The following is a 56,850-nucleotide window of genomic DNA, read 5'->3' on the forward strand; positions in this document are numbered from 1 at the left end:
TCCAGGAAAACATCAAATCCCCGCTCAATAAGCACGTTGTGCAAGTCCACGGCAGCGGCCTTCGCTTCCACGCGCCGGTAACTGATAAAGACCCGGCGCTGGGCCCGCAGCAAGCCGAGACACTCGAGCAAGGCTCCGGCCAAGGCGTCGTATTCGGCGTCGGCAGGCTTGTGGATGAAAGCGTTGATGTCAGCGATAATCGCGGGGATGTTCTGACCAGCGTCCCGCACGTCTCCGATGACGGGAATCACCGGTACACTCTGTCCCACAAGGACGCCAAGGACGTCGACGTCAGCCGGATCCGGGGAGCCGAAGTATGCGACGGCAAAGGCGGCGTGGAGGTCACGGCGGTCGACCGTCGACGCGTCGAGGATGCGAAAGTCCATTCCCGGGACGAGTTCGAATTCTGCAATCCGATCATTCAGGGTCTTTGCCAAGGCCGCGCGGTCATCATCGCGGACCGTGCCGAGAATTGCCAGCTCGTATGCGCTCACATCGATTCCTTTGGAAAGAGGGTCACTTGCCGGCAAGCCAGGCTGCTTTTTCAAACCAACCGCCCATATTTGCATAGCCGTTGTCCCGGTTCCAGCGAGGACATGGATAGCCAGCCGGAAGATCGCTGCCGCAGAAAGTGATGCGCCGGCCGAGTATGTCGATCTTTCTGGTGTCTATGCCAAGCAGGCCGTTGCCTTGCTTGATGCTCTTCGCGATCTCGTAGCGGACCCACCGGCTATGGTGCTCGGGCGCGCCGGCGGACAGTACAGTGAATGTCGTGTCAGTGAACTGGCGGTCAATCCAGTTGGCGATGGCGATGGCGGTGGCGCCCTGGCGTTCGACCTGCTCGAAATCGGCCTTGTCTACGAAGCCGGACTCGTCCGCCCTGCGGATGGTATCGCTGTTCCGGACGACCACCGCGCGTGCAACGTTGTCGTACTTGAAACTGAAAAAGACTTTCCTTGCCATGGTTTCCTCCTGCCGTGCGAACGATATCGCATCCTAGATTGAATTCAAGCGCACACGCTGTTGAAGGTTCCGCGGAGTCGATGGCGGGCCTCGCAACAGGCCAACTTTTCGACGGCAAGCAACAAAAATGGCACCTTTGGCCGTCTTCGCGTCTCTGTCCTGGACGACCATTGCACGTGTACCACCCGTGCAACACCGCCGGTGCGCCCTCGGTCGCGGTGCGGTGGCGTTGGTGCTTTTTTCTATGGGGTACCGTTTCGGGGCAAGAGGGACATTTCATTCAAGCCGGATCGGTCTCTCAGCTTTAGCATTGGTCTTGCTATCCGGATTGCGACAAACCAAGTCCGTCGCATCGACGACTGCGGGTAATTATCCCTGCCGGCGCAGGTCGTCGTGACGCGACCTGTACATGGCGCCAGGATGGCTGGACCGCCCAGCTTTATCTGAGCCACTCAGGAGCCGGTTTGCGCGTAACGCCGTTCGACCTCTACCGGCGACAGATCGGCGGTGAAACCGTGCCGGCGTACCGGGTTGTAAAACATTTCAATGTAGTCGAACACATCCGACGATGCGGCCGCGCGACTGGGGTAGATCTGACGCTTGATTCGCTCCTTCTTCAGCGGGCTGAAGAAACTTTCCGCGACAGAGTTGTCGTGGCAATTACTACGGCGGCTCATGCTCGCCACCATGCCATGGGCTTGCAGAAACGATCGCCAATCGTCACTGGTGTGTTGGCTGCCCTGGTCGGAGTGAATCAGAAGGCTTGGACCGGGCTTTCGTCGCCAAACCGCGGCCAGAAGCGCCTGAAGCGCCTGAAGCGCCTGAAGCGCCAGGTCGGTCGTCATCGTTCGATGCATGGCCCAACCCACGATCTGACGTGAGTACAGGTCCATGACCGCGGCCAGATACATCCAGCCTTCGTAGGTTCAGATGTAGGTGATATCTGTCGCCCATACCTTGTTCGGGCCGTCGGGCGAGAAGTCACGGAGCAGGACATTGTCGACCTGCCCAACGGGCCCATCTCGATGCCTTGGCTTCGATCCATAGCCGACCTGCGCGCGTAGGCCCTCCGACTGCATCAAACGAAGCACGCGAAGGCGACTGCACGCTTCGCCACCCTCGCGCGGGTCGGTGGTGAGTTTGCGATGGCCATAAACGCCACCGCTGGCGATTCAGTCATGCTTGATCAAACCGACCAACCGGCTGTCCTCGCGCGATCTTGGGCTATGCGGCGTCTGACACCAGGCGTAGTAACCGCTCCGATGTCTGCAAAACGTTTGGTCGCACAAACATCTTGCGGAAGTTACCGCTCCTTTTTTTATGCCTAGTCCCCGGACTTCCGCGAAGAACCTTTTTTTCTGCGACCCTCGCTGCGGCAGGTGTCGGGAGCTGCTCGCACGTATGCTGCAGCGGCGAGGTCTGCGCACTTGGTGGGCGGGTATGGCATTGGCGCAACCTTTGGCACAATGCGGCGCATGTGCAAGCCGAGGATTCAGGGATGAGCAGAAGAACACGAACGACATGGGTGGTCTCCATTGCGCTTGGCTGGGCTGCCGTGGCGCTCGTCGCTCACGTGTTGAACGATGTCTTCGGCGCGGTCGTGTTCTTGGGCGGTGTTGTTGCGTTGATCCTGTGGCGCGTGGTGCCGCGGTTGCGAGGCTTGCTGCAGACCTCTGCCGGTGGATTCGACCGTACTCGACGGCGCTGGCGATACGCGCGAGCCGACCTGGCCGAAGCGTTCGACTGGCCCGATTGGCTTCGGCTCCTGTGGTATCTCGCGGCCTTATTGTGTCTGGTGAGCGTGGTCCTGGGGATGGCTGCACCGGAGGGATTGCCGGGGCAGGTGCTCGTGCCCACGGCGTGGAGCTTTCTGATGACCGTTGCCGCGATGGACCTCCTCAGCCTGGTCAGGGTGGGCTTGCGGCGTTCGAACGGGAAGGCATTCGGCGTCGTGCTGGCTTCGGTTGGCACGGCCGTGGTGGCGGCTGTTGCCTTGTCGTTCGCCCGAAAGTCCTTGTTCGGCTGGATGGGGGAAGACCCAGGCGCTTTTCCGGCGTCGCTGACGCTGTTGACGGCAGCGTTGGTTCCTCTGGGCTGGTTGATGCTCATTGCGGTGGTCAGCGCCGTGCTCATGCTGCCCATGGTCGTTGCCAGTTTGTGGCAGCTGGGCAACACGCGCAGGATCGATCGCGAGGGGAGCTTCCACGCCTTTCTCGTTTCGCTGCGGCCTGTTTTCATCTGCGCCGTCCCTTTGTCGCTGTTCACTCATGTCTGGGGATGGCGAGCGGAGCGATGGCCTGCGCTGCAAGGCGCAGGCATGGCCTTAGTGGTCGCGCTGGATTATTGGGAACGTCCGGTATGCGGTGGACCGGTGGGCGTGGCCAATCGGTTGGACGATGGGCATTACTCCATCGTCACGGGTGGAAACAACTTGGGCTATCGTTTTAAGACCGTTACGTGCGCGACGCAGGGGGCAGTGACCATGCCTGCGCCCGGAAGCTCGACGGAAGCGCCACGAGTAGGGCAGCTCAGCCGCTGACACCGTGCCCGGCCTCGCGTGCGCTGCGGCTGGATCGCATGAGCATCGTCAAGCACGGCATCGTGGACCGGCAGCACGGATCGGTACGGGCAGCGATGTTAAGGTCATTCCTCATCGGCCAATGGGCACGTCTCACCGACAACGCCATGAGCGTAGGCGTTGCCACGCAGGACTCCATGTCCCATGCGGCAGCTACCTTGGCCGCCTACATGCGCGAACGGCGTACTCGTCCACCCAATCCGGTCGTGGGGCGGGGGCTTTGATCGGGCTTTGGTTTGAATCGAGCTTTGCGTTTGGCGCCGCGCCCGCGGCTCGGCGCACGTGTTGAGCAAAGGCGTCCGAGCCGCGACGCTCGGTCATTCACTCACGCCAAGGATCATGGTTTCAACGGTCAGCGGCGCGCGTGGGAGCGAATGGCGTGGACTGCGCAAGCCATCGGCGTCGTCGAATGCCATGCCGCACTGCTCATGCGGCCGTTGCGCGGTGCTTGGTGTTGCGCAGAACCGCCGCGTGCGGTCGCCGCGATGGACTGGATCCGCCCGTTCGTCCATTGCTTGGCTGAGTGCACGGTCTCGCTCATCGCGAAGTCACTTAGCGCACCTCATCGGCAGATATGAAGCGCTGTTGAAGGGTGTGGCACTGAGTATCAAGCCCGAACTGTTGCATGTGATTTTCGAAGGGCGATCCTAGAACTCATCCGCCAAGGGCGGCGTGAGGGCCAATTCGAACGAAAGATTCTGCCTCGACCATAACTTGCGTGGCCGAGCGGACTCATCGCGGCATGCGTCGTGCGAAAATTTGAGTATCTGTCTTCGGAGTCTTTACATGCATCGGTCCAATGTTTCCATGCCGCCCGACTCGGAGTCCGCTAAAGCGGCGTATGACCGCCCCTTGGACGCCGCAAACGCCAGCGCGCACGACCAGCTTGATCGGCTTCCTTTCGCCCAGGCCGTGGTCGAGGTTTTGGCGCTCGTCAACCGAGATCATGGGTTGACGGTATCGGTCGAGGGACCGTGGGGGAGTGGCAAGACCTCAGCGATGGCGATCATCGAAGAGCAGCTCCGAATTGAGGCCCGCCGTTCGCCAGTCTTCGTGCATTTCAATCCCTGGCTCGTGGGCGATCGCGATGCCCTTCTGCGGCAATTTCTGGGCCGGATTGCCGAGGCCGTGGAACTGACCGATTCGGCCGAGGCGGCGACCAAGGTAGCCAAGCAACTGACGTCGTACGCCAAGCTGTTCGATGTCGTCAAGTGGATTCCAGGCGCTGAACCCATGGCATCGATCGTCAAGGGCGTGTTGTCAGGCGCGGGGCACGCGACCGCTGCCATCGCCAAGGAGAAAAGCGCCAATCTTGAGAAGCGAAAGGAGAAGGTTGAAAAGGCGCTTCGAGCATTCCCGCGCCGGATCATCGTCTTTTTGGACGACATGGATCGGCTGATGCCGATCGAAGTGTATGAGATGGTGCGCATCTTGAAGGCGGTCGCCGATTTGCCCAACATCGGTCATGTCGTGGCTTGGGATCCGCGTTACGTCAACGATGCCTTGGCCAGTGTCCACATCCCCCACGCCGACGGGTTCTTGGACAAGATCGTCCAGTTTCGCATGCCCTTGCCCCGCCTGGCGGGCATCGACAAAGAGACGCTCGTCAACCAAGCGTTGGAAGCGATGCCGAGCGACGCCCTTCGAGAGTATTTCCCAGGCGCTCAAGGTCGCCTGAGCGTGCTTTACGCCAAGGCGCTTCGGGACCTGCTCGAGCATCCCCGCGATATCCACCGCGTCTTCAATACCGTGCGAACCATCGAGCCGTCGTTGCGGGGCGAGATCGTCCTGGCCGACATCATTGGGCTCGCGGCCTTGATGGTCCGGTGCAGCCCCGTCTTTCATATGCTCCAGAGGCATCCGCGGCGCTTCGTGGGAAGCCTTCCCGACGAGATCAGTTTGCTCGACGCAGGCAAAAATCTGATTCAAGCGCATGCGGCCTCGTTGGAGGACGCCATCGAGGCCTGCGTCATGCCGAACGAGGCACGCGCGTTGGTCCGCCATTTGTTCCCGCAGACCGAGCCGACCGATGGGAAAACGGGCACCGCGCGCGTCATGGATACGCAAGGCCAAATTGCTTCACCCATGCGGTTGGCGGCGGCACTGCGCATGAGCATCGGGTCCACGGGCGTGAGCCTGAAGCAGGTGCGGGATTACCTGTTTGAACCGGCGAGCCGATCGCGCATCGGCGAATCCATTTCCAGCCGAAGCGCTTTGGAATTCATGGAGCGCTTGGGCGAGATGGCAAGCACTACCCGGGGGGAAGGCATCTCGGACCCCATTGCGCTGGGGGTGGCCATGGCGACGCTCACAGAGGCGCCCGGATTTGTCGAGCGGGCGAACGCTCGGGGCATGCTTGCGCCATACATTGGAGCCATTGCCGAGATCGCGATTGATCGCGTCATCCAAGCCTGTTCTCCGGGGGCGGAGGCCGCGGCGGCCAAGGCCATTATCGAGGATCCGCAGGCCATCACGATGGGCATGCTGATGATGGAGGCCACGTTTTTCCCAGTGGATGGGAAGGTACGGACCGCACTTCGCCCCGATGCGGGCGAGCGAGCGCGGTTGACCAATGCCTTGGCCAAGCACATCTTAGCGGCGGCTCAGGCAGGAACATTATTGTCACGCTTTGATCCCGGCGTGCTGTTGCGCGGACTCGCCCGACTGTCGCCCCCGACGGCAGCGAAAGTCTACGCCGCGATGGCGGGGGACGAGGCCACGCTCGATGGATTGGCCACAGCATTGCTGCTGTCGCGCATCAGCTCTGACACCGGCGCTTCATATCGCTTGCCCGCCGACCTGGCGCTGGTGGAAGCGTACGGCCCACTGCCGCAATGGCGCACGAACGCGGAGCGACGTCTGCGCGATACCGCCATCAAAGACGACGCCGCGGCGGCGTGGTTGTCCGTCCTGCGCGGGGTGGCTGTGCACGCCCGCGGCTTCACTCAAGCGAGGGACTGATTCGGAGGGCGGCACGTGGATGCGACGCCGCGATACCGGTGGAGACTACCGCATCCGTCGATCGACCAGCCGCTTCATCGGGCGGCGTTCGGCGCGTCGGCGTCAACGGCCTCCTGATGGGCGCCCGCGCTGAACAAGTTGCCGGGTTGTTTCGGGAACAAGCCCATCGGATCCGCCGTGACCGTCACCACGCGGCCATCGCCTTGGGCCTTTAGCGTGAAGGCCGCATACTTAGTTTTGCCGCCATTGACATAGTCATAGAAAATGCCGCTTACGGTGTCGCCGACCTTCTGTCCATCGATCATGAGATGGGGTAGGGCTGCACGGGCGAAGAGGCATCAGCATGGGAATGCTCGAAGTCATGGGTGGAGAAGGAGTCCGGCGTGCACATGCGAAAGGAATAGCGCAAGCCGAGGCTCTGGCAAGGGGCTCCCGTTGACGGGGCAGGGACAGATGGCGTCCCAATTGCGCAGGTTTACGTCACTGGCCGAGAATGTGGGGCGATAGCAAGGAGAAGGGCGTGGCGCAAGCGAGCGATGAGCCAGTGATGCGATACCCGCTGTCCCCATTGGGGCGCCAAGCCCTTTGGGAGGCCTACAATCGCCTTTGCTATTACTGCCGCCGATCCATCGGGTTTAGGGAGCTGGAGGTGGATCACCTAGTACCCGAACGCCTTGGTGCCTCAGCGGAGGTGTGGGCAAGCACGCGCGCGGAACTGGGGCTGCCCGACACCTTCGACATTCAGGGGTTGATCAACCTGGTTCCCGCCTGCCGTCAGTGCAATGGCGACAAGTCTGGGAGACCATTCTTCCCAGGACGAGTGGCCATTGACCTTGGACGTATCTCGGGGCGTCGCGTGGAAGTCGAGGAACGCATCGCCCTCCTGCGTCGGTCAGACCAGCGCGAGAGGGCCCGAGCGGCGGTCTTGGTTGCCATCGCCGAAGGCGCGATGGACTGGCCGCACCTGCGCGAGTTGGAGCGAGCCCATGCCAACGACCAAGGCATTTTCGAGGCGTTGTTGGATGGGTTTCCTTTCACCGATCGGGCGGTGGCGGTGGCCAAAAGCGATCTCGACCAAAGGCTTGATCGGCCGGTCGAGGCTGAGCCGCTCGATGGGAAGGGACTCCCGCTCATGCGGATGTCGGGCGAGACGTGCGTGGTGCACACCCTGCGTGAGTATCGCCAGGCGAACGCGGACGAATATTTTGCCGGAACGACCTTCACGATGGCGATGGAGGCCTTGTACTTTCGCCGCCCGCTGACGTTGCTCGAGCTGGTGGCCGTGGCGCGGTATCCCGACGTTAGTCACATGGCGTCGCCACGCTTAGGACTGAGTGATCTGAATCGACTGCCGGCGATCCTCCTGTTCGTGACGGAGGAGATGACCAGTGACGACGTCTTCGCCGGTCAGCGTGCGGCGCTCGAAGGGTTGACCATTCAAGATCTGCTTGATCGGGGCGAGGCCCAAATCATGGCCGTGTCGTCGATGCATCTGCGGTTGAATTTTGCGGGTGGCATCACCTTCTTGATGGAGTTGATGCGCGCGGACACTAACGACGATGGGATCGAGGAGTTGGTAGTCTACCGGGTGGGAGGTCCTGAACAGGGAACTTACCGGAGCACCTCGATCATCGCGCTCGCCATTCGCGAGGCGGGCGATGACTTTGCGGAGGTGCCGCTCATGGTTAACTCTGCTGGCCAGCCGGTGGCGGATGCGACCTCCGAGCTGCTTTAAGGCATCGCGTGCGCCAATTCGTTCGGCATCGGTGAGGATGAGGGCCCTCGTACTCCGCTCCATCAGGCGCACGCCGACGCGACATCCGTATTCATTTCGAAGTGGGACCGCGCGTTCACGATGTTCGCCGAGACTTAGTGCGAAATCTCCCGGCGGCTTTCGCCAGTTTGATTACATGTAATGGATAGGCACGGCTGCTGTCCGGCGAAGGTTCGCTTGCATCGACCTGCAGAAAGTGCTCGGCCTGACAGCATCCATCTAGAGCCGGCCTTCGAGCACATCCATCATCAAGCAAATATGGTGGACCATCTGGAGCTGCTTGTTGATGCCCAGTCCACGGTACGCGGCCGCTTTCGCCATTTGGCCGTACTCTCGCAGGGCTCGGTTGTCGCCAAACTCAGTGGGTCGTGCGTGCACCGCTCGCGTTAGCTTTCGTGCGGCGTCGACAAACTTGCTCGCCACATCGCCTTCGTCCTTGGTGACATCGGTCGAGACGAAATGCTCGACCCACACATCGCGATTTTCCGGCTCAACGTACGTTGCGTGAATGGCGACAGCGTGCGGAGTGGAGCCGCCTTTTTTGAATTGGCTTCCAATGCACAGATGGTCACCGATGCCAGCCGCATCGTGCGGTACGCGATGATGCGCGTCGGTAAAAAATTCTTGCCCCAAGTAGTCCGCATTGCGTTCTTGCTTGACGAAGCAGTCTCGCAACAAGATGAGTTTGTCCACGGGAAACTGTTGCCAGCGTGCCTGTGGCACCTTATCGGTCATCACGATGTGCCAGCGGATGGTCGACGTGCGACCCAGCCACTGTACATCAGCTCCCGACAAGCGCTTGCCCGGATGGACCACCGCGACCTCTTGGTCGGGGTACGACGCCAAGAAATTGGTTACATCGGTCCGTACATCATCCGTTCGACAGATGAGCGTTGGAATCACTAAGGGAGAGCTGGAAATCGTCGACCCAAACTCCTGTAACCAAGCCTGTTGGGCTGCGGCGGTCTTGAGCTGGTGCTTTTCCGGATTGACGACCAGGGCCAATGATTGGTCCGCTTTCGCACAGAGTGCGATGCACCGTTTGAGGTCGTCGGGACGAGCCATGAGCGGCTCGATCAAGGGCAATAGCCCACCACGGTCTCGCTCGTCTTTCAGCATCATGCGAATCGCCAGCAGCTCGAACTGGCGGCCATACATATACGGCAAATACATCGTGTCGTCCTGACCGGCGCCCCCGCGCCGTGAAGCTGAAGCCTATCGGCTCACAACAGTGCGTTCAAGAGCCGTTGGCGGCGTACTTGCGATAAGGGCGTGGCGTACCCCAAGACCCGCCAACTTTGCGGCAGTTGCTGCACCCAGCTCACCGTGGCCGCGTCGGTCGTGCGTGCACGTAGGGATGCCTCGACGATGTCGTGGGCTTCGATCACCGACAGTGAGTTCCACAAACGAGAGAAGTGTTGAAACTGTCGTCCGTTAGCCATGTTCGGCTGTGGCCCGAAGCGGCGCTCCAAGGCGGAACGGTACTCTGCGCCGCGCAGTAGGCGAAACAGCGCAGACGGATCGAGGCGATCCGCATCCGCGACCGGCGGACGCACTTCTGTCAATGAACCGCCGGGCTGCAGGGCCAGAATCCCCACCCGCTCATCCAAGACGGTTCGGTAGCGATCAACCCAACGGGGGTGCGTCACCACGAAGACGCGCTCGAATGCGCGCAGGTAATCCGGGGTTTGACTGGCGAGCCGTCGGTGGGTGTCGAGTTCAGTTTTGATCTCGTAGGCCGTCGAGTGTCCGTTGTAAACGGCCAAATCCACAATGGACCGACCCACTGGCAATTCTACATGCAGGCTGGCGGTTCGAGGACTGTGCCGACCAAAGATGACCCGGTCGGTGATGCTCGCTTTATAGACATACTCGCATCGGTAATGGCGCTGCAGTCCGCGGAAAGCATCGCCCAGCAACTCCGGCAACGGCCGATGCTCCACCTCATCAAGGCCGGCGGCGGTGAGCCTGCGACGAAGAGCATCTGAGCAGCCGCTCTGCGCCAAGGCTGCCATAGCCGGACGTGTGAAGGCCTGCGCGACCTCGCGCCAGTCTGTCTCGCGTCGATTTAGATTCGTGAGCACCCCAGGCATTCCCCCATTTTGACGTACGTCGCTCGCAGGCGCCACTGTCGGTCGTGACAACGCTCACCGATGCATCGGAAGATGGCGCAGTGAAGCAACGGGACGGACCTCAGTCGAGTCGAGCTGCGCCGCTTGACACGCGGCCGTTCACCACTATTCCGTCGCCGCATCGTCAGAGCGCGTGGCGATTGGGGCCAGTTGCTGCCGGCGTTTCGTCAAACGCTGGCTCGTCCGGAGCATCCGCCCGTCGGGTACGGTGGAGCTGTCGACGAGTAAAAGAACCTCCTGACGCCGCCGCTCAATGGGCAAGTGCTCACTCGAGATAGGTTTCCCAAGCGACGCCACGCATCACCAACTGGCCTGTGATTTTGGTCAGGTAAGTCAGGAAGCGGGCGAAGGCCGGACCGGCGCCTTCAATTTCGACAAAATCGTTGCCGTCCCCATTCGGGATAAGCACGTCGAGATTCCGGACCAGCATGCCTGTCTGCAAGTCCAGATAGACATCTGGCCAGGTCTCGGCGGGCAGCTCCACAATTGCCTGACGCATGGTCTCGAGTGACGCACCGCCGTAGGTCACCACAGCGCTGAAAATCTTCGTTTCGTCCCATGCGTCCAAGTCGCCGAGCATCGCCGAGCCGAGACTGGACGGGGTCAGGGTCCTCACAGATTTTAGGTTCTCGGCAATCGAAGGCCAGACTGACCGGTTGATGACCGTCTTGATTTCGACCGTCGCCACCACGCCTTCGACGTAAATAAGGTCGACGCCGTTTGCAAAGGGCAGGCGCGGGAAGCTCTTCAGCACAAAGACAATGTCTTGCTGCTTGGAGTAGGTTCCCTTTGAGTCAAACACTACGCCGGAGACTGGAGAAGTCATCTCGGGTAGGTGCGCGGCGAGGAAATCTCGGATGATGGCCTCCCGCGCCGAACCTGCGGACGCGTTGTGGGCGATGACCTTGGTCATCTCGTATTGCGCACGCAGCGCATCGACTGCAGCGTCGCAGTATCGCCCATAGATTTTCTTCTCGTTGGCCATGCCGGTTCTCTCAAAGTGCTGTCTGGAAATGGTGCAGACCCGGAAGGGGTGTGTATGGCCAATCCGCAAACGCATCGGCCTTCGTCCATACGATGAACGCGCTCGCGTAGGCGGAACACACCGCCACCGGGAACGGCAGACCGACCATGGCGATGAAGACGACGCCCCTGGCCGATCGGATGTGGAAGGCCTCGCGTCCGATGAAGGGCACAACCAGCCATGACGGAGCTGCCGGTTCCATCCGATAAACGACCCTTTCTCCAAAGCTGCCCGGCCCCACCGAGCCTGAGGAGGGGGCGACCCCGGACTCGGAAGTGGGATCCGCTGGGCCGCCAGGACAAGAAGGGAATCCCGATGCTTGCTCTGCGGCGGGTCGGTCTCCAGCCAGCGAACGTAGGCGTCCAGGGCAGAAAGGGTCGGGGAGCCGGAATCGGTAGGTTTGTCCATGTTTGTCCGTCCATGGGGTGGGCAGTGTCGGTCTCCTTCATAGCGAGGGACAACGACAATGGCAACCAGTTTGAATCGCCTCAGGGCACACCGGCTTCGTATTCCCTTTGGCGAGCGTGACGGCCGGCTGTTCGGACCATCCGATGTTCCGCGGGGGCTAGCGAGCGGATGCCGGTGTCCCGGGTGCGGATCTCCGCTTGAGGCAAAACAGGGTAGTAAGCGCCGGCACCACTTTGCTCATGTGGGCGTGGTCGAGCAGGTCTGCCGCGAATCCGTACTGCACCGGTACGCGAAGCAGGTGCTGGCCGACGCGACAACCTTGGTGCTCCCCGCCTGGGTCGGCACCCCCACCATGCCAAATCCGCCTAGCGCGTCCGACTGGGAGGGGCGCCTCGTAATCGGGGAGGCGGTGCATCTGCCGGCGAAGACGGTTCCCGTCGCCTCTGGCAGGCAAGAAGTGTCATTCGGGACCGTCCGCGCCGATGTGGTGCTCGATGATGGGGAGGGGCAGTTGCTGGTCGAGGTCCGGGTCACCCACAAGGTCGCTAAGGTCAAGGAAGAGCGTGTACGGGAGCTGGGGCTCAGGATGGTCGAGGTTGATCTCTCCGGTGCCGCAGGCGTAGAGACTGCGGACCTGGCGGACTGGGTGTTGCACCAGGCGCCTCGGCACTGGGTGTGGCATCCGGCGGCGGTCACACGCTGGCAGGCGTCGCTCGATCGGGTGAACGCCATCATTGCGGGGCGTGTTCCGGTCTATGGTTCTGGTGGCGAGAACATGCTCGTGCGATTGCGAGGACGTAAGGCGGACAGGTTGCGACACGCGGCCTCGCTGTCGGGACGGAGCGGCGATCCCGGCCTTGACGTGTTGCTCGGGGCTTGGGTTTGGCTCGAAGGCGAGGGGGAGGCCGAGCTTTTCGAGCTGGTCGATAGGGAACTCTGTATCTTCCGTGCGCGGTTAGCTACCGGCGAAGAGCGCATCGTGCGCCTCGACGGCGGGCCGGGATCAACCTCCGGGGCGAAAGCTATCGCTGACGAATCAGCTAGGTCAGCCTAAGGCGAGATTTTGGCATTCCACTTCGCCTTTGCGATGCGCCTTTGTACGCGCACTCGGTATGCATGAGGCGCTAGTGGTCTCTTGGCCTTATGTCGATTCGAATTGCAGAACAGGCAGGCGGCGACGATGTTAGCCCTGACGTCCTTGCCGCCGTCTTGCCGTGCGACCAGATGCTCTGCTGTACACCGAAAACGCGCATTGAGGCGCCTTTTCGGTCGAGGGTCGTTTGGTGACGGAGTCCACATCTGACAGCCGCAGTAATAGCACTTGCCGTGTTGGGCCTGAAAGGCCTGAGACCGAAGGGTACGTAGCTTCGACATAGGGAGACTCCGTGAAATCTTAAGAGAAAGATTCCCGTGCCTCCTATGGAGTACCTCGGGCACTCGCAGTCGTACGACTATGCGAGCACAACACCGACGCGTTACGCGACCGGCGTAGCCGTTATATCGATAGTGGGACCAGTTCGCAATCCCCGACAGACACTATCGGGTTAGCGCTTAACGAGCTGCCCCTTGGCCGCATCCGCACACGCCGGTAGTTGAAGCAGATTCAGCGTTCACCGATAACGTGCGCAATACACCCGCCACGACTATGGAGCGGACCTCGCCGTACGCGCAAATCGGCGGGTTTTTTTGATTCGCTATCTCAAAAAGCCTGTAGCCGCGGACTCAAAATCCGCTTGTCCACGGCCGGCTGCACACGCCCGTTGAGTGTGTCACCCGTGGGTCGGTCTGCCGCACAGGTGACACCAATGATCGCCCGCGATCAGCGGCTCAAGATAGGTGCAGCATGAGCCTGCTGATGTAGCTCTTGTGCCGGGGCCGCAATTTGCTGTTGCTGCTGTTGATCCGCCTGACTCCAGTTATGGGAGCTCTGGGCGAGAGGCTGAGCAACTGCTTGGGCGATGTCGACCGACGCGAATTGCTTGAACGGCGAATTCAAATCGCCCTGGACGGCATAGGCCCGGCTTGCATCGTCGTTAAGCACCAGATGATCGATTCTGGTCATCCCTTCGCTGCGTGACTGGGCGCAAAGTGAGCCCGCCAAGTTGCAGCTCATATGGTCGGTATCCCTCCCTTGCCTCGCGTCCAGGTCCTGGACAAGCCTGAAGGCCTGCCTATACATCGCGTGACCTGCGTGTTCGTGGTGATCCAGCCTCAAGGCCGGAGCATCATGAGTTTGAGCCTGCGCTTCGTTGAGTGCGTTCAGCGTTCGCGGACCGGCTATCCCATCAGCCTGCAAGTGGTGGTCGCGCTGAAATGCCAGAAGCGCGGTTTGTGTGTTTGGACCGAAGTGATTGTCGGCGCGAAGCGGGGTGCCATTGGCGCCGACGTAGCCCAGCGATGAGAGTTGCGACTGCAACGCGCCAACAGCCTCCGAGTGGTCACTCAGGCGAAGGGTCCTGGAATGAGCTGCATGTGCTCCGTTCGGCGCATGGTGAACTGGCGTCACTCCAGGCGTGGGAGCCGCCGTGTGCTCCACGACGACGCCGTTGGCACGGAGCGTGGCGTCCGCCTCGGCCAAATGTTCGAGCGAGATCTTTTCGTTCGCAAATCGATTCTTTAGCGACTCGTGCAGTTCGGGAGATCGACTGAACAGTGTTTGGACATGCGCGATCTTGTAGTCCTGGACCGCATCCACAATCTGCTTGTCACTCAGCGCGGCAAGGTCGTAGTGCTCGCCAAATTTCTCCTTGAGACCCTTCGTGAAAATATTCGGCGTCAGATCGCGGCACTGAACTGCCGTGCTCCAAAGCGCGTCTTTCACCGCCATTCCTCGGTCAGATAGATCGAGCCCACGTTCCTGAAGGGCGGCGGCCTGGGAGGAGTAATGCGAACGACCGACAAAGTCGTGCTGGTCTCGCCCAAAACCCGGATCCGTACGTGCCAGTTCCTGCCACTTGGCGTTGAACGCTGGCGTTACCGGCGTTAGTCCGTGGAACTGCGTCCCGTAAGGCGATTGGTCGAGATACTCCTGCAGCGTTCCCATGGAGCTTGAGAGCTGGTACGACCCATAGGACACCCCGCCGTGATCGCCTCTGCCGGTCGACACGGCACCTGCACCCGCAGGGCCCGATTCATAGCCTGATGAGGTCTGCCCCAAATGCCACTGCTCCGCAGTGCTCCTGGCTCGTTCCAGTTCGTCCGTCATGCTGCCACTCCTGTTGGTTTCTTCACTTGCCCCGTCTCTGGGGCGAATTATTTCTGGCGTAGACGATTTTCAAGGACAACTGCGCGGGCAGCGGTCTGATTCAACTGGCACTGATTAGTGTCGAGTAAGTCGGCGGTGCCGCCCTCGTTCTCGCGACAGGCGCTATCGCGCTGCGCGATCCATGCTCGTTCTTCATCGCGTAGCGACGTGCGTTCAGTGACGTCGAGAGAGGCCCGTAGCCGCTGGTATGCGGTGTTCAGGCGTTTGTCCTGAAAGTCGTGTTCGGTGCCGATGCAGTTGTTCAGCGTGAGGGTCACGCCGCCCGACGATTTTACGCACGCGTAGTAGGAGGGACGGAGCGGGGAGCTAGCTCCCGAATTATCCTGAGCGAAAGTCACGCTCCCGAAAAGAAGCGCGGAACTCAGTCCAAAAACGATACGGAACATGTCTATCAGGATCCCTTGTTAGCAGTTCTTCGTTGCAATTATAGCTAGACAATACGGCTGGGATAAAATCTCGCTCTCGTTGAGTTGCTTCAACAGACCGACCCGTCCTCAACGCGCCCAGGGCGGCGTCCCTGCGAAGTGCGCAGCCAGACGGTCGACGAAATCCCGGACCATTCCGGGGATGTAGCGGGCGGTAGGAAACACGGCGTGAACGGGAAGGGCGGTTGTTCGGTAGTTGCCGAGGACCGCGACAAGGGTGCCTTCATTCAAAGCGTCGGCCAGGGCGAAGTCAGGACCATACACAATGCCGCCGTCGGCGATGGCCGTTGCCCGCAGCATGTCCATGTTGTCGGCCTGCATGCGGACATCGATGATCCCGGTGTGTCGCTCGCCGTCGGGTCCGATGAAAGTCCAGTCTCCGGAGGATACGGCGCCCTTGAAAGCCAGCGCGGGGTGTCGGCAAAGATCGGCGGGCGCTACGGGGGCGCCATGCGACTCAAGGTAACCGGGGGCGGCGCAGGCGACCATGTGGCACGAGGCAAGACGCCGCACCGTCAGGTTCTCATCGGACAACTGGCCGATGCGAATCGCAACATCGATCCCGGCTGCCAGCAAATCGATGTGACGGTCGGTGAGGCTCAGGTCGACCCGCATTCCGGGGTGCGCCTCGAGGTACCGTGCGACGGTCGGGCCGATGTGGCGCGCGCCGAACGTAACGGGCGCGGACACCCGCAGGGTGCCCTGAAGGGTCTGGTCGCGGTCGGCGACCTCGCGCCCGGCATCATCGAGTTCGGCAAGGATGGGTTTGCAGCGGTCGAAATACCGCTGGCCGGTCTCGGTCAATGCAAGCTGCCTGGTGCTGCGCTGAAGAAGTCGCGCGTTCAGCCGATCCTCCAGCGCCCGCAGGTGCCGCCCAGCCATGGACGCCGACAGCCCGAGCCGCCGCCCCGCCGCAGCAAGGCTGCCGGTTTCGACGGCGCTGACAAACACGCGGATGGCTAGCAGTTGGTCCATTCACCAATCATGTACTCGTGGTATCGATTGTCAATCCTTTGCGTCCATTCTGTACCTGTGCGATCGACGCCATCATTCGGGACGCGGCCAATCGGGCCGGAAGGAGATGACTATGAAGATCCAGGCCAACAGCGTGTCGCTGAATGTTCGGGTACAGGGCAAGGGGGAGTTGTCCCTCGTCTTCCTGCACTACTGGGGAGGTACGTCACGCACTTGGCACCGCGTAACGGGCGCCTTGGCGGACCGCTTCCAGACGGTCGCCATCGACCAGCGGGGTTGGGGTGAATCGGAAGCCGGAAGTGGCGATTACAGCGTTGCAACTCTCGCTGATGACGCCGAGGCCGTGGCTGCCGCCGTCGGACTGCAGCGCTATGTGCTTGTCGGCCACTCCATGGGCGGCAAGGTTGCCCAACTGCTCGCCTCGCGGCGCCCTGCGGGGCTCGCAGGGCTTGTGCTCGTCGCTCCAGCGTCGCCGGGCCCGTCGGTCTTCCCACTCGAGCAGCGCACGATGATGACCCGGGCCTACGACACGCGTGAATCTGTGATGGCCACGGTCCAGCAGGTCCTATCCGGCAAGGCACTGTCCGCCGAGGACTTCGATCAGGTCATTGAAGACAGCCTGCGCGGCGCAGTCGACGCCAAGAGGGCATGGCCCATGGAAACGATGATGGAAGACATCCGGATTGACACTGGTCGCATCAATGTGCCGGTGCTCGTTGTCGGTGGCGAGGCGGACCAAGTCGACCCGGTGTCGCTCCTGGCGTCGCACGTCCTTCCACATCTCCCGGGCGCGTCCATGGCGGTCCTCCCACACACCGGACACCTGTCGCCTCTCGAGTCGCCAGACGAGCTTGCCTCGCTCATCGCGGACTTCGCTTCGGCGCTGCACGCATGACATCGCGTGCTCTCAGAGGCCCCGCCCGTAGTCCCGAGGACGTGGCTGAACTGTTCGACGCCGCATTCAACGCTGTGCTCCTAGTGAAAGACAGTGCGGTGGGCGTGAAGCGCTTCACGAATAGCTTTGGGTGAAAACGCATCGATCGTCAGCCACGGTAGCGTGGCCGGGTAGTCCAGCACTGACTTCGACACAATGACGCCTGACTCTCCGTTCTCCACGGATGTTGCTTCGACCTGTTGCAGGTGCCAGACGCGTTTTTGTCCATCCCACCCAAATGCATAAGTGGTACCACCCCGTGGCAATTCGTTGAAGTAGGCCACTGACGTCGGGCTGACCGTTAGGTTGTGGTTAAGCGCCATGGGGAGGGCATTCTTGGCCGACTCGTTGTACCGGCAATCGATCGCCTCGCCGTTTTTGAGCGTCACGGCATAGGTGGCGCCTGTGGCACGCAGCAGCCACAGCTCGCAGGCATTGCCGGTTGAGGAAGTCGGCTGGGCGTGGCGCACGACAAGAGCGCCTCCCGCTCTCTCAGCACCGAATGGTTTAACCGGCTGGAAGGCTAGCACCGTGTCGCCGGGAACCATCAGCGCCTGAATATTGGCTGGGACCACAGCCGAGGTGGCCGCTTTTGCAGAAGGAGCAAAAATACTGGTCAGCGCCAGCCCAGCCGCAAAGGGCAAAGCCAGAACGCGGCCAGCCTGGCTGTTCGCGAAGACAGCATGCAGAAGAAGAAACCTGAGGCGGCGGATGGTCATCTGAACTCCTCCGTTCTGACCGGTTATTCCATGGTTCAAATCCATGGCTCTCGCCAAGGTTAGCGAGATGTACGCTTCGGCACGAGGTCGGACTAGAGCGGGTCGATGGGCGGCGCTTACGCATGCGCCCCGGGCGCAGTTGGCTTGGTCCGAATAACGACGCTAAAGAATTTCCGGGAGCGTGCCGATAGGCATCAAAATCTATTTTCGTCGGAGGGAGCGTGCACATGGAAAGGATGGATATTGAGGGCGACAGCGCTTTGCTGAACCTGCTTGCCGAATCCAGGGCCAGTGACCTTGACGTTCTGGTGATGCACCTGACCGACGACGGAAAAGGGCGGCTCGCGTTGCCAGCCGCAGTTAAAGAGCTGCTCCTCGAAGCGTCCCAGCGCGGCATTTATTCGCGGGAAACGCTCCGTATTTTGATTGGCGAACTGCAGCAGTTTGGCGGCCACTCAATCGCCAACCTGGCCCGACGAGGCGGCGTCGCCTATCGTGAGATAGTCGCGGATGCATTGTCATACGTTGGCGGCCAGCCCGAGGGGGCCATGCCGGTTGAGCGTATGGAGCTCGAATTTCTCGCTGCCCGTCTCGAAAAGGTGTGGCCCGTCATCGACGACGAACAGCGGCGTTCATTGAATGCTGCTGGTACATCGGTCGGCGACAGCGCAGGCCTTCCCGCGTGGCGAGCCGCCATACTGAACGGTGGAGCTCCCGCAGCGGCCGTTGCACAGTGGTTGTCGCGCACCAAATTGCCGGATCTCAACTCACCGGTAGTTGTGGCGAAGGCAGTGGGCAAGTTCGCTCTGGGCCGATTGCTGAGCGGGCCCGCCGCGTTGGCCGCTGCCGCAAACGACCTTGCCAGCGCAGCCTTTCGGGTGACTGTCCCCTGTGTGACCCAGATAGCTTACCTGCGTCAAATGCAGCCGCAGGCTGCGGCAGTCCAATGCGATGGTTGCGGCGCGACGGCCATGGGTCAGGAAAAGTTTTGCGGGCAGTGTGGAGAGCCCCTGGCCCGGATACAGAGGGTAGCAAGCCAGGACGACCATTCCCTGTTTCACGTCGGCGTGTCGCCCGATGCACCGCTGGTGTCGTTCTCCGGGTTCGACCGCGCGTTGCTGCCTGCACGGGTCCAGCAAGTCGACCTCGGATCCGGCCTCGACCGGCTCAGCCCGCTGCTGCAGGCGCTTCCGAGCCAGCTGGTGGCCGGTGAGGTCGGTGCACACCACTACCTCAAGTGCGTCGTCAATGGTTCCCTGGCGCAGGCCGCCGACGGTAACGGCTTGCGTGGTTTCGTACGTGGTCCCGATGGAAGATTCGTGGAGCATGCACGGTTTTTCGAAGACGATCGCCTGGCCAATCTCGCCAACGGCGCGGCACTGTTCCAGATAGTTTCGGTCCTTGTTGCACAGAAGCATCTGGCGGACATCAGTCGCAAGCTCAACGAGGTCCTTGAGGGCATCGGACGCATTGAGACTTTTCAGCAGAACGAGCGAAAATCTGCCATTGAAGCTGCGATCGCTTATCTGCAGGAAGTGGCGCCGCTCATCTTGCGGGGCGACCTCAATGCCATCGTGCATGCACAGCTGGAGCAGTATGAATCCGGGCTTCGTGCGACGCAGAGCCATCTGCAGAAAGACATCGAGGCGGTCATCGCGGAGGTTGCGACATTCAAAGACCCCGATACGTTTGGCACCGCCGGCCTGACCAAGGCTCTGCGACTACGGCAGGAGCGCTTCGAGGACCTGGTGACGCAGTGGAAATACTGTCTGGCCGCACGGTTTATGGCCTGTCGGCTGGTGGCTTGCTACCCGGAATCGGTGACTTTTGCGATGAATCGGCGAGACGCCCTTGAACAGGTCGCCGGGGGCTTGTCCGGCGCGGAGGGGTTTCTCACGAAGTTCTCCACCGCCGTTGATGCACGCAGGGCCACTTTCAAAGCGGTCACCGATTCTGCGGTAGCAGTGTCGGCCAACCAGGAGCGTCTCAGGCTCTGGGAACAGGCGCGCCAACCACTTCTGGCGATGAGCGAGCATGTCTCCTTCAACCACCTGGACAGGTTGGCCCTTGATCATGCGGAGCCCGCCGTCGTCGTGCTCGAAGTTCGCGATGGGCAAATCCTTCGCGCCCTGGCTGCCTGACGGCGCGTCCGTGGCCGGTCCCAGTCCGGCCTTCCGGCGACAGACGTGGGGAGGCAGAGGCTGGCCTGGAGAGAGGTTCGCGTCATCGTTGCTTGAGGTCTGCGGTTTACTCGGTGACGTCATTGGCGGGGTCCTGGATTCACCGAATCTAGCCCCGGGATGACCGGTCCTAACGAGCCAGCCGTGCCTCAAGCACGGATGCCCGCCTCGCCGTCTGATTCAATACGCACTGGTTCGCGTCGAGTAAGCTGCCTGTCCCACCTCCATCGGCTGCGCAATCGCGATCGCGTGCCACAATCCATCCTCGTTCCTCGTCACGCAACGAAGTGCGAAGCTCAGGCGCGAGTGAATCGCGTAGCCGTCGGTAGGCGGCATTCAAGCGTTTGTCCTGCGCATCGTGTTCGGTGCCGATGCAATCGTTCAGCGCTGCGGTCACACCTCTCGACGCTTCGACGCATGCATAGAAGGACGTGCTCAAATCGCCAGTTGGCACTTCAACAATCTTAAGGTCGGGCGCAAGTCCGGATGGAGTAACATCTTTGCTGTTGATTCGAAAGACCCGGTCCTGAGTCGACAGCAGGAACGTGTTGTCCTCCAGGTCCACTACCTGGAGAGGTTTACTCGTCCAGCAGGCTCGCGTGCGGTCGAAGTCGGCGAGGATTTTGGCTCGTTCGATGAAGTCCTTCTCGGTATCTTGATGCCTCGCTTGGCTTGGATCAGATTGGTGTTCGCGTAAAACTTCAAAGCGTTGCTATGCGCCTCGCGGGCCGGAGCTGCGTCGGGGTCCATTTCTCCGACTTCGCCGTAGCGCTGGGTATAAGTCACCGTGTAGGTGCCTCCGTCCACCGCGTAGTTCGCGGGCAGATCAACGCGCGATTCCTTGCGCTCCCCTGGGGCGAGTGTCGCGTAAGCCTGAGGGTTGCCCAGGGCCGGTCGCACCGCGCGACCGTGATAAGCCACAGCGTGCCCGTCCGCATCCGTGACGGACATGACGTCGTTGAACAAGTGGTCGCCATCGGTGACCAAGGCGCTGTCGGCAGTGAGGATCAGGAGCGAACGATCGGACTGATTGGTGACCGTAACGACCACGATGCCCAGTTCTGCCTCCTGCGGATTCTCGGAGGTGCGCAAGGTCACTTCCAGAGGTCCAGTGGCGCACAAGGCGGTGAGAGGGGTGATCGCCAGTAGCGTCATGGCGAATAAACGAAGCGAATGAAGCATGCGGCACATCTCCTTTGCAAATAGACGGCGCCCCCTACGCCGTTCCTGATTGTAGTAGGTCGCAATCTCTTACGGATGTGCGGGGTCTCTCATTCGGACGTAGGTAAAACTCCTACTCAAAATCGGCCACGTTTCCGCTTTTCGGAATTCGGGAATGCGCAGTGGCCGTCGAAGAGACCGCTCGGATCGCTGCGACGCGGTAGCCAAGCGTCTGATCTGGCGGAGAGACGCCGTGGGTCTCGAACAGGAGGGGGTAGTGATGGCGGACTTGGAAGATCCTTGGGAAGGGACGGTCGCAACGGCAGCGCGCGTCGCACAGTGGTTGGCTGCGGGCACGCAGGGGTTGCCGGGACTTTATGCCTCCCTCTCCGGACGGGCTGAGAACAAGCACGGTGACACGCTCTTTCAGGCAGGTGCTCGATTCTTTTTATTCGAAATGAAAGGTGGACCCTCGCTCCTTAGCACCGAGTGGACTGACACCCGCGTTGTTGTCGTCGATGGAAAGAAGGAGCGCGTTCCGAATCCCACACCACTGCACCAGGCGTTTGTGAAACAGGCGCTGGGTTGGAATCCAACGGGCGCGAAGACGCGTCGCGTACTAGCGAAATACAGCCGTCCTGTTCTTGCACGAGGATGGCGCAGTTCTTTGGGTTGCAGTCACCCGCCTGACTTTTCTACATAGCTCAACAGTGGCACTTCCGTGCACGAACGAAAACTTGTTGTCCTTGCTGTGGTTGATGAGGACGGACGTCGTTTTTGTCCGGCGCGGTCTCGAAGACGGCTGCTGCGTCGGCATTCGGTTGGTCGCCACTGCTGGCAAATGACAGCAGCATGGTGCCGGCTGGGGCCGCGGCAGTTACCTCAGCCCGAGCCTCGGGAGCTTTAAACGGGGATGAGGCGAAAGCAGGGGCCGAGGCCATCGCGTGGCGGACAGTGCGAAGTGGGAAATCCCTCTCATCGCCAACTCCAGAACTACTCAGGCGTCATCTACGCAGATGATGGCTATTTCCGACGATTTACATGCGAGACATTGATCAAGATTCCTGTCACCGCCGTCGATAGGCCGACAACGAACACCGAGACGCCCAGGTACATGAATCCACAAACGGCAATGACGAATGCGATGAATCCTATGGTCACCCCGATCATCGTAATTCGAAACCCAATGTATTGACGGTCATTCAGGATACTTGCCCAATTGATGCTGTTCACCCTTTCGACCTCATTTGCAAGTTGACTGGGGGGCGGGCTTGTTGTCTACGACCCAATAATACTGGGTAGTGCACATGAGTGCTCCGACCTTGTCCCGGTCAAGCCGAAGGACTGAGAAGAACAATCGCCAACCAGCCACAGCCAGGCTCTACTCGAAACCGACGCGTTCACCACCGATGCGCAAACCCAAGGTAAAACTGCCGATCTGGCGTCTGATCGTTCAGTCCGAAATTCGCGCCAACATCGACCTGGAAGCGAGGCGCGATCGCGAAGCTCAACGCCACGTCAGCCGATTGCTGCTTGATCGTGCCTGCGGGGTCCCAGTTACGCTGCTCCCAATACTCCACGGCCAGTGTCAGCCGGTCCGAGAGGGCGTGCGCCACGTTCACCAGATTGCTCAGCGCCGTGTGGTGCCCATCCCCGTCGGCGTCCGCAAGGTAGTCGACCTCCGGACCCAGCGTGAGCGAAAAGCCGGCCGGTAGCGTGACGCCGACGGGTACCGCTAACCCGCCCTCCCACCGATCGTTCCCCAGTCCGGAGCGCGCGGTAGGTGCTTTCACGAAAGGGATGATCGCCACCGAGGCCTGGTCGGAACTGTAGAGCCGGGTTTTCAGGCGAACGACCAGGTCCCCCTGACCGTGTCGACGCTGGTGGTTGCCATCTGCACGAGTGTGGACCCGCACGTCGGGCGCCCATGTGGCTTCCAGGTCGGTGGCGCCCCCAAGGCCGTATTTCAGCGTCGGATTGAGTGGATACGACGTATCCGTTTTGTTCGCCCCTTGAGCGTCATGAACGGTGTTCCCAATGTCCGTTTCCAGCTGCCAATGGCCTTGGGGAACGGGGCAGGTGGCATTGGCTTTGGTCGGGCGGTCGGTACACAGAGGGCTGTCGTCGGTGGTCTGTGCGTGCGCAAGGCCAGACAGGGAGAGCGCGACGAAGGCGGCAATGAACGCAGGTGTCTTCACAGTGGTTCCAGATGCGGCTCCTGCCAGCTGTGGCCATGGAGCGGAACCGAAGACAATAGGGACGGCGCCGTAAAGACGGTGGCCGCTGTGGCCCTGTACCCGTAAAGTTTGCGCAAGAAATTGCGGTGCTCGTCAGCGTGTCGTTTCCTTTTGGCGCCCAGCCGAACCGTCAGCTCTCTTTTTCGACCGCACCCGCCGCCTGCACCAGCGCCCGCTGTTGCGCATCGCCTTTGCGTTCGCTGTAACGGTCGACCAGATAGTCGCTGCGACCTCGAACCATGAGAGTGAACTTCATCAGTTCCTCCATGACATCGACGACGCGGTCATAAAAGGCTGACGGTTTCATGCGTCCGTCTGCCTCGAACTCCTGCCATGCCTTCGCTACCGATGACTGGTTGGGGATGGTGACCATGCGCATCCAGCGGCCGAGCACGCGAAGCGCGTTGACGACATTGAAGCTTTGCGAACCGCCCGACACCTGCATGACAGCCAGCGTCCGGCCCTGTGTCGGGCGAACGCTGCCGTCTTCGAGTGGCAGCCAGTCGATCTGGTTCTTGAATACGCCCGTGACCGATCCGTGCCGTTCGGGGCTCACCCAGACCTGGCCTTCCGACCAGGTGGACCATTCGCGCAGACGCTGCACCTCGGGATGGCTCGCCGGCACGGCGTCAAGCATGGGCAGCTCGTGCGGGTCGAATACCCTCGTCTCCGCACCCAGATGCCTGAGAATGCGCTCGGCTTCCAGGGCGAGCTTGCGACTGAACGACTGGGGCCGCAGCGACCCGTAGAGGATAAGGATCCGCGGTGCGTGGCCGAGGTCATCCGGATGGCGCAGCTGCGCCCCGTCGGGCGCAGACAGGTGATCCAGATCCAGATGGGGCAGATCGGTGTGCACGGGCCGTGTGTCCTCGAAATGGTTCCGACTATTCTACTTCCATCTCTTCCAGTTCCATCGAAACGAAGGAATTCAAACCGGAGGCCCTGTCTCGGGCAAGCGGCCGACCGATCCGTCCTTTTTGATCGAAGCGTTGCGCAGCGCCTCAGACACCATCCGCGCAACGCGCCTTATGAGCGACCGTTGCGTTCCAGCAGCTCAAGCAACAGGGCATTGAAGCGGTCGGGTTGTTCTTGCTGGACCCAGTGCCCCGCGCCCTCGATGAAATGCACGCCTTCCATACGTGTGAACGCGCTGGTTTGCATGCGCTCGAGTGCCCCGGGCTTTCGGTAGGCACCCCAGTCGGACTCCCCGGAAACGAAAGCGGAGGGTACATCGATGGTGCGCCCGGTGAACAACTCGAGTTCGGAACGCCCGATCGGACCCGCGTGGCATCGGAACCAGTTGAGCCCGCCCTGAAACCCCGTGCGCTGGAACGCCGCGGTGTAGACATCGAGATCGTGTTCGGTAAACCAGCGATTGCTGGCGACCTGGCTCGGTGTCGGCATGAGGGGAGCCACCGTCGCTGCCATGCCGACGTCTTTCTCCATGATGTAGTACGTCGGCAGGGTCGCCAGCTCGGCTATCGACCCGCTTAGGGGGTGCGGGTGATTGCCCGCCCAGTCCGCGCTCTTCACGTGAAAGTACGCGCGCAGGAAATCGTGCAGGCCTTGCGGTGCGTGCAGCATGTCGTCATTCGCCCCTCGCGAGCCGAACCAGACCATGCTGTCTTCCCGTGGCGGCGACAGCTGGGCGAGCTGCTCCGCGGGTGATGGCGTATGCCGCACCGGGGGCGACCGTGTCGTATCGAACGGGATGGGCGGCGGCCCATCGAATGGAAAGCTCATCATTACGAGCGACTTGAAAATATCGGGACGGACCAATGTGCAATACGCCGCCACCATGGCGCCGAAATCATGGCCCACCACGGCGTGGACGGCGCGGTACCCAAGCGCTTCGACCACGCCCAGTGCGTCTCTTGCGTGGTTGTGCGTCCGAAACGAGGCCACGTCACCGTCGTAACGGTCGTCCCATCCCGTCGTCGAGCCATAGCCCCTCTGGTCGGGGGCGACGACGTGATACCCCGCGGCAGCCAGCGGCAACATCGTCGCTCGCCAGCTGTACGCAAGCTCCGGGAATCCGTGTAGCAGCAACACCAACGGGCGGTTCGCCTGCTCGTAACCAGCCTCAAGCAAACTGACCGTCAGTCCATTGATGCCCGCCAGCGATCGCCGCCGTATTCCTTCAGGCAGTGTGGCATCGGTGTTTGAACGGTTCGGCATAGTCTCTTTCCAGGGGTTGGCTCTGCGGGCGGTGGGCGGCGCGGCGTGTAGAAAAGCCAGCAGCGGCAGGTGCGCAGCCCAGCCTATGAGCTGCCGTCGCGTTCGGTTGCAGGGCGCGCCCGGCGTCATTGGCCGCCCAGCGCCTTGATGAGCGGGCGGTCCGCCGTGTCCGTCAGGTAAAAGACGGTGATGGCCGCTGACTCCGTCGAGGACGCGTTATCGAAATGCGTGATCCGGTGGCCCGCAGGCTCGAAGAATGAGTCACCGGTATGCAGGATGCGGGACGGCTCGCCGTCCGGCTGAAACACGAAGCTGCCTTCCGTGACCACGCCTACCGTGGATGCGGGGTGCAGGTGCACGCCGGTCGGTTGGCCCGGCGCAAAGCGGATGCTCGCACCGCGCACGAGGCGCACCGGAGGATTGGCGGCCGGGAGTGTCGCTTCGAGCACGGATTTGCGCTCGAGTGGCGGGAAGGTGGCCGCATGGGCCGAGACGGCGGAGGCTGCAAGCAACAGGGTCGTAGAGAATGCCTTCATGGTATGACCTCAAAGGGTTCGATGGATCGGCAATGCGCCGAAGGACTGAGTGACGGGCATCAGCTCAATGGCATTGATGTTGACGTGACGTGGCAGACTCGCGGCCCAGAACACGGCTTCCGCAACGTCCTCCGGGGTGAGCGGGTCGGTTCCGGCATACAGCTTCTCCGCGCGATCGCGGTCACCGCCGAAGCGCACCACCGAGAACTCCGACCCACCTGCGAGGCCTGGTTCGATGTCGGTGACCCGAACGCCCGTGCCCGCCAGATCGGCGCGCAGATTCAGCGAGAATTGCCGGACGAAAGCTTTGCTTGCGCCGTAGACATTTCCGCCCGGGTAAGGGTAGGTCGCGGCGATGGAACCGATGTTGACGACGTGCCCACGACCTCGCTCCACCATGCCGGGAAGCACGGCTCGGGTCATGTACATGACGCCTTTGATATTGGTGTCGACCATGGATTCCCAGTCGGCCATGTCGGCGGACTGTGCAGGGTCGAGGCCCATCGCCAGGCCGGCGTTGTTGATGAGCAGATCGATGTCGGTCAGCGCATCGGGTAGGCTGGCGAGGGCTGCGTCGATGCCCGCCCGGTCACGCACGTCCAGCTGGAGCGGATGGATCGTGTCCATACCCGGCTCATTAATCAGCGACTCCAGTCGGTCACGTCGACGGCCCGCTGCGATCACCTGATGGCCTGTTGTCGCGAATCGCCGTGCCATCGCGGCGCCGAACCCCGAGGTCGCGCCAGTTACAAGAACAATCATTGCGTTCTCCAGATGCTGTTGATCACGGTTCAAGCCGGGAGGTAGGAAGCCACGCCGTTGCCGAACGACCAGTCCGGCTTATCGTTCGAGGTGATGATGACCTGGATGTCCTCCGGTCGAAGGCTTGCCTCAACCGTCAGGCGATCGGCGATGGCGCGATACAAGGCGCGCTTGGCCGACTCATCACGCCAGTGGCCTGCAACGATGTGGACGATCACGAGGTCGTCGGTACGTTCAATGCCCAGATAGGTCGGGCTGTAAATGATCTCTCCGGGTTCACGTTGCTCGATGATCTGAAAGCGGTCGTCGTGAGGCACCGAGTAGGTGTCGACGAGTGCGGCATGGACCCCATCCGCGATGGCGCGGAGCGTTTCCGGTGAGCGTCCCTTGAGCAAAGTGATGCGTGCGAGTGGCATATCGTTCTCCTAAGAATGGATCGATGGGTGCTGCAGGTAACGCTCGAACTCGTCATCGGGTACCAATGCGCCGCCGGTGGTCCACACGACGTGGGTCACCGCGTCGAGGCGGGCGGACGAACCGATGCTCGAAAGATAGTCTTCGCCCAGGCGTCCCGAGAGTGCCTGTGCGCCTGCGAAGCCGGCCGCCGCGGAGGGCTCCAGACGCAGGTTCATCGCGTCGTGGGCGCAACGCAGCGCACGCAGCAGCTGGGCATCGGTCACGGTATGGACCCCGGCGGCAACATGGCGCGATAACCCGACCGCCAGTGGCGACGCGCGCGGGACCGCCAGCCCGTCGGCTTGTGTGACGCCAGTCAGGCCCAGCTCGTACACCGAACGCGTCGCCTCACCCGTGGCCAGCGCCAGGAGCACGCTAGGGGCTTCCGTGGGTTCGGCGTAAAAGCAGTGCACGTCGGGGCCGTAGATCGCATGCAGCCCCAGCGCGATGCCTGCCGGTGCTCCTCCGACGCCGCAAGGCACGTGGACGAAGAGCGGGCGATCCGCGTCGACAGTGCGTCCGGCACGCGTGAGTTGCCCTGCCAGCTCCCGTGCTCCTGCCGCATAGCCATACAGGAGGGCTTCCGACGATTCGTCATCGATAAAATGGTGGTGCGGACGTTTCAGCGCGGAACGACGGGCCTCGGCCAGGGCGTCGAGGTAGTCGCCCTCGTGCTCCACCACCGTCACCCCCTGGGCGCGCAGGCGGTCTTTTTTCCATGCCTTTGCTTGCGACGACATGTGCACGGTCGCGCGAAATCCCAGTGCCGTGGCGAACGTACCGATGCTCAGCCCGAGGTTGCCCGTCGAGCCAACCGAAATTTCTTGCGCGTGCACCCGGGCCTCGTGAGCGCTCGATCCCACGGTGAGCGGGCCGCCTGCGGCGCATTCAGCAATCTCAACGACGGCATGGGCACCCCCACGTGCCTTGATGGATCCTGCCACCGGCAAGACGTGGTCCGCTTTGACGAAGAGCGAGGAGGGATGGCCACTGAACCCGGATGGCGCAGCCAACGCATCGGCGTTGAACAGAGGCGAGCGGATGCGTCCATCGGTGCCCTGGAGGGCAAAGAATTTTTTTGCCGCCACCGGGGCGAAGCGCTCCATCCGCGCCTCCGCCCCGGCGATGGCGGCTCGCTGCGCCGGCAACACCACGCCATCCCGGAACACGTTTCGGAAAAAGGTCGGCTTACGGGCCGACAGCGAGTGCGCCGCCTCGTTTCCGTCGTGAATCCATTGGCCAGTCATCGGTGAGGTCCACTGAGAGGATGTGACCATTGTTCCGATTGCATCGACTGTGGGGAAATCAGCTTCGCGGATGCATCATTAGTTAGACTAATGCCCCGTGAGCCCGTTCTTCTGTCCCCCGACCCTCACCTTCTGGAAGCGCTTGTGCCCTCCGAACACGCCATGCCCCGGTCGCTTTCATCCTCGATGCTCACCTGGCTTCGCGCCTTCGAAGCGGTGGCCAGGCATGGCAACTTCACCCGCGCGGCCGACGAGTTGCACATCACCCAGGGCGCCACAAGTCAGCAGATCCAGCGCCTCGAACAAGCGCTTGGCTTCCGCCTGATCGAGCGGGGTACGCGGCCGCTTGGCCTTACCGGTGAAGGGGAGCGCCTCGCGTCCGTGGTCGAAGCATCGTTTGCGCAGATCCGCCATGCACTCGCCGATATCGCTGCACCCGGCGGCGCCACGCCGATCACGCTGAGTTGCTCGCCGTCGTTTGCGATGCAATGGCTCACACCCCGCCTCAGCGGATTGCGCCGCGGTCGCCCCCGGGTCGACATTCGCGTCTTCGGCGAGTTCCACCGGCTGGACATGGCGGGGATGGCCAGTGAACAACTTCAGGCCGCCATTCGTTACGACCCTGGCGACTACGAAAATCTCACCGCGCGCGGGTTCCTCGACGAATACCTCATCCCCGTTGCCAGTCCTGCGTTCATGGACGCACATCCGGATATCGGGGCGAAGGGACTCCTTGCCGGCGAGTGGCTTTTGCACGACGCGCGCCCATGGGTGGGAGCGTCGGAGCTCCAAGAGTGGCAGTCGTGGCTTGACGAGACCGGCCTGCGCTGCGCCGATCTGATAGCTGGAAAGCGCTTCAATCTGGCCATGTTGGCCGTGGGCGCCGCCGTCGCAGGCGAGGGCATCGCGATGGGGCGTACCGCGATGGTGATGGAAGAGCTGCAACGTGGGACGCTGGTGGCTCCCTTTCCCTTCGCGGTCCGCTCCCCGGCGTCCTATCACTTCATCACCACGCCGGCGCATACGGTGCAGGTGGACCTGATCTGTGACTGGCTCCAGCGCGAAGGTGAGGCATTCGCGGCGATGCGAACAGAGGTATTGCATGCATCGGGCATTGCACTCATCCCTGGTGCGAAGTACTGAGGCGCGTTTGCGTCTGAGGCTTTCCGGTACGGAGCACCCAGCCGGCTGCTACCGCGACCAATCTGGGTGTGGACAAACGGTGGACACCTCGAAGGTGGCACGTGTGTTGGGGTGGAAGACCCGTCCGGCAGTTACCTCGGTTATCGATGCTGGCGAGAGCCTGCTTCGGAACGGGCTGATCGGGTGACCGTAGCGTGCTTGGCGGCGAATCGTATTGAAAACTCGCGGGCGGAGGTGAGGACGGGCACGAGGCCCTGGCCCATCTCTGTAAGGGCATAAGCGACTCCGCGTACCGTTCCCGGAAGCTCCATCCGATGAATAAGACCGTCCGCCTGAAGCTCGCGCAGATGCTGGGTCAACATTTTCTGCGAGATGCCGGCAAGCGAACGCTTCAGTTCGAGCGTGCGCAGGGTCGTGTCCGCATAAAGACGAAACAGGATGGGTAGTTTCCAGCGTCCCTGGAGCATGCGAAATACTCGCCCGACGTGCGCGGCGGAGCCGTCGGGGCCGAGACACTCGTCGCGTCGCGTGGTGGGCACTTTTAAGTGCGTAGTTGTTACTTTCGACATCGCCCGCCACCCTTGTGGTTCACAAGACAGAGGCGACCATACCGACATGCATCTGCAACTGGAAGGCAAGACCGCACTCGTCACGGGCAGCAGCAGGGGTATCGGCGAGGCCATCGCACGGACGCTGGCGCCCGAGGGTGCCCACGTGCTTGTACATGGGCGGCAGCGCGCCCGGGCTGACGCGGTGGCGGCGTCGATCGTTGCGTCCGGCGGAAGGGCGACGGCGATCGTGGGCGACCTGACCAGGGATGAGGACGTCAGCCGGATGCTGGACCACGGCCTGCGCGCCGTGGGAAGCATCGACATCCTCGTCAATAACGCAGGCGGATCGGCGAAGTCGACGCAGCGGTGGAGCAACACACATGCCGGTGCATGGACAGAAGCCTTTGACCGGAACGTGCTGGCCGCACTTCGTGTGACCACGGCGGTGCTTCCGGCGATGCGCGCGGCGCGATGGGGTCGTATCATCTTCATGTCGAGCACCGCGGCGACGATGCCGCCGGCGCGCACGCCGGACTATTCCGCGAGCAAGGCAGCAATGAACGCCATGGTGGCGTCGCTGGCCAAGGAAGTCGCCGAAGAGGGCATCACAGTGAATGCCATCTCTCCTGGCACGGTCAAGAGCGATGCGCTCGAGGCCAGGTTTCGGGAGGTGGCGCTCGAGCAAGGACTTGTCGACGAGGGCGCCCCGTGGGAGGCGATCGAACGCGCTGCGCTTCCGTTGTTTGCCGAAGTCCCGATGCGGCGTGTGGGCCGACTGGATGAGATCGCCGCAGCGGCAGCTTTTCTGGTCAGCGACATGGCGGGGTACATCACTGGCGTCAATCTGCGCGTCGACGGCGGACAATCCCCAAGCCTCTGAAACGGCGGTTCGCGCCGGCCGTACGAAACATTTCCCCGCCTCAGTGCGTGTCCATGGCCCATGCACTCAGCGAGGGCAGGTCCAGTGGCTTCCCACCAGGCGCGATATCGTCCGTGTGCACCGCTTTGCGTACCACCCCTTTCTCATCGACCAGCATGAGTGTCGGGTAGACCTTCACGCCTGCACGGTCGGCCAGTTCGGCCTGATCCGCCACGACGGCCCAGTTGAGCTTGCGGGTGATCACGAAGTCTCGTGCCGTAGCCGGATCGTCGAACGTAAATGCCACGACCGCCATGTCCGGATGTGCCTGGTGAAAAGCGGAAAGCACGGGGGTTTCAGCGATACATGGACCGCATTGCGCAAAAAAGAAGCTGGCCAGGAAGGGCTTTCCGCGCAGCACTGCGGTTGACACCGGCGCCCCGTCCAGCGTGGTCGCGTGGAAGGTCGGGAAGGGATGGTCCTGAATGGCGAGCGCTTTCGGCTTCGTCTTTGCCGCGGCCTGCCTGGCGATCTTTGCGTCATTCTCGAGCTTGAACGTCACCCGGTGACCGGTAGCGTCCTTCTCAAGATCGAACGGCCGCTTGGCCATGGCGGCCTGAAAGCGTTCGTACGAGATCGGGTTCCCCGCCTCGTCTTCGAAAGAAGTCCGGTAATCGCCCGGGATACCAAGCTGATCGAGGAAGGGCTTAGGCAGCAAGTCCTTTGCGAGATCGGACCGGGTGTCGGCCATGGAGAGGCTGCTCAGACAGCAAAGAGCGAAGACACAAAGAAATTTTGCCACGACGGCTTCCAGGGAGCTGCTTCGGGAGCTCTTACGCTACACATGTAGCGTGCAAGTTACAACGGTAGCCTTGAAGCGTCGTTTTATGGCTGCGACGTCGCCACGACCCAGCTCCCATCCTGCGCGCGCGTGAACGAGACGCGGTAGTCGCCCGGATGAAAAGGCTGGAAATCAGGCGTCACTGGCGCCCCCAGCGTCGTGACGTGGAACCGATTCGTAGCGCTGCTGCTCAAGGGAAGGAATCGCAATGTCATGCCGTGAAGGCCAGCCACCGTTTCGATACCGGCATGGACGCGCCACGCCGAGACTGCCGTTGCCCATCCCAGGGCGACAGCGAGCAGGGCGGCAATCCAGTGACGAAAGTCAGGCGCGCGGTACGACTGCCCGGGATCGAGGATGGCGGCCATCCTTCTGCGCAAGGCGGGCAGCGGGCCAGCGACGGTCGATCCCATTGCGGACGGGATCTGCGACTGCCGCAGAGCATCGATCAACGCCTGGCCGTATCCACGTCGCGTCGCGTCGTCGGTACCGAGCAGAGCGGCCTCGTCGCATAACTCTTCCCGCGCGGCCAGCAAAGCTTGATGCAGAGAACGCAGTGGCAGGCACCAGGGCATCAGCGCCATGGCCCACGATTCGAGCAGGAGATGCCAGTTGTCGCGCCTGTGCGCGTGGGCGCGTTCGTGGCGAACGAGCGCGGCGATCACCGCCGGTGGGTATGCGAGCACCGATGCGGGAACGATTACGGCGGGATCGCGGTAACCGATCAGGAGTGGAGAAGGCACTTCCGCCACCAACACCGGAATATCGTCCTGCATCGACGGTACGGCTGCCCGCCTGAGCGTCCGTGTCCTACGCAGGGCACGGACGAGATGCGCGATGGCGCGCATTCCCCACAGTGACGACGCGATCAGCAGGCCGTTGGCAACCCACAGCAACCAGGTCTGTGCCGGCAGTGCGTCCGGCAGGAGTGCGGTGAGGTAACTCATCGCGTGCGTACTCAGTTGCTCCGCTATGGTTCCTGGAAAGCCGTTCACGATGAGCAGCGCCGCAGGCAGCACCGCCGTCAGCCAGAAGGCTACGGTCGTCAGGCGGTAGCGCGTTGAAGCTTGCAAGCCATCCTGTACGCACCTCAACGCCACGAGCATGCCGGCTCCCGCCAGCAGCGATGCCGAGAAGGCGATCACCGTCGCAATCGGGTTCACGACTTGCGCTTTCGCCCGTTGAGCATGCGGTCGAGCTCGGCGAGTTCGTCCGCGTTGAGGATGGCACTACCCGTCAACGCCGAGACAGGCAGACTGCCGGGAACTTCAAGCACGTGACGGAAGAGATGCGACAGCGAATTTCCCAGTACTTCGACCTTGGTCTTCGCCGGGGTGAAGACGGCAAGGCCGTGCGCCTCGCTTCGTATGATTAGCTCCTTTGTGCGCATGCGCTCGAGCACGGTGCGCGTCGTCGACACGGCCCACCCGGTACGGGCGGCGAGTTCGTCGTGAAGCTCTCGGGCGCTCAAGGGATTCTTCTCCCACAAGGCTTTGAGGACTTCCAGTTCGCTATCGGAAAGTTGCATGGGCGTTCACACAGGCGGGAAAGGCATGCTACACATGTAGTGTCCAGCCATGCAACAGCGACATTGTGTTGCAAGAGCTCGACCTACGACGCGGTGTGTCGGCAAGGACGAGGCGGGTTCGTGAGCGCCGACAGGCTCCGTTCCGGAAAGGTCGTCCGACATCGCGCGCGTGGGTTAGCCGTCCCCCTGCGCTGCCGCCTTCTCGATGAGGCGATCGAGTAGTGCACGGGAGGTCGTGCGGGATGCATCGTCATGGGTAGATCCCTTTAGGTTGGCCCGTTTCGATGGATCAGGCCTTGCTGTGCGCCGCAAACGCGTCCATGACGCGTGCCGAATAAACCATGGCAGAGCCGGCGTTGAGGGCGATGGCAACACCGAGTGCCTCGGTGATTTCTTCCTTCGTCGCACCAAACTTGATGGCTTCAGCCGTGTGCACGGTAATACAGCCGTCGCACCGCGTGGTCACCGACACCGCAAGGGCGATGAGCTCACGGGTCTTGGCATCCAGGTGCCCTGTCTTTGCTCCTGCACCCGACAGCGTCTGGTAGCCTTTCAATGTATCGGGGCTCAAAGCGCCGATTTCACCAATGCGCGGGCCGAGCTCTTTCTTGTAAGCAATCCAGTCAAGCATGACGTTCACCTTGGTTTGGACGGCGGGGCCGTCGGAGGGATGGGTTGTCAGAAACGGGCGGGCGGTTAAGCCCCGCCGACGCGCACGGCGGAAACGTCGACAGACCGGGCTTCGCGAATGGACGACTCACGGCGCGCAAGGATGGCCTTGGCCGCATCGATGCCGATGATCCAGGCGCCGGCAAGCATCATGGTGTCTTTCAAAACGAGTCGTCCTGCGCCTGACAGATACGGAAAGCCGTGCTGGGCGTCACCGAGCGCGGGCACCCACGCTTCCGGCGTGGTGAACAGAAAAGACAGCGTCACCAACGTGGTCGCAAACGACAGGAATGCACCGAGGAGCGCAGCCCGCTTGGACACGGGGTACGCCAGGACAAGCAGGGCAATGGTCCACTCGACGATGCCAAGGCCGGTCGAAAAACCATACGTGTTGTTGGCGGTCTGCCACTCGCGCTGCTCGGGGACCAGCTGGCCTTCATGGGTCAGATGGGCCTTGTATTCGGTAGGGTGGTTGTAAAAAAACGACATGACCGGGCTGTTGGCGACGAACGGCGTGATGCTGTCGGCCTCATAGGGGACGAATTTCAGCGCGCCAATCCACATGAAGACGACGGCGATGGCGATGCGCATCAGGTTCGGTCCGAGTCGCTCGGTCTTGACGAAAGCGGTCAGTGCGCTTTTCAGTGTGGTGTTCATGGATTGCTCCGGTTGGTTGGGCCTCGGTCCAGTGGCCGTCGGCGACAGGGATAGGGTTGCGCAAGTCCGGCGGCGCTTGAACGCTTAGCCGGCTCTTCTTCAGTCCAGGCGCCTCGATCGCCTGAAATCCGAACAGCCGGAGTCGTCCGCGACATTCGTCGAAGCGAATTCGGTGAGGTCGAGAGCGTTCCGGAACGACGCAGGGACGATGCTATGGACAGTCGACCCCAGCGTCTTGCAGGTGTGCCCTGCGGGTGCGACGCTTTTCGGTCAATGGCCGCACCGCCACGCGACGCGATTCGAACTCAGATTTCCAGGAAGCCGCGCTGGATGGCGAGGGTTACGGCATGGGTCCGGTCACTGGCGTCGAGCTTGCCAAGGATGCTGCGGATGCGGGACTTGATGGTTTCCTCAGACACACCGAGCGCTTCGCCGATATCGCGGTTGCCATAACCCATGGCAGCCAGCTTCAACACACTGAGCTCGCGCTTGGTCAGGCTTTCCGAGCCGGCGTGCGTCGCCATGTCCTGCCGCACATCGGCGCCGAGCACCTGGCGACCGTCGATGGCCGAGCGGATGGCGGACAGAATCTCGGCGGTCGACGACGACTTCAGCAGATACGAAGTGGCCCCGAGGGTGAGCGCGCGCACGACGCGGGCGTCCCCGGGATAAGTGGTCAGCACAACGACGATGGCGTCGTGGTCAATTTCACGGATGGCCGCAATAGCCTCAAGTCCGTTCATGCGCGGCATTTGCAAATCAATCAATGCCACGTGCGGGCGCGTTGCCCGGAACTGGTCGACCGCCTCCACACCGTCGCCGGCTTCCGCGACCACGGCCATGTCGGCTTCCTGCGAGACCGCATGGGCCAGGCCTTCCCGCATGGCGGGATGGTCATCGGCAATAAGCACGCGAATCGTTGATGGCCTGGTCACAGCGTCTTCCTAATCGCGGAGAGCAGCCCCGGGCTGGCTTGCCGGAGGCAAACGACCTGCATGATGCGGGAAGCGAAATCGGCAGCGCAACGCTCGAAAGGGTGAAATACGCAAAGAAAGTTGACAGTTTTTCGCTGCCTGCAGTGGATGCCTGATGTAGCGGACGCCTCGACGGTCATAAGCAGGGCAAAAACGGACACGCCGCCGTTTTTGCCCATATCGAGGGTATCGACTGTGTGAAGGGTTCGGTCTAATGACAACCAAGGGTGGCGCCGTAGTTCTAGCGGCATGACCTCGGCCTGTGCAGCCCGGATGCATCCACGAATGACTGAGCGTCGGACCGCCGACGCGTCAACGTCAGGCAAATGCTCGCAAACCGTGAGCCGGGGCAGTGTGAGGGTGTGGGCGTAGACGCGGGACATTCCCGACAGGTGTCTTCCATGGCCAGACGTAACGTAGAGCGACTCTCGGATGTGGCCCAAAGGGGCCGCGCCCGCTGTGTTTGGCTGGCTCCAGACTTCAATGGCAGGACCGCCGACGACCAGACGTGAGTCGTGAGACGCAACATGCAGGAGAATACCGTGCGAGAAGACATGTCAGCCCAGTTCATGCCGCTCCCCCTCGCGGGAGTCGTGGTCGACGCCCTTCACTCCAGCGTAGCCGACCACTCGGGTTTGCCGCTGGAGCGAACCATCGATGCACTGTGGTCCCGTCAGGCGCTCGGCGCCGTGCACTTTCCGGGTGTCATCGACCGGCCCATCCTCATCGCGTTCAATGATGCGTTGGGCAACGTGGATCTGGGCCTTGTGCTGCGTCCCGTTGACGCGCCGGCAGAGGGCATGTCCGTGGCAGCACGCCTTGCCGCCATCCTGGTTCGGATGCTTGAACAGCGTCCTTTTCCGGCCCCGGCACTGGTGGAAGTGGCCCTTGCAATCAGGCTCGCACACGGGGAGCACGCAAAGGGGACATCCGCAGGCGCAGACGTCCGCAAGCTCGCCACGTGGCAAAGCGAGCAAGCCGTGGCCTTCATGGATGCAAGAATGCAGGAAGGATTTACCACGGCGGACGTCGCTGCACAGTGCGGGATGTCTTCGGCACGATTTTCCATCGCATTTCGCCTGAGCTTCGGCGCGTCGATACGCCAGTGGGTCATCCAGCGTCGTGTCGAGCTCGCCCAGAGGATGCTGACCAATGATTCGGCCAGTCTCGAGACGGTTGCCGCTGCCTGCGGCTTCAGCGAACAGTGCCATTTCACCAGACAGTTCTCCCGCCTTGTAGGCGTCCCGCCGGGCGCCTGGCGCCGGCGCCAGCACGTTCTGACCGCTTGATGACCAGCACGATCTGAGGTTCCAGATGCCGAAAAATGACGACATGCTCCAGCTTTCCCCGGAGAGCATTGTTCTGCTCGGCGCAAAGGGCGAGGTTCTCGCATGGAATGCAGCGAGCGAACGCCTCTACGGCTGGTCGAGCGATGATGTCGTCGGCAGCAACATGCGTGACCGTCTGCGCTGCACCATTGAAGGCATTCCCGCCGATTCGCCTCCGCCCTTGTTCGATCCCTTTCGCGGCGTCTTCCGGCGTTTTGCCCGCGACGGGTCGATGCGCCGCGTCGACGTCTTTCGCATGCCCTATGGCGTCACGGGAGAAACGCCGAGCGGGATTGTGGAGTTTGGGCGCGATATCACGCAGAACATTCAGCCCTCGCGCGTGCTCGAGAAGGTCAGCCACCGCTACGAAAATCTCTTCAACGCCATGCCGGCATCGTTCTGGCATCTTGAGTTGCTCGGCGCGACAGCTATCGTCAGCCAATGGCGGGAAGAGGGCATTGTCGACTTACATGGGTACCTTGCAGGAAACCCGGCTGCGGTCCGCACACTCATCGGACAGATGAAAATCCTCTCGTTCAACGAACGCACCGTTGAGCTTTTCGGGGAAGGCCGGCGAGACGCGTTGTTTGAAGACCTCAATCAGGTCTGGCCCGACGAAAGCCTGCATGTGTTCGCTTCAAGCGTGCTGGCGGCGTTGAATCGTCACGAGACCTACAGCGCCGAATGCACTTTCTTGACCCTGTCCGGCGCCCGTTTCGACGCACTGTTTACCGCGAGCATGCCGTGGCCGGAAGTGCAGCGCGGCCAGGTTCTCGTTGGCGTTGTCGACATCTCGGAGACCCGACGCGCCCGAAAAGAGGCAGAAGCGAGCGAGCAACGCTACCTCGAGCTTTTCAATTCCAGTCCCGCGGCCAACGTCGAAATTGACTGCTCGCAGCTTGATAACGTTCTCGCCCGGCTGCGCCTTTCCGGCGTCGACGACCTTGGCGCCTACATGGACGCCCATCCGGATTTTGTCGAAGAGGCGCTCGACAGCTGCACCGTCGTCGCCGTCAACGCGAGCTTCGTGCACCTGATGCGCGTGGCGACCCGGGAATACGCATTCATCAGCCTTCGTCGCTATTGGGCACGGGCGCTGCCGGCATACCGTCAGTTCCTTTTGGCGCGGTTTTCAGGTCTCACGACGTACGAGTCCCAGGTGCTGATGACGCGGCCTGGGGGAACGACGTTCAACTGCCTGGTGTCGTCGGTGTACCAACCCATGACATCCCGTCCAGGGGTAATGATTGCGAGCCTGGCCGACGTCAGTGAAATGTCACGAGCGCGGCAGGTGCTCGCGAGGACGCGCTCGGACCTTGCTCATGCAGGACGCGTGGCGGTTCTTGGCGAACTTGCCGCGTCGATTGTCCACGAGGTGAGCCAGCCGCTGACCGCCATCATGCTCGACTCACAGACCGTGCTGCGAACGCTCAACCATCCGGCCCCCGACCATGCCGAGCTGCGCGAGCTCGCGTCCCGCTCTTCAGCCCAGGCCATCCGGGCAACGGAAATCCTCGCCCGCATCCACAGCATGGCCAAGCGCGCCGAACCGATCTATCAGCCCCTAGGCATCAACCGGACGGTGCTCGACGCGGTAGCGGTGGTCAGGGACGAGTGCCGCCGCATGGGTACGGAAATCGAGACGGTTCTGGCGGAGGGGCTTCCACTGGTCATTGGCGATGATGTCCAGCTCCAGCAGGTCGTCATCAACCTGTCTCTCAATGCCGCACAGGCAATGAAGCATACCCCGGAGCGGCTAAGGAACATCCGCATCACGACCCTGGAGCGGGAGGGTGGCGTGTGCGTGGTGGTCGATGACATGGGCGCGGGTGTTACCGCCCGGCAGGCAAAGCGCCTGTTCGACAGCTTCTTTACCACCAAGGAAGGCGGACTCGGCATTGGTCTTCCCATTTGCCGCTCGCTCATCGAAGCGCATGGGGGAACCATCGCACTTGAGCTCGCTCCCGCCGCGTGGTCGACCCGGTTTGCGGTGACGTTGCCACCCTTGGCAGCGGGTAACGGCTGGCCTGTGACGCGGCCCGCGCCCCAGTGACGCGATGAGTTCCTCTTCGTCGGTCCCGAGCTGGCGGCATGCCGCATGTTCCCGGCTCTGTCTCCGGTCTATTCGCCCTCGGTCTCGCGATCCATGCGCAAACGCCGACGCAATTCGGTCGGGGCTGTGCCCTGTCCTCGCACGAATGCGCGTCGCATCCGCTCGGTGTCGCCAAAACCCGTGTCGCGGGCGATGGTCTCCATCGACAAGGTTCCCTGGGCGATGAGCATGCGGGCCTGTTCCATGCGCAACGCGGCGACCGCCTGGGCCGGCGTCCGGCCGGTTTCGGCACGGAATGCCCGCGCAAAGTGCCGGGGACTCAGGTGCGCGATCGCGGCAAGTTCCGCGACGCTGAGCTCGTTCCGCAGGTTCCGCCTGGCATGCGCAAGGCTTGCCTGGATACGGTCGGAGCGTGCATCGATGTCCAGCAGGGTTGAGTGCTGGGACTGGCCTGGGGCACGCCGGTGATGGAGCACCATGCCTTTGGCAATCATCGCCGTCAGTTCTCGGCCGTGGTCTTCCTCGACAAGACCCAGTGCGAGGTCGATGCCGGCCGACATGCCCGCAGACGACCAGATGCGGCCGCTCTGCACGTAGATGCGGTCGAGGTCCACGGTGCACCTGGGAAAGCGCGCCCGCATCCGGTCGCCGAAGTTCCAGTGCGTTGTCGCCTTGTGCCCGTCGAGCAGGCCCGCGTCCCCGAGGACAAAGCTGCCAAGGCAGATGGAGGCGATGCGTCGCGTTCGCGCGCTGGTGTCGACGAGAAACTCGGAGACTGCGGGGTCGTGGTCGGGAACGTCGATGCCCACGCCCACCAGCATCGTGTCAAAGCCGGTGTCGACAAGAGGGGCGCAAGTGACATCCTGGCCAAACGAGCTGCGGACCGCTCCGCCACCGTTGCCGAGGACCTCCAGATCGTAAAGGCGCTTGCCGGCCTCGCGGTTGGCCACTTCAAACACGGAGAAGGCAGCAAAGCAGAGGACCTGGAAATCAGGGTAAACAATCATGCCAACCCGCCGCATCACAACACCTCTCTCGTGGAACCCTCAACATTACCATCCGGACCGCGTTTGCCGGGTCATGGCACGCACCTTTCGACCTGTCTCCACGCATCCTTGTCCGTATTTGATGGATTTTCGACCTTCGAAATGTGAACGCCTTCGGTAGTCTCCGCACACTAAGTCTCTGGAGGGTATCGATGCAGCCGAAAACGGCGCGCGCTGGCCTACATGGACCGGCAAGCGGGGCGGAGCATCGTCGTTGGCGACATCGCCAGGGCATGTGGTCTGTCGGAGCCGCAAATGACGCGCGTCCAAGAGGTGTTTTGTCGAAACCCCCAAGGTGGTCGGATGGGCCGACCAATCCGGTTGCGCACTTTCTGTATGCCATTGGTCAATTTCCACCGCCCGCTCCAAGAGCGGTGCGTGCGCCCGCGCTACGGTTTGGGAAAAGGTGGCGGGCCAACGTCTTTGTCCGGTCAACGGCTCTCACGTGTCGGCCACGGCCTCGGCCCCCGCTGCCACGCAAGCAGTGCTCTCACCCCTGACAACAAAGAGGCCCCCAATGACACAGTCATTCCAGAGCGTCACATCGGAAACGAAGTTTGTCGAACTCGCCGACCGGCGCCTTGCCTACCGCACCATCGGCAGTGGCAAGCCGTTGGTCCTCGCCGTGCGTTTTCGCGGGACAATGGATTCTTGGGACCCGTTGTTTCTTGACGCGCTCGCCGCTCAGGGTTTTCAGGTCACGGTGTTCGATTACACCGGCCTCGGCCAGTCGACAGGCACGCCAACCTACAACCCTGCTTCACTCGCCAAAGATGCCATCGAACTCATCAGCGCCCTCCAGCTGCGCGACGTGGCCATGGGGGGATGGTCGCTCGGTGGCATCGCTGCGCAAATCGTCCTCGCCCAGGCACCGGCGCTGGTAAGCCATGTTGTCCTTATGGCCACGACGCCACCCGGGCATCTGGTCAAGAGCAGCGAGCAGCTGTTTTACGACCTTGCCCGTCGGCAGAACGATGCCGACGATGCCATCAGGCTCTTTTTCGAACCGGGTGCGCCAGCAAGCGTCAATGCTGGGCACCGCTCACTTGCCCGGCTTGCACTGAGGACTACAGGATCCAGCCCCGACGTGCCGCATGAATGGGCGGCTGAGCAACTCGGTGGTGCCCCTCGCAATCCCATGTTCCCGGTCGATGCCGTCCTCCACGTGCTCAAGAACACGGCGGTGCCTGTGCTCCACCTCGGCGCAGACCACGATATCGCCTTCCCCGTCGAGAACTGGTACGCGCTCAATGCCCAGCTTCCGACGCTTTGCCTGGTCACGTTTCCCAGCGCAGGTCACGCACCGCAGCACCAGTACCCGCATGAGGCCGCGCGCCACATTGCCGCCTTTGTCCTCTCCGAACACGCTTGAGTCACGCCCGGTCTGACACGGCCGGCATCCATTTCGCCCGGGCCGGTTTCTCACTTTTGAGGTGTTCCATGAACAAGATTTCCGAAGACATCATCAACGCGCACGGTGGTCTCCACACGTGGCTCAAGTTTCGTCAGGTCAGTGCAACGCTCGACCAGGGCGGGGCGCTGTGGGGCCTGAAGGGCAAGGGCGGCATTCTCGACCACACGACCGTGACGGTCGCAACCGACATCCAGTGGGCGTCGCATGCGCCCTTTGGCAGCATTGCGGCCCGCAGCGATTTCGCGACCCATCGCATTGCACTGCTCGATGGGAACGACGAGGTCATCACCGCGTTGGACAATCCACGCGAATCGTTCGCCGGCCACGCGCTCGATACCCCGTGGGATGACCTGCAGCTCGCCTTCTTTGCAGGGTGCGCGATGTGGACGTACCTCAACACGCCGTTCGTTCTTGCGTGGGACGGCGTCGAATGCGAGGACGCTGGTCCCTGGGAGGAAAACGGCGAAACGTGGCGCAAGGTCAACGTGCGGTACCCCGATTCCCTCGAGGTATTCAGCAAGGCCCAGGCGCTCTACATCGGGCCCGACGGTCTCGTGCGCCGCCTGGATTACGACGTGGAAATTGCCGGCAACACCCCCGGCGCCCATTACGTTTCCGACTACACGACGGTCGAAGGCATCAAGTTCCCGACCAAGCGTGCCATCTACCCGCGCCAGCCGGACGGTCAGCGCATGGCAGAGCCCCTCGTGGTCTCCATCGAGCTGTCGCACATCACGCTCGGCTAAAGAGTCGGATGGCGCCGGGTCGAACGTGCACGTCACTGGGTGATGAGCGCATCACCATCCCGTGCGGCGCGGCCAGAGGGCGGCGGACCAGGACGGACGATTTTTTCGAGGAGGTGCGGATCGGCCGACAGGGGCGTTCCGACCGCAAGGCTGGCAACACCTGTTCTTTTTTATTCCTGCGAGGAGGGTTCATGAAACCGAAGGCAACCATCGACATGCGCGCGCTTGCCGCGGCACTGTTTCTCTCCCTGGCCGCCATGGGCGCGGCGGCGAGCGATGACACCCCGTATGCGAAAATCAACGAGGCAACCGCGACAGCCCCGGTTACCGTCAAGGAACTTCGTGGTGGCGTCAGCGCCCTTTACGGTTCGGGCGGCAACATCGGGGCACTCGTTGGCCAGGACGGCATTTTCATGGTCGACGCTGGCATCGCCGTGTCGCGCCCGAAAATCGAGTACGTGCTCAAAAAGCTGTCAAAAGGGCCTTTGCGCTACATGGTCAACACCCACTGGCACTGGGACCATGCGGACGGCAACGGCTGGGTCCACCAGGATGGCGCGACCATCGTCGCAAGCGCGCAGACGGCAAAGCACCTCGGCGAAAGCATTCGCGTAGAAGAATGGGGGCATACCTTCGAGCCGGTGGAGAAGGACGCCCGGCCGACGCTGATTGTCAAAGGTGACAAGACCATGCCGTTCGATGGCGAAAGCGTCCTCATCCGGCCCTACGTGACTTCCCACACGGACGGCGACTTGTCGGTCTATTTCAAACAGGCGGATGTGCTCTTTACCGGTGACACATGGTGGAACGGTCTTTACCCGTTCATTGACTACGCCGAAGGCGGTGGCATCAACGGCATGATTGCCGCCGCCGACGAAAACATCAGTCTGGTGACGGCGCATACCATCGTTGTTCCGGGCCACGGACCGGAAGGAACGAAGGCCGACCTCATCGCGTACCGCGACATGCTCGTTTCCATTCGTGACAAGGTCGCCGGCTTGAAAAAGCAGGGACTCTCGCTCGAGCAGGTCATCGCCGCCAAACCCACCCAGGCGTTTGACGCCCGGTGGGGCCAGGCGGTCATCAGCCCCGCTCTTTTTACAACCCTTGTCTATCGCGGCGTCTGACCGACGCCTGATGGGCGCAGGCGGTGTTGCTGCTCCCATTTTTCCGGCGGCTTCAACCAGAGACTCGCCTGGCACCTGGAGATTGTCATGTCACAAGTAAACGCATGGGTCGCAAACGAAGCCGGTCAGGCCCTTGAGCCGTTCCGCTATGAGCTCGGCAAATTGGGCCTTGAGGAAGTCGAGGTTGAGGTCGTCTACTGCGGTCTGTGCCACACCGACCTATCGTTCATCGACAACGAACCGGGTTTTGTCACGTTTCCCCTCGTTGCCGGCCACGAAGTGGTGGGACGGGTCGTGCGGCTTGGCGAAACGGCCAAAAACAAGGGTCTGGCGGAAGGCCAGTGGGTTGGCGTGGGTTGGAACCGGGCAAGCTGCCTGCACTGCGACCCATGCCTGGACGGGGCCAATCACCTCTGCCGCGAGCTCGAGGGGACCATCATCGGCCACCACGGCGGCTTTGCCAGCCGGATGAAAGTCCATTGGCTGTGGACTATCCCGCTTCCCGAAGGCCTCGACCCCGCGTCCTCCGGGCCGCTGTTTTGTGCGGGCATCACGGTTTTTTCGCCACTCGTCGAATTTGATGTGCGACCGACCGATAAGGTCGGTGTCATCGGGATCGGCAGCCTCGGCCATCTGGCGCTCCAGTTCCTGCATGCCTGGGGCTGTGAAGTCACGGCTTTTTCGTCGAACGCCGACAAGCGCAACGACATTCTGTCGCTCGGTGCCGACCACGTGGTCACCACCCACCCAGGGGCTGAGTGGGACGCCATCCGGGGTACCTTTGACCTCATCATCGTAACGGTGGGTGCAACCCTTGAGTGGGACGCCATCTTGCAGTTGCTGGGTCCGAAGGGGCGCCTGCACATTGTGGGCATTCCGGCCGAACCGATCCCGCTACATGTCATGTCACTCCTGCTGCCCCAGGCGTCGGTCTCGTCGTCGCCGGCCGGTGCTCGCGGGTCCATGGCGAGGATGCTGCGCTTTGCCGAACACCACGGTATCGCACCACGGACCGAGCATTTCCCGATGAGCCGCATCAACGACGCCATTGCACATCTGAAATCCGGCAAGGCCAACTACCGCGTCGTGCTCGACGCGGACTTCCCGGCAGCCTGAGCGAGTCCCGGTGGCCGACCGGACACCCTGTCCGGTCGGACTACCTGGTCTTCCAGCACCACGATGTCCGGATTTTCAGCCAGTTGGTCATCGATGACGCGCCCACGGCCCCCATTGATGCGGGGTCTGGCAACCAGAGCCAGGGCTCTTCTTCCCTTTCAGGACATCGAGATTGCGCCGCCCTGGGTCAACACCGACCTCATCCACAAGAGCGATGACCCGCGTGCGATGCCGCTCGATGTCTACATCAAAGACACGATGGCGCAGCTGGCGACCGGCAGCACCGGCATTTACGTTGAGCGTGTCCGAGACATGCTCAAGGTGCCGCGGAGTGAGGAATACGAGCGCATCGCCAGTCGCAACCAGGCCCTTGTGGACAATCCCATTCCCCGGGGCTGATGCCCTCCGGTTTTCCGGCTGCGAAAAAAAGGCCGCGTCCAGGCGGGAGCGGCCCTTCTCTTTTTCTTGCCTGATATTGCAAGGGGGTAAACGCGGGAGAGGGTCAGGATGGCATCAAAGACGGATGCGTTGGCAATGCGCGTGCTCGTGGCCGCATGGGTCGCATCCGCCCGCATGCCGATGGCTCGGTCGGCTACCGGCGCGCACTCAACCACAACCGCGCAAGCACCACAGAACCAGACCGGCTGAAACCAGACGGCGGCTTGCCGTGTCCGTTTTTTTGACTCAAACCCGCGGTCCGAAAGTGGTGCGGTCCAAGAACAAGCCACGCCCATCCGCCACGCTCAGGACAAGGCTGGTTTGACAGCATGACGAATGGAACAGCGACGCCATGAACGACCTTCTCCGACTTGCGATGGACGCTGCAGGTGGCCTGGAGCGCTTTGATGCGTTCTCCAAAGTCTCTGCGAAGCTCCACCACACAGGCGTGCTCTGGGCACTCAAGCAGCGGATCGGTGTGCTTACCGACTCTGAAGTCTCCGTCGACCTCAAAACGCAGCACGTCTCCCACTCGCCGTTTGCTCCGACCCCCAATCGCTCGTCGTTCACACCAAAGCGGGTGGAGATTGTCGCCCCCGACAACGCGGTCGTCGAAGTTCTCGACAACCCGAGGGCCTCGTTTGAAGGCTATGAGCTCGAGACGCCATGGTCGAACCCGCAGCTCGCCTATTTTGCCGGCTACACGATGTCGACGTATCTCCGCGCGCCGTTTGTGCTTGCGGGCGACGGCATCCTCATCGAGGAAATCGAGCCCTGGGTGGTCGACGGGCAGCCCTGGCGTCGGCTGCGGGCGACGTTCCCGGAAGCATTCGCCACCCACAGCGCGGTGCAGACGTTTTACTTCGATGCCGATGGTCTTTGCCGTCGCCACGATTACGAAGTCGATATCCAGGGCAAGAACCAGGCGGCGCGCTACATCTCCGACTACGTCGAAGTCCAGGGCCTGAAGATGCCGACGCGGTTTCGCATTTTCCCCCGCACTGCCGACAACACGTCCCTTGCCGAGCCGCTCATCGTCGGCGTGGACCTGTTCGACATCCGGTTTACCTGAAGGGCGCAATCGCCCGACGACTTCCACCAAGGACAGACCATGACTTCCACCGCTCATACTTCGGCCACCGCGCCGACGCAGCACCTCGACGTCGACGGCAACCGCTATGCGTACCGACGCTTTGGTGCCACTGGCAGCACGCCCATGGTCTGCCTGCAGCACTTCACTGGCACGCTCGACAACTGGGACCCGGCCATCATTGATGAACTGGCCAAAGACCGCGAGGTCATCCTGTTTGAAAACGCGGGCATCGGCGGATCCAGTGGTGCGGTTCCGACGTCCATCGACGGCATGACCCAGCATGCGCTGAGGTTTGTCGATGCCCTCGGTCTCCCAAAGCTCCACATTCTGGGTTTCTCGCTCGGTGGCTTCCTCGCCCAGAACATGGCTATTGCCCGGCCTGACCTCATCGACCGGATGGTCATCTCAGGCAGCGCGCCGGAAGGCGGCGAAGGTGCTGGCATGGACCGGCCGGAGCTCGTGGCCATCTATGTCGACGCAACCATGCCCATGAGCAAAAAGCTCAAGCATCTCTTCTTCCCGGCAACATCCGCAGGACAGGCCGCAGCGGATGCCTTTGTCGCACGGCTCGGGATGCGCACGGCAGACATCGATCCGCCGGCCGGCCCCGACGTCGCCCCCGCACAGCTCAGCGCCATGATTGCATGGGCGAACTGGAAAGGTGACGTTGCGGGCAAGCTTGCCCGCATTCCGCACCGCGTCCTCGTGACCAATGGCGACAACGACACGATGATTCCGACGAAAAATTCGTTTGTGCTGGCAGCCGGTTTGCCCAACGCGACGCTGATCGTCTATCCCAATTCGGGGCACGGTGCGATTTACCAGTACGCATCGACGTACGTTGCGCACGTTCGCGAGTTCCTCCAGCAGGTGTGACACGCATCCTTAAAGGCCGCGTCGTCGGGCCGGCTCCACGGTCTGTCTGGTCTCCGGAACATTGAAAACGGGACCGGCATGCCATTTGTGCCGGCCCATCAAACGAGTTTGAACGACATGGTCAAGGCACTGCTCAAAGAAGAAGTCTCGTTTCTCGAAGTCGCAGGCGTGCGAGTGCGGTTCATTGCATCACGGCAGGGGGACGGCATTCCGCTTCTTCTGACCTGCCCGTGGCCCGAGAGTATTTTCGCGTTCAATTTCATCTGGGCAGACATGTGTCGCCTCGGCCCGGTGATTGCTGTCGACCTCCCGGGCTTTGGTCAATCGGAGGCCAGCAAGGCACTGATGTCGCCGGAAGCCATGGGCGACTTTGTCATGGAACTCATGCCGGCGATCGGCCTGACCCGCGCCCATGTAGTCGCCCCGGACGTGGGAACGCTTGCTGTGCTCTTTGCCGCATCCAAGCGCCCGGACCTGTTCGAGAGCATCGTTGCCGGTAGCGGGGCGGTGAGCATGGATTTGCTGGGCGACCCGCTCGCGCAGATTGTCGCGTCCAGACACAGCGACTTTGAAGGTGGCGACGGCGGTGACCAGGTTGTAGCACTGGTGTCGGCGACCGCCCGCGTTCCGATTGCCCCTGAGGTGCTTGAAGACTATCGGGCAGCGTCGAAGGGCCAGCGCTGGAACGACGCGGCAGAATTTGTGCGCGCCTATCCGGCCGAACTACCGCGCCTCGCCGCAGCCTTGTCCGGCATCAAGACGCCGGTGCTTGCCATCTCGGGCAGCGACGACCCGTTCGTCCCACCGTCGAACGGCGAGTTCCTGAGGGACAACCTGCCGCACTGCAAGGCCGAAGTGGTCGAAGCAGGGCACTTTGTCTGGGAAGACGCGTCGACGACCTATGCAAGGCTTGTCAGCAACTGGATTGGCGGCGGTTACCGGTTTGCCTAGGCTTGCCTGACGCGGGAAGTCCTCCTTCCGCTCTTACGCCGCAGGTTCCGGACCGCCCGCTCGTCGGGGAGGGCGACGCCAAGGCTCAGGCACGTCCCGGTCGGACCGCTCGCGATGTCGAACTGCGCACCGGCCGCCTCGGCACGCTCACGCATGATGACCAATCCCCAGTGTCCGGGGCGCCGCCCGGCCTCGAGCACGTCCGCGGGCATGCCCCGTCCGTCATCGCGCACACTGGTCCGCAGGGCGCCGGGAGCAAAATCGAGGGTGACGGTCACGGTGCTGGCCGCAGCATGGAGGAAGGCGTTGTGGACTGCTTCCCTGAGGATGTCGAGGACTGGCACCTGGACGGCGTCCGGCAGCTCCGTTTCTTCCCCGATGACCGTCAGCTCGAAGGCGACGGTTGAACCCTCCTCATGGTCCTCGCCAATGAGCCGAAGCGCATCAGACAGCGACATGCTGCCTTGGCCCACGCTCCGCAGGGCGACGACGCGCGCACGGCCTTCCAGGACGATGCCCTGCATCTGTCGAGACAGTGCCTTGACGCGATCGCGCATCCACTCAGGCATGTTGGCGTCGAGTTCCCATGCCGAAAGCCGGATTGAGATGGCCTGCATGCCCTGCAGGATGGAGTCGTGCAGTTCGCTGGCGATGCGGTCGCGCTCGGCGAGCTTGGCCTTTGTCCGTTCCATGTGCCGGTGGCGCAGCGTCCTGATACGCCATTGATAGGCGCCAAACAGCAGCAATCCGGCGGCAAGGGCAACGAGGCAGCGGAAGAGGGTGGTTTCAACAAAGGACGGCGTGCGGGTGATCGCAGCGGACGACACGACCGCGGACCAGTCGCCCTCGGTGCTTCTTGCCTGGAGTTCGAAGCGGTACTCGCCTGGCGCAAGGCTTGCGTATTTGACCGTGTTGGGGCTCTCGGAGTCGTGCCATGCCTCGTCCATGCCTTTCAAACGATAGCGAAGCTGCACGTGGTTCGGGTCGCCCAGGGACAGGCCGGAGAAACTGATCTCAAGCGCGGTGTCGTCGGGGGGAAGCGTCGCCCCGTTTTTCGGGAGCACCCCGTGACTGCTCGACATCGAGAGGATGACAGGGTGGACCTTGTCCGGCCCCTGGAGTCTGGCTGGGTCGACCGTTGCCAGCCCCAGCGTTCCGCCTGCCCACAGTATTCCGCCCGCATCGACATGCAGGCTCGGCAGGCCACCTTGCTGGCCAGCGCCCTGCAGCCCGTCATCCTCGGTCAGGATGCGGAATGGCACATCAGTCTCCTGTCCGGCCAACACGCCCCGCATCGCGTGCGCGTCGATGCGGACAAGACCCGAGCGTCCGTAAGCCCAAAGCGCGCCGTCCGGCGTCCGCGCAAGGCCTGTCACGCCCCTCAGCACGCCCGGCATTCGCAGAGCCACCGGATGGAAAGCGGTTCCATCGAACCAGGCGATGCCGCGCTCGCCGGCGACGACGAACGGATCACCCGGCAAGATGACCGCCACGGTCCCAAGACCGGTGTCCAACATCTCCCGCGCCGCTCGGTCCCCGTCTACCCGGAGCATCCGCCCGCCCGGATAGGCGAGCCAGGTGTGGCCGGACCGGTCGGCTGCGCCAAAAACCGGCGGCTCGTCCGGAAGTCCATCCGCCTTCCCGCGTCGGACCCAGCCTTGCGGGGAGATTTCAAACAGCCCGGTGTTGCGCACGCCGGCCCACACCGTACCGTTGGCCCGGGGCAGCATGAACAGGAGCGGGGCCTGGCCCACGGAGGAGGGCCGGTCAGACCAGCGGACCAACCGGTCGCCCGCCACGAGGTGGATGGCGGCATAACGGGTCGCCTGGAGGGCATCTCCGTTCTCCCATGGGACCAGCGAGACGGTGTCCTCATTCGCGAGCGTCGAGCGTTTCCCATCGCGGGAAAAGCGCATCACGTCATCCCGCTTCCAGTTGGAAAACGTACCGACGAGCACGCTGCCGTCGTTTTCCGGCAGCACCGAAAAATAATAGCCGGCATAACCGACGTTCACCGGCCGGGTATCGACGGGATGGAAGCGTGCAAGTCCTTCCTTTGCCCCGACCCAGATGTTTCCTGCGCGGTCGGCAAGGAGGGTCATGGGCTGCAGGGTATCGGCCCGCTCCGGGAGGGCCTCGACATCACTGCCGGCCATCGATTTTTTGGCCGGACTCAAGCCGGCGCGGCGAAGGCACAACGTCTGGCAACCGCCAATCAGCGACCAAAAACCGCCACGACCATCAAAGGCGAATACACTGCTGCCTGTGCCCGGGGCGGGCTTCGCGGCCCTCGCGCCGGGCACAAGCTCGAGGCCCGTGGGACTTGTTCGCCACAGCCGTCCATCGGGTGCGCCGATCAGGTAGCGCTGTGACGCCGCATCCATGTCCGGGACGCGGACGAAAGCCTTGGTTCCCTTGGCGAGGCGATAAACGCCGCTTTCCGTGTTTGCGATGACGTCGCCCTCGGCGTCGATCGTCACGATCTCCAAAGGTGCAGCAGGCAGCTGCCATTCGGGTGACCGGCACCGGACCCAGTGGCCGTTGCTCAGGACATACACCGCGTCGCCAACAGTGGCGAAGGTGCGGCCGCCACCGTCAAAGAACAGGCCGTCGATGCCGCTTCGGGGAAGGCCGTCTGGCTGGGAAACGACGCCGTCCGCTGCCCGATGTACGACCGCAGTGCTCCCGTACACGACCCATAGGTCGCCGTCCGGACGTGCCGCTATGTCAATGACCTGCCGCGAGCCTGTGTAGTCGTCGGGCAAAAGGTCCTGGGCAGCAAAGGCCTTTCCGTCGAATCGGTATAACCCCGAGGAGGTTCCGAGCCAGAGCCAGCCGTCACTGGTTTGCGCCATCGCGTTGATATCGCCAGGCGCTCCATCCCGTCCCCCCCAGAACTTGGTGACGAAGCCTGGGAATTTGGGAGAGTCGGCATGGGCGGGCAGGGCAAGCACCATGGCAAGGCCCATGGTCATGAGGATCCCCCACACCGGATGTCGCTTCACTCGGTTCCCCTTTCTGCGGTTCCCCGCATGCTGCTTGCCCGCCGGGCACTGATGTGGGCGGACTTGAGGTCCCATCCACAGGCGGTATGTATCGTGCGCTGGGTTTGTTGCATTCGCAAGCATCGACTGGTGCTTACTCCGGCTGGTGGGTGCGCACATCGCTTCCCTGTGATCGACTTGAAACATCAACGCACAGGGAGGGACGGCAGCCGCTCATGCGAACCGGATTTCCGCGCTGGGCGAATGGCGAAGTACGCGCAAATAGGCGGTTTTTTATGCAGGTCATGCGAGCAATAGGACTTGCTACGCGCTACGACCATCAGCCGGTGGCGCTTGCTCGTGACATTATGCAATCCCTGCCTCAATCGAACGGGCTTTCACACGGGCGGGAAAGCCATGCGACACATGCGAGGTTCCAGGTCGAAGGTCATCTGGCGCGTTCTCCCTCGGTTGATCGTTTCAATGCCGCAGGCGGTCAGTGCCGAGGCAAGGCAACCGGCACCACGTGGCCGGACGCGTCGATTCTCATTGGCCGGATCGGCGGTGACATTCTGGGCTGCCGACGAACGTCGATGGCGATCGACGACACGCAGTCGCCCCACTGGTTGACGGTCACGTACTTTGCGGAGTCGATGGCGGTCCATCCGCTTCGCCTCCCGCTGTCGCTGAGTGCAGTCCAGTGGATGCCTCTTCGGCGCGTTATCTCTTCAGTGAGCTTTTTGCCATTGACACAACGCCCCGCATCCACGGCGGCCGATAGCCGCACGACGGGGGGCGGAGCGGGGCTCTCCCAGTCCGAAATAAGCACAAGGCGCAGGAGGAATCCCTCGCGGGTCCGATAAGATACGGGCGGATAGCGCCACCCGTTTCTCCCGTCTGCTGGCGCCACCATGGGCGACTGGAGATACGCCTGCATCGTTGCCGCGTCGCCAGGAATGAGCGGGATCGCTCCGGAAACCAGCTCGGCGAGTGACATCGGCGGTGCTGCCTCGGCGGCCTGCGGCGTTGCCGTCGCCAGACTGCATGCTGTCAATGCGGCGCTGAGCTTCGAGAGCAGGCTCTTTATAGGCACGATACGTCCCGTCAGGTTCGGTAGCGCGTCGCAATGATGCCTTCCCGTCCCGCATCCTCCCGCAACTGGGTGAAAGCCTCGGCGAGGGTCTCGAACGACGACGCATGCTCAAGCGTGGGAATGGTGACCTCTTCCCCAAGATCGAGTCCACGTAGCGCGGCGTCGACGAGCTGTTCCGAGGTAATAAACGAACCCGCCGGAAACAGGGAGTCGTCGACACCCGACGCGGCAAAGAACTCCGTTTTTACCGGACCAGGCAGCACGCATTGAAACCGTACGTCTGTACCTCGGGTTTCCAGATTCAGCGAGCGGGTGAAGTTCAGCACGAACGCCTTCGAGCCGCTGTAGGCCGCTCCACCGGCGACGGCGCGAAACGCACTGATCGAGCACATGTTCACGACGGTACCGCTCCCCCGTTTCGTGAACGCCTGCATGGCGGCGAGGGACAGGCGCGCAAGGGCAAGAACGTTGACGTTGATCAGGGTGGCCAGGTCGTCGACCTTCGTGTCGGAGAGGGCACCAAGTTTCCCCATGCCTGCGTTGTTGACGAGAAAATCGACGCTCGCGTCATCGGCGATGACTTGCTCGACACTTCGGCACCCTGTCTCTGTGGAGAGGTCTGCCGTGAGAGTGGTGACTTTGATCCCATGGTCACGGGTGAGCTCAGCGGCAAGCTGCTCGAGGCGGTCCGTGCGGCGTGCGACCAGCACGAGATCGAAGCCGCGCCTGGCGAGTCGGTCGGCATAGGTCAATCCGATACCGGATGACGCGCCCGTTACCAATGCGGTTCGATGTTGACTCATGGTGCGATGCTCTTCGAGGAATTGTCGTGATGCCATTATTCGACAACGGCGGCAGGTGCGCTTGGATGCGTGTGTTACGGCACTTCACCCCACGTGGCGAAAGGCATAGATCAGCTACCCCTACAGACAACCGCAAGTTGATTTGCTACGGTTTGTCCCGTTGCCTGCGTCGATGCTCTCGAAGCCTCGCAGGCAACCATCGCTCAAAGCGGTGAGAAGCGCGGGCCAAGGGTGGTGAGACACCCTCGACCCGCTGACCAAACCAACTAAGAGACAGTTGAAATGGCTACCCCCGATCATACGGTACTCGCTCGCCCGCCGGATCCCCCCGGCGACAACCCCACCGGTCACCGGGACGTGTGCCGACCTCGCAGACACGGTTGAAGAATCGCGGCAGCGGCCGTTTAACTGAGCTTGTTCTCAGCCGTACCACCCGGCGCGTACGCGGCCGGATCGGCAAAACGCGCTGACGCCGCCACACACTTCGTCAATCACGCCGCCCCGGCGCCTGGTCACAGGCAGCCGATGAACCCGCGAATCCGTTTGATCCGCGGCACGCCTTGCTTACGCCCGGCGTGCCGCACCTGGATGCGCGGGGTGGGTTGCTACCAAGGAGAGTTTCATGAATACGTCTCAGCGCCAGTCGATGGACGATGGCCTCAGTTACCACGCGGACCCCGGAGCCACGCCGCATGACCTCATGAACGAAGCAACGGAGTGGCTGCAATATGCGCGCGGGCTGAATGGCTTGCTCGCTGACCTGATCCACGAGTCGGACGCGATGGATTGCCAGCGCGTCGCGCTGGGGATGGAAGCGATCGGCGCATTGATGCGCATGGGCATCCATTGCATGGCGCAGGCACACGTACGGATGTGCTGGGGGCAAGCGGACTGATCGCCTTTCGCGGCGAACCCATCGGAGCGGACTGTCATTACGTTCAATTTGGGAGCGTTCTTCCTAGACGTCACGGCGTGCGACCCGGATGCTGGGCAAAAAAGGACCCTGTTCATGTCATCCCGCGCAACTATCCCGGCATCGTTCTTCGGTATCGTCCTCGGCCTCGTAGGGCTAGGAGGGAACTGGCGGGTGGCCGCGTCTCTCTGGGGACTGCCGGCGATCGTGGGTGAAGCGGTGATGTTCCTTGCGCTCGTCGTGTGGGGAACGCTCATCGTGGCTTACGCGTACAAGTGGTGCTTCGACCGTGCGGCGGCTGTCGAGGAAGCGCGGCATCCGGTGCAATGCTGTTTTATCGGCCTCGCGCCTTCGTCGACCGTGCTGATGGCGCTGGTGATTCACCCGTACGCGTACCACGTTGCCGTCGGCGCGCTGGTTGTCGGCGGGGTAGGGCAGGTGACGTTCTGGCTCTGGCGATTCGGGGCAATGCTGCAGGGCGAACGCGACGTCGTCACGACGACACCCATTATCTATCTGCCGTCCGTGGCCGGAAACTTCATCATCGCTATAGGATGCGGTGTCCTCGGGTTTTCTTCGTGGGGGATCCTGTTCGCCGGCGGGGGCCTGTTGAGCTGGTTCGCGCTGGAATCCATCATCATTTTCCGACTCTTCCATGCGAGCGCACTTGCCGTGCCTCTGCGCCCCACGCTCGGCATTCAACTCGCGCCTCCCGTCGTCGCCGTGGCCGCCTGGCTTGCCAACACGAAGGGTCCTCCCGATCTCGTCCTGCAGGCGATCTGGGGATATGGTCTGTTGCAGGCGCTTCTATTGATCCGGCTGCTACCGTGGATTTTGAAGCAGGCTTTCGCACCGGCTTACTGGGCCTTCAGCTTCGGCGTCACCGCACTCTCCGGCGATGCGCTTCAGATGTCAGCGCGTGGACTCACGGGCGCTGTCGCCGACATGGCGCCGGTGTTGTTCGTCATCACCAACGCGGTCATGGCTGTCCTGGTGGTGGGAACCGTGGTTCGGCTCGCACAGAACAAACTGATTCCGCGACCCGCACCGGTCGCGCCATTCGGACGTGCACCCTGAGGTGAACTACCGGCCTGAAGCAACACGGTGGAAACGTCAGCGAGATGTCCGTCGATCGTCGCTATCGACAGGCATCGCGTTCCTACGCTTTGGGGCGGACGCGCTTTTTCGCCAGGGCAGGCGAGGCGGTTGGCTTCATCTCGAAGAAACGAGCTTGCGCGTCGAGATCAGGGTAGTGAGGCGCGTCGAGCATCTTAATGACGTCGGAGCCATGTCCCAGGGCGAGTAACAGCCGCAGGAGATTCTCCGAAGAGACGGGGGACCCTTTCTCCGCAGCTTTGATCGTGCTTTCGGAAACGCCAGCGCGCGTGGCGAGATCGGCCTGTCGCCACGCGAACGCCATCCGCTGCCGCCGAATCCGGTTTCCGACCTCGCGTGGGAAGTCTTCCGGGGAGGGCGCGGGAGGCCGCTTATTGGCAAGCAATTCCGCCAGTGATTTCATGTACTTATGATAGGTTGGCTGCTAAGAGGTGTCTATTGGCCCCTTAATAAGAGGTGTAATCGAACCTCTTAGACGAAATCTATGGCAAATAAAAACCCGCGGAGGGGACCGCGGGTTTGAGAAACATCCGTCGTTGCAAAAGGCAGCAGGGGAACTGCCCGGATATGCTGGGACCGGTGCCTCTCGGCAACCTTGGGAATAAATATACTTCGCAGTACATGAATCGTACGTGAGTCCGACCATGCAGCCAGGCAACCTTTTTTAAAAATCGTAAAACGCTTGTCCCCCAACGGCCCTGCCGACCGGACGGTACCTGCGCGCGCGTTCAATGTATCGCCTAAAATGGCCGGATCAACGGTACGCGAGGAGTGTTCCCCCTAATGGACATCAGGATAGAAGCCGTCGTCGCATCGAAGACGGGCTTTGCCGCTCACCAGAACGCCGTGCCGCTCCTTCGGGACCTCTCGGTCATCCATACAGGCACGGAGGTCTTCGACAATCTCACCCTGGAACTCACGACTGATCTGCCGTTCGTGGAGCCGAAATCCTGGCGACTCGACCATCTGGGCGCGGGTGACACGCTGCGCATCGCTGATCGGGATATCCGGCTGGTGGCCGCGTTCCTGCACGACATCGCCGAGAGCATCACCAGTGAGCTCTCGATACGCCTGATCCATGGCGAGGCGCTGCTTGCGCGCGCGAACTTTCCCGTTGAGCTTCTGCCGAAGAACCAATGGGGCGGGGCTGGCTCCATGCCCGACCTGCTTGCCGCCTTCGTCATGCCGAATGACCAGGCGGTGGACCGTATATTGAAGGGGGCATCCGACGTCCTGCGCCGAGCCGGCAAGAAGGACGCGATTGATGGGTACGAGGCGCGTTCCCGCACACGCAGTTGGGAACTGGTGTCGGCTATCTGGTCGGCCGTCTGTGGGCTCAAGCTCAGCTACGCGCTCCCTCCGGCGAGCTTCGAAAGTCATGGCCAGAAAATTCGCACCCCGACCATCGCGCTTTCCGGCGGTGTCGCGACTTGCCTGGACACGGCGTTGCTGTTCGCCGCTGCGATTGAGCAGGCTGGAATGAATCCGCTGGTTATCCTGACCAGGGGGCACGCTTTCGTCGGCGCGTGGCTGCAGCCGCAAGAGTTTTCCAGTCTGATCACGGACGAGGCGTCATCCGTCCGCAAGCGCATCGAGTTGAAGGAGCTGGTGGCCTT

The 56,850-nt window shown here is 62.2% G+C and carries 53 protein-coding genes and 1 pseudogene (2 of these 54 only partly in view); 23 read left to right on the forward strand and 31 right to left on the reverse strand.

Annotation, left to right across the window (positions count from 1 at the left end; genetic code table 11):
* The 3 genes and pseudogenes from BLT40_RS03960 to BLT40_RS03970 all read right to left on the reverse strand — a co-directional run.
* A protein-coding gene (locus BLT40_RS03960; protein ID WP_090351550.1) for a toll/interleukin-1 receptor domain-containing protein crosses the window boundary here: on the reverse strand, positions 1–494 show its start. Its footprint begins 667 nt before the window's first position; 494 of the gene's 1,161 nt are visible here — the first part of the coding sequence; the start codon lies at positions 492–494; its stop codon lies off the left edge, out of view.
* A gap of 22 nt (positions 495–516) precedes the next feature.
* Positions 517–963 (reverse strand): TIR domain-containing protein, encoded by a 447-nt coding sequence (locus BLT40_RS03965; RefSeq protein WP_090351552.1) that lies wholly within the window; start codon positions 961–963, stop codon positions 517–519.
* Between the two features lie 452 nt (positions 964–1,415).
* Positions 1,416–2,228: pseudogene (locus BLT40_RS03970) on the reverse strand (IS3 family transposase); the annotation flags it as partial.
* 233 nt (positions 2,229–2,461) lie between these two features.
* Here BLT40_RS03970 and BLT40_RS03975 point away from each other — a divergent pair.
* The 3 genes from BLT40_RS03975 (at position 2,462) to BLT40_RS03985 (ending at position 6,502) form a co-directional block, all read left to right on the forward strand.
* Positions 2,462–3,502 carry a hypothetical protein gene (locus BLT40_RS03975; RefSeq protein WP_143025824.1) on the forward strand — a complete coding sequence of 347 codons (1,041 nt, stop codon included), beginning with the start codon at positions 2,462–2,464 and terminating at the stop codon, positions 3,500–3,502.
* A 38-nt stretch (positions 3,503–3,540) separates the two neighbouring features.
* Positions 3,541–3,765 (forward strand): hypothetical protein, encoded by a 225-nt coding sequence (locus tag BLT40_RS03980; RefSeq protein ID WP_090351556.1) that lies wholly within the window; start codon positions 3,541–3,543, stop codon positions 3,763–3,765.
* Between the two features lie 562 nt (positions 3,766–4,327).
* Positions 4,328–6,502 (forward strand): KAP family P-loop NTPase fold protein, encoded by a 2,175-nt coding sequence (locus BLT40_RS03985; RefSeq protein WP_090351558.1) that lies wholly within the window; start codon positions 4,328–4,330, stop codon positions 6,500–6,502.
* Between the two features lie 74 nt (positions 6,503–6,576).
* Here BLT40_RS03985 and BLT40_RS03990 read toward each other — a convergent pair whose 3' ends face one another.
* Positions 6,577–6,807, reverse strand: coding sequence for a hypothetical protein (locus BLT40_RS03990; protein ID WP_090351561.1), 231 nt, complete (start codon positions 6,805–6,807; stop codon positions 6,577–6,579).
* Positions 6,808–7,022: 215 nt separating this feature from the next.
* On the opposite strand from BLT40_RS03990, the gene BLT40_RS03995 reads away from it, so the two are divergent.
* A complete protein-coding gene (locus tag BLT40_RS03995) occupies positions 7,023–8,237 on the forward strand; it encodes an HNH endonuclease (protein WP_176809092.1) in 1,215 nt (404 codons plus the stop codon).
* Between the two features lie 258 nt (positions 8,238–8,495).
* Here the strand turns inward: BLT40_RS03995 and BLT40_RS04000 are convergent, their stop codons facing one another.
* The 3 genes from BLT40_RS04000 to BLT40_RS04010 all read right to left on the reverse strand — a co-directional run bounded on the left by BLT40_RS04000 (position 8,496) and on the right by BLT40_RS04010 (position 11,393).
* Positions 8,496–9,449, reverse strand: a complete 954-nt coding sequence (locus BLT40_RS04000) for a sce7725 family protein (protein ID WP_090351567.1) — start codon at positions 9,447–9,449, stop codon at positions 8,496–8,498.
* Positions 9,450–9,499: 50 nt separating this feature from the next.
* On the reverse strand, positions 9,500–10,360 hold the full coding sequence (locus BLT40_RS04005; RefSeq protein WP_218124513.1) for a sce7726 family protein: 861 nt from the start codon (positions 10,358–10,360) through the stop codon (positions 9,500–9,502).
* 313 nt (positions 10,361–10,673) lie between these two features.
* Complete coding sequence (locus tag BLT40_RS04010) at positions 10,674–11,393, reverse strand: DUF6602 domain-containing protein (RefSeq protein WP_090351572.1); 720 nt, start codon at positions 11,391–11,393, stop codon at positions 10,674–10,676.
* Between the two features lie 694 nt (positions 11,394–12,087).
* Here BLT40_RS04010 and BLT40_RS04020 point away from each other — a divergent pair.
* Complete coding sequence (locus BLT40_RS04020) at positions 12,088–12,894, forward strand: hypothetical protein (protein WP_143025825.1); 807 nt, start codon at positions 12,088–12,090, stop codon at positions 12,892–12,894.
* A gap of 765 nt (positions 12,895–13,659) precedes the next feature.
* Here BLT40_RS04020 and BLT40_RS04030 read toward each other — a convergent pair.
* From BLT40_RS04030 to BLT40_RS04040, 3 genes are all read right to left on the reverse strand, one after another.
* The gene (locus BLT40_RS04030; protein ID WP_090351581.1) at positions 13,660–15,045 is read right to left on the reverse strand and encodes a peptidoglycan-binding domain-containing protein; all 1,386 of its coding nucleotides are present in this window, start codon (positions 15,043–15,045) and stop codon (positions 13,660–13,662) included.
* Between the two features lie 47 nt (positions 15,046–15,092).
* Positions 15,093–15,491 (reverse strand): lysozyme inhibitor LprI family protein, encoded by a 399-nt coding sequence (locus BLT40_RS04035; RefSeq protein WP_090351587.1) that lies wholly within the window; start codon positions 15,489–15,491, stop codon positions 15,093–15,095.
* Between the two features lie 108 nt (positions 15,492–15,599).
* Entirely contained in the window at positions 15,600–16,505 is a 906-nt protein-coding gene (locus BLT40_RS04040) for a LysR family transcriptional regulator (RefSeq protein WP_090351590.1), read from the reverse strand.
* A 112-nt stretch (positions 16,506–16,617) separates the two neighbouring features.
* Here BLT40_RS04040 and BLT40_RS04045 point away from each other — a divergent pair, with 112 nt between their 5' ends.
* Positions 16,618–17,400 carry an alpha/beta fold hydrolase gene (locus BLT40_RS04045; RefSeq protein WP_176809093.1) on the forward strand — a complete coding sequence of 261 codons (783 nt, stop codon included), beginning with the start codon at positions 16,618–16,620 and terminating at the stop codon, positions 17,398–17,400.
* An 80-nt stretch (positions 17,401–17,480) separates the two neighbouring features.
* Here the strand turns inward: BLT40_RS04045 and BLT40_RS04050 are convergent, their stop codons facing one another.
* Positions 17,481–18,158 carry a hypothetical protein gene (locus BLT40_RS04050; RefSeq protein ID WP_090351595.1) on the reverse strand — a complete coding sequence of 226 codons (678 nt, stop codon included), beginning with the start codon at positions 18,156–18,158 and terminating at the stop codon, positions 17,481–17,483.
* Between the two features lie 227 nt (positions 18,159–18,385).
* Here BLT40_RS04050 and BLT40_RS04055 point away from each other — a divergent pair, with 227 nt between their 5' ends.
* A complete protein-coding gene (locus BLT40_RS04055) occupies positions 18,386–20,299 on the forward strand; it encodes a YaaW family protein (RefSeq protein ID WP_090351598.1) in 1,914 nt (637 codons plus the stop codon).
* A gap of 603 nt (positions 20,300–20,902) precedes the next feature.
* Here BLT40_RS04055 and BLT40_RS04065 read toward each other — a convergent pair.
* Positions 20,903–21,520 carry a hypothetical protein gene (locus BLT40_RS04065; protein WP_090351604.1) on the reverse strand — a complete coding sequence of 206 codons (618 nt, stop codon included), beginning with the start codon at positions 21,518–21,520 and terminating at the stop codon, positions 20,903–20,905.
* Positions 21,521–21,752: 232 nt separating this feature from the next.
* On the opposite strand from BLT40_RS04065, the gene BLT40_RS19895 reads away from it, so the two are divergent.
* Complete coding sequence (locus BLT40_RS19895; RefSeq protein WP_143025826.1) at positions 21,753–22,202, forward strand: hypothetical protein; 450 nt, start codon at positions 21,753–21,755, stop codon at positions 22,200–22,202.
* 697 nt (positions 22,203–22,899) lie between these two features.
* Here BLT40_RS19895 and BLT40_RS04075 read toward each other — a convergent pair.
* The 7 genes from BLT40_RS04075 to BLT40_RS04105 form a co-directional block, all read right to left on the reverse strand.
* Complete coding sequence (locus BLT40_RS04075) at positions 22,900–23,697, reverse strand: transporter (protein WP_255363928.1); 798 nt, start codon at positions 23,695–23,697, stop codon at positions 22,900–22,902.
* A gap of 169 nt (positions 23,698–23,866) precedes the next feature.
* The gene (gene arsH / locus BLT40_RS04080) at positions 23,867–24,571 is read right to left on the reverse strand and encodes an arsenical resistance protein ArsH (protein ID WP_343123892.1); all 705 of its coding nucleotides are present in this window, start codon (positions 24,569–24,571) and stop codon (positions 23,867–23,869) included.
* 191 nt (positions 24,572–24,762) lie between these two features.
* Positions 24,763–25,914 (reverse strand): alpha/beta hydrolase, encoded by a 1,152-nt coding sequence (locus BLT40_RS04085; RefSeq protein WP_090351612.1) that lies wholly within the window; start codon positions 25,912–25,914, stop codon positions 24,763–24,765.
* Between the two features lie 125 nt (positions 25,915–26,039).
* Positions 26,040–26,450 carry a cupin domain-containing protein gene (locus BLT40_RS04090; RefSeq protein ID WP_090351614.1) on the reverse strand — a complete coding sequence of 137 codons (411 nt, stop codon included), beginning with the start codon at positions 26,448–26,450 and terminating at the stop codon, positions 26,040–26,042.
* A 9-nt stretch (positions 26,451–26,459) separates the two neighbouring features.
* Complete coding sequence (locus tag BLT40_RS04095) at positions 26,460–27,212, reverse strand: SDR family NAD(P)-dependent oxidoreductase (RefSeq protein WP_090351617.1); 753 nt, start codon at positions 27,210–27,212, stop codon at positions 26,460–26,462.
* A 29-nt stretch (positions 27,213–27,241) separates the two neighbouring features.
* On the reverse strand, positions 27,242–27,628 hold the full coding sequence (locus tag BLT40_RS04100; RefSeq protein WP_090351620.1) for a tautomerase family protein: 387 nt from the start codon (positions 27,626–27,628) through the stop codon (positions 27,242–27,244).
* Positions 27,629–27,637: 9 nt separating this feature from the next.
* Entirely contained in the window at positions 27,638–28,915 is a 1,278-nt protein-coding gene (locus BLT40_RS04105; protein ID WP_176809095.1) for a D-serine ammonia-lyase, read from the reverse strand.
* A gap of 162 nt (positions 28,916–29,077) precedes the next feature.
* Here BLT40_RS04105 and BLT40_RS04110 point away from each other — a divergent pair, with 162 nt between their 5' ends.
* On the forward strand, positions 29,078–30,058 hold the full coding sequence (locus BLT40_RS04110) for a LysR family transcriptional regulator (RefSeq protein ID WP_079520226.1): 981 nt from the start codon (positions 29,078–29,080) through the stop codon (positions 30,056–30,058).
* Between the two features lie 140 nt (positions 30,059–30,198).
* Here the strand turns inward: BLT40_RS04110 and BLT40_RS04115 are convergent, their stop codons facing one another.
* The gene (locus BLT40_RS04115; RefSeq protein WP_218124514.1) at positions 30,199–30,525 is read right to left on the reverse strand and encodes a winged helix-turn-helix transcriptional regulator; all 327 of its coding nucleotides are present in this window, start codon (positions 30,523–30,525) and stop codon (positions 30,199–30,201) included.
* A gap of 148 nt (positions 30,526–30,673) precedes the next feature.
* Here BLT40_RS04115 and BLT40_RS04120 point away from each other — a divergent pair, with 148 nt between their 5' ends.
* Positions 30,674–31,489: an SDR family NAD(P)-dependent oxidoreductase gene (locus tag BLT40_RS04120; protein ID WP_090351628.1), complete on the forward strand. Its 816-nt coding sequence runs from the start codon at positions 30,674–30,676 to the stop codon at positions 31,487–31,489.
* A 40-nt stretch (positions 31,490–31,529) separates the two neighbouring features.
* On the opposite strand, the gene BLT40_RS04125 is transcribed toward BLT40_RS04120, so the two are convergent.
* The 6 genes from BLT40_RS04125 to BLT40_RS04150 form a co-directional block, all read right to left on the reverse strand.
* On the reverse strand, positions 31,530–32,219 hold the full coding sequence (locus tag BLT40_RS04125; RefSeq protein WP_079520220.1) for a TlpA family protein disulfide reductase: 690 nt from the start codon (positions 32,217–32,219) through the stop codon (positions 31,530–31,532).
* Between the two features lie 134 nt (positions 32,220–32,353).
* Positions 32,354–33,454 (reverse strand): M56 family metallopeptidase, encoded by a 1,101-nt coding sequence (locus BLT40_RS04130; protein ID WP_143025827.1) that lies wholly within the window; start codon positions 33,452–33,454, stop codon positions 32,354–32,356.
* Between the two features lie 14 nt (positions 33,455–33,468).
* Entirely contained in the window at positions 33,469–33,837 is a 369-nt protein-coding gene (locus BLT40_RS04135; RefSeq protein WP_090351633.1) for a BlaI/MecI/CopY family transcriptional regulator, read from the reverse strand.
* Between the two features lie 289 nt (positions 33,838–34,126).
* Positions 34,127–34,468 (reverse strand): carboxymuconolactone decarboxylase family protein, encoded by a 342-nt coding sequence (locus BLT40_RS04140; RefSeq protein WP_079520216.1) that lies wholly within the window; start codon positions 34,466–34,468, stop codon positions 34,127–34,129.
* Positions 34,469–34,533: 65 nt separating this feature from the next.
* Positions 34,534–35,163 carry a reactive chlorine resistance membrane protein RclC gene (gene rclC / locus BLT40_RS04145; RefSeq protein WP_079520214.1) on the reverse strand — a complete coding sequence of 210 codons (630 nt, stop codon included), beginning with the start codon at positions 35,161–35,163 and terminating at the stop codon, positions 34,534–34,536.
* Positions 35,164–35,468: 305 nt separating this feature from the next.
* Positions 35,469–36,098 carry a response regulator transcription factor gene (locus BLT40_RS04150; protein ID WP_090351637.1) on the reverse strand — a complete coding sequence of 210 codons (630 nt, stop codon included), beginning with the start codon at positions 36,096–36,098 and terminating at the stop codon, positions 35,469–35,471.
* Between the two features lie 566 nt (positions 36,099–36,664).
* Here BLT40_RS04150 and BLT40_RS04160 point away from each other — a divergent pair.
* Positions 36,665–37,426, forward strand: a complete 762-nt coding sequence (locus BLT40_RS04160) for a helix-turn-helix domain-containing protein (protein WP_079520209.1) — start codon at positions 36,665–36,667, stop codon at positions 37,424–37,426.
* Positions 37,427–37,451: 25 nt separating this feature from the next.
* Positions 37,452–39,518 (forward strand): ATP-binding protein, encoded by a 2,067-nt coding sequence (locus tag BLT40_RS04165; protein WP_090351640.1) that lies wholly within the window; start codon positions 37,452–37,454, stop codon positions 39,516–39,518.
* 68 nt (positions 39,519–39,586) lie between these two features.
* Here the strand turns inward: BLT40_RS04165 and BLT40_RS04170 are convergent, their stop codons facing one another.
* On the reverse strand, positions 39,587–40,525 hold the full coding sequence (locus BLT40_RS04170) for a GlxA family transcriptional regulator (protein ID WP_254857192.1): 939 nt from the start codon (positions 40,523–40,525) through the stop codon (positions 39,587–39,589).
* A 556-nt stretch (positions 40,526–41,081) separates the two neighbouring features.
* Here BLT40_RS04170 and BLT40_RS04175 point away from each other — a divergent pair.
* The 8 genes from BLT40_RS04175 (at position 41,082) to BLT40_RS04210 (ending at position 48,325) form a co-directional block, all read left to right on the forward strand.
* Complete coding sequence (locus BLT40_RS04175; RefSeq protein WP_079520203.1) at positions 41,082–41,936, forward strand: alpha/beta fold hydrolase; 855 nt, start codon at positions 41,082–41,084, stop codon at positions 41,934–41,936.
* Positions 41,937–42,004: 68 nt separating this feature from the next.
* Positions 42,005–42,724, forward strand: a complete 720-nt coding sequence (locus BLT40_RS04180; RefSeq protein WP_079520202.1) for a hypothetical protein — start codon at positions 42,005–42,007, stop codon at positions 42,722–42,724.
* Between the two features lie 191 nt (positions 42,725–42,915).
* Entirely contained in the window at positions 42,916–43,851 is a 936-nt protein-coding gene (locus BLT40_RS04185) for an MBL fold metallo-hydrolase (protein WP_090351642.1), read from the forward strand.
* An 87-nt stretch (positions 43,852–43,938) separates the two neighbouring features.
* The gene (locus tag BLT40_RS04190; RefSeq protein ID WP_090351645.1) at positions 43,939–44,967 is read left to right on the forward strand and encodes an NADPH-dependent aldehyde reductase Ahr; all 1,029 of its coding nucleotides are present in this window, start codon (positions 43,939–43,941) and stop codon (positions 44,965–44,967) included.
* Positions 44,968–45,084: 117 nt separating this feature from the next.
* Positions 45,085–45,366: a Rossmann-fold NAD(P)-binding domain-containing protein gene (locus BLT40_RS20200; protein WP_079520196.1), complete on the forward strand. Its 282-nt coding sequence runs from the start codon at positions 45,085–45,087 to the stop codon at positions 45,364–45,366.
* Positions 45,367–45,781: 415 nt separating this feature from the next.
* Complete coding sequence (locus tag BLT40_RS04200) at positions 45,782–46,477, forward strand: hypothetical protein (protein ID WP_218124515.1); 696 nt, start codon at positions 45,782–45,784, stop codon at positions 46,475–46,477.
* A 39-nt stretch (positions 46,478–46,516) separates the two neighbouring features.
* Positions 46,517–47,374 (forward strand): alpha/beta fold hydrolase, encoded by an 858-nt coding sequence (locus BLT40_RS04205; RefSeq protein ID WP_090351647.1) that lies wholly within the window; start codon positions 46,517–46,519, stop codon positions 47,372–47,374.
* Positions 47,375–47,491: 117 nt separating this feature from the next.
* Positions 47,492–48,325, forward strand: a complete 834-nt coding sequence (locus tag BLT40_RS04210) for an alpha/beta fold hydrolase (RefSeq protein ID WP_090351650.1) — start codon at positions 47,492–47,494, stop codon at positions 48,323–48,325.
* Here BLT40_RS04210 and BLT40_RS04215 read toward each other — a convergent pair.
* The 3 genes from BLT40_RS04215 to BLT40_RS04225 all read right to left on the reverse strand — a co-directional run bounded on the left by BLT40_RS04215 (position 48,322) and on the right by BLT40_RS04225 (position 53,241).
* Positions 48,322–51,300, reverse strand: a complete 2,979-nt coding sequence (locus BLT40_RS04215) for a sensor histidine kinase (RefSeq protein ID WP_176809096.1) — start codon at positions 51,298–51,300, stop codon at positions 48,322–48,324. The genes BLT40_RS04210 and BLT40_RS04215 overlap by 4 nt on opposite strands.
* 505 nt (positions 51,301–51,805) lie before the next feature.
* The gene (locus BLT40_RS04220; RefSeq protein WP_090351658.1) at positions 51,806–52,402 is read right to left on the reverse strand and encodes a hypothetical protein; all 597 of its coding nucleotides are present in this window, start codon (positions 52,400–52,402) and stop codon (positions 51,806–51,808) included.
* An 11-nt stretch (positions 52,403–52,413) separates the two neighbouring features.
* On the reverse strand, positions 52,414–53,241 hold the full coding sequence (locus BLT40_RS04225; RefSeq protein ID WP_343123890.1) for an SDR family NAD(P)-dependent oxidoreductase: 828 nt from the start codon (positions 53,239–53,241) through the stop codon (positions 52,414–52,416).
* A gap of 586 nt (positions 53,242–53,827) precedes the next feature.
* On the opposite strand from BLT40_RS04225, the gene BLT40_RS04230 reads away from it, so the two are divergent.
* Positions 53,828–54,100, forward strand: a complete 273-nt coding sequence (locus BLT40_RS04230) for a hypothetical protein (protein ID WP_036112750.1) — start codon at positions 53,828–53,830, stop codon at positions 54,098–54,100.
* Positions 54,101–54,214: 114 nt separating this feature from the next.
* Positions 54,215–55,195 (forward strand): dicarboxylate transporter/tellurite-resistance protein TehA, encoded by a 981-nt coding sequence (gene tehA, locus BLT40_RS04235; protein WP_090351664.1) that lies wholly within the window; start codon positions 54,215–54,217, stop codon positions 55,193–55,195.
* A gap of 82 nt (positions 55,196–55,277) precedes the next feature.
* Here tehA and BLT40_RS04240 read toward each other — a convergent pair whose 3' ends face one another.
* Positions 55,278–55,637 (reverse strand): helix-turn-helix domain-containing protein, encoded by a 360-nt coding sequence (locus tag BLT40_RS04240; RefSeq protein WP_090351666.1) that lies wholly within the window; start codon positions 55,635–55,637, stop codon positions 55,278–55,280.
* Between the two features lie 380 nt (positions 55,638–56,017).
* Here BLT40_RS04240 and BLT40_RS04245 point away from each other — a divergent pair, with 380 nt between their 5' ends.
* Positions 56,018–56,850: the 5' portion of a DUF3320 domain-containing protein gene (locus BLT40_RS04245; RefSeq protein ID WP_090351669.1), read on the forward strand. Its footprint extends 5,026 nt past the window's final position; only the first 833 of its 5,859 coding nucleotides appear in the window; the start codon lies at positions 56,018–56,020; the stop codon falls past the right edge of the window.

This window comes from Dyella sp. 333MFSha (assembly GCF_900102405.1).
Classification (GTDB): Bacteria; Pseudomonadota; Gammaproteobacteria; order Xanthomonadales; family Rhodanobacteraceae; genus Luteibacter; species Luteibacter mycovicinus.

Coding starts and splice junctions, on each gene's coding strand:
- BLT40_RS03965 (WP_090351552.1), bottom strand. CDS start 963: ATGGCAAGGAAAGTCTTTTTCAGTTTCAAGTACGACAACGTTGCACGC.
- BLT40_RS03975 (WP_143025824.1), top strand. CDS start 2,462: ATGAGCAGAAGAACACGAACGACATGGGTGGTCTCCATTGCGCTTGGC.
- BLT40_RS03980 (WP_090351556.1), top strand. CDS start 3,541: ATGAGCATCGTCAAGCACGGCATCGTGGACCGGCAGCACGGATCGGTA.
- BLT40_RS03985 (WP_090351558.1), top strand. CDS start 4,328: ATGCATCGGTCCAATGTTTCCATGCCGCCCGACTCGGAGTCCGCTAAA.
- BLT40_RS03990 (WP_090351561.1), bottom strand. CDS start 6,807: ATGATCGATGGACAGAAGGTCGGCGACACCGTAAGCGGCATTTTCTAT.
- BLT40_RS04000 (WP_090351567.1), bottom strand. CDS start 9,449: ATGTATTTGCCGTATATGTATGGCCGCCAGTTCGAGCTGCTGGCGATT.
- BLT40_RS04010 (WP_090351572.1), bottom strand. CDS start 11,393: ATGGCCAACGAGAAGAAAATCTATGGGCGATACTGCGACGCTGCAGTC.
- BLT40_RS04030 (WP_090351581.1), bottom strand. CDS start 15,045: ATGACGGACGAACTGGAACGAGCCAGGAGCACTGCGGAGCAGTGGCAT.
- BLT40_RS04035 (WP_090351587.1), bottom strand. CDS start 15,491: ATGTTCCGTATCGTTTTTGGACTGAGTTCCGCGCTTCTTTTCGGGAGC.
- BLT40_RS04040 (WP_090351590.1), bottom strand. CDS start 16,505: ATGGACCAACTGCTAGCCATCCGCGTGTTTGTCAGCGCCGTCGAAACC.
- BLT40_RS04045 (WP_176809093.1), top strand. CDS start 16,618: ATGAAGATCCAGGCCAACAGCGTGTCGCTGAATGTTCGGGTACAGGGC.
- BLT40_RS04050 (WP_090351595.1), bottom strand. CDS start 18,158: ATGACCATCCGCCGCCTCAGGTTTCTTCTTCTGCATGCTGTCTTCGCG.
- BLT40_RS04055 (WP_090351598.1), top strand. CDS start 18,386: ATGGAAAGGATGGATATTGAGGGCGACAGCGCTTTGCTGAACCTGCTT.
- BLT40_RS04065 (WP_090351604.1), bottom strand. CDS start 21,520: ATGCTTCATTCGCTTCGTTTATTCGCCATGACGCTACTGGCGATCACC.
- BLT40_RS04085 (WP_090351612.1), bottom strand. CDS start 25,914: ATGCCGAACCGTTCAAACACCGATGCCACACTGCCTGAAGGAATACGG.
- BLT40_RS04090 (WP_090351614.1), bottom strand. CDS start 26,450: ATGAAGGCATTCTCTACGACCCTGTTGCTTGCAGCCTCCGCCGTCTCG.
- BLT40_RS04095 (WP_090351617.1), bottom strand. CDS start 27,212: ATGATTGTTCTTGTAACTGGCGCGACCTCGGGGTTCGGCGCCGCGATG.
- BLT40_RS04100 (WP_090351620.1), bottom strand. CDS start 27,628: ATGCCACTCGCACGCATCACTTTGCTCAAGGGACGCTCACCGGAAACG.
- BLT40_RS04105 (WP_176809095.1), bottom strand. CDS start 28,915: ATGACTGGCCAATGGATTCACGACGGAAACGAGGCGGCGCACTCGCTG.
- BLT40_RS04110 (WP_079520226.1), top strand. CDS start 29,078: ATGCCCCGGTCGCTTTCATCCTCGATGCTCACCTGGCTTCGCGCCTTC.
- BLT40_RS04115 (WP_218124514.1), bottom strand. CDS start 30,525: ATGCTCCAGGGACGCTGGAAACTACCCATCCTGTTTCGTCTTTATGCG.
- BLT40_RS04120 (WP_090351628.1), top strand. CDS start 30,674: ATGCATCTGCAACTGGAAGGCAAGACCGCACTCGTCACGGGCAGCAGC.
- BLT40_RS04125 (WP_079520220.1), bottom strand. CDS start 32,219: ATGGCCGACACCCGGTCCGATCTCGCAAAGGACTTGCTGCCTAAGCCC.
- BLT40_RS04135 (WP_090351633.1), bottom strand. CDS start 33,837: ATGCAACTTTCCGATAGCGAACTGGAAGTCCTCAAAGCCTTGTGGGAG.
- BLT40_RS04140 (WP_079520216.1), bottom strand. CDS start 34,468: ATGCTTGACTGGATTGCTTACAAGAAAGAGCTCGGCCCGCGCATTGGT.
- rclC (WP_079520214.1), bottom strand. CDS start 35,163: ATGAACACCACACTGAAAAGCGCACTGACCGCTTTCGTCAAGACCGAG.
- BLT40_RS04160 (WP_079520209.1), top strand. CDS start 36,665: ATGCAGGAGAATACCGTGCGAGAAGACATGTCAGCCCAGTTCATGCCG.
- BLT40_RS04165 (WP_090351640.1), top strand. CDS start 37,452: ATGCCGAAAAATGACGACATGCTCCAGCTTTCCCCGGAGAGCATTGTT.
- BLT40_RS04170 (WP_254857192.1), bottom strand. CDS start 40,525: ATGATTGTTTACCCTGATTTCCAGGTCCTCTGCTTTGCTGCCTTCTCC.
- BLT40_RS04175 (WP_079520203.1), top strand. CDS start 41,082: ATGACACAGTCATTCCAGAGCGTCACATCGGAAACGAAGTTTGTCGAA.
- BLT40_RS04180 (WP_079520202.1), top strand. CDS start 42,005: ATGAACAAGATTTCCGAAGACATCATCAACGCGCACGGTGGTCTCCAC.
- BLT40_RS04185 (WP_090351642.1), top strand. CDS start 42,916: ATGAAACCGAAGGCAACCATCGACATGCGCGCGCTTGCCGCGGCACTG.
- BLT40_RS04190 (WP_090351645.1), top strand. CDS start 43,939: ATGTCACAAGTAAACGCATGGGTCGCAAACGAAGCCGGTCAGGCCCTT.
- BLT40_RS20200 (WP_079520196.1), top strand. CDS start 45,085: ATGCGGGGTCTGGCAACCAGAGCCAGGGCTCTTCTTCCCTTTCAGGAC.
- BLT40_RS04200 (WP_218124515.1), top strand. CDS start 45,782: ATGGACGCTGCAGGTGGCCTGGAGCGCTTTGATGCGTTCTCCAAAGTC.
- BLT40_RS04205 (WP_090351647.1), top strand. CDS start 46,517: ATGACTTCCACCGCTCATACTTCGGCCACCGCGCCGACGCAGCACCTC.
- BLT40_RS04210 (WP_090351650.1), top strand. CDS start 47,492: ATGGTCAAGGCACTGCTCAAAGAAGAAGTCTCGTTTCTCGAAGTCGCA.
- BLT40_RS04215 (WP_176809096.1), bottom strand. CDS start 51,300: ATGACCATGGGCCTTGCCATGGTGCTTGCCCTGCCCGCCCATGCCGAC.
- BLT40_RS04225 (WP_343123890.1), bottom strand. CDS start 53,241: ATGGCATCACGACAATTCCTCGAAGAGCATCGCACCATGAGTCAACAT.
- BLT40_RS04230 (WP_036112750.1), top strand. CDS start 53,828: ATGAATACGTCTCAGCGCCAGTCGATGGACGATGGCCTCAGTTACCAC.
- tehA (WP_090351664.1), top strand. CDS start 54,215: ATGTCATCCCGCGCAACTATCCCGGCATCGTTCTTCGGTATCGTCCTC.
- BLT40_RS04240 (WP_090351666.1), bottom strand. CDS start 55,637: ATGAAATCACTGGCGGAATTGCTTGCCAATAAGCGGCCTCCCGCGCCC.